General features: G+C 42.4%; 49 protein-coding genes (2 of these 49 cut by a window edge). 21 read left to right on the forward strand and 28 right to left on the reverse strand.

All coding sequences use genetic code 11. From position 1 onward, the window contains the following. The 6 genes in view from ACTD55_RS08455 to ACTD55_RS08480 are tightly spaced (at most 24 nt apart) and all read left to right on the forward strand, a layout consistent with a single transcriptional unit that may run on beyond the window. Window positions 1–1,085 carry the end of a DEAD/DEAH box helicase family protein gene (locus tag ACTD55_RS08455; protein ID WP_438863888.1) on the forward strand. It extends 1,114 nt beyond the left edge of the window, so 1,085 of the gene's 2,199 nt are visible here — the last part of the coding sequence; its start codon lies beyond the left edge, outside the window; the stop codon is at window positions 1,083–1,085. Beyond that, window positions 1,075–1,275: a hypothetical protein gene (locus tag ACTD55_RS08460; protein ID WP_438863889.1), complete on the forward strand. Its 201-nt coding sequence runs from the start codon at window positions 1,075–1,077 to the stop codon at window positions 1,273–1,275. The genes ACTD55_RS08455 and ACTD55_RS08460 overlap by 11 nt, the downstream gene beginning before the upstream one ends. Next, a complete protein-coding gene (locus ACTD55_RS08465; RefSeq protein WP_438863890.1) occupies window positions 1,269–3,302 on the forward strand; it encodes an AAA family ATPase in 2,034 nt (677 codons plus the stop codon). Before ACTD55_RS08460 ends, ACTD55_RS08465 begins: the two co-directional genes overlap by 7 nt. Further along, the gene (locus tag ACTD55_RS08470) at window positions 3,295–3,780 is read left to right on the forward strand and encodes a hypothetical protein (RefSeq protein WP_438863891.1); all 486 of its coding nucleotides are present in this window, start codon (window positions 3,295–3,297) and stop codon (window positions 3,778–3,780) included. The genes ACTD55_RS08465 and ACTD55_RS08470 overlap by 8 nt, the downstream gene beginning before the upstream one ends. A 1-nt stretch (window position 3,781) precedes the next feature. Further along, window positions 3,782–3,991: an EF-hand domain-containing protein gene (locus ACTD55_RS08475; protein WP_438863892.1), complete on the forward strand. Its 210-nt coding sequence runs from the start codon at window positions 3,782–3,784 to the stop codon at window positions 3,989–3,991. Window positions 3,992–4,015: 24 nt separating this feature from the next. Next, window positions 4,016–6,160: a GmrSD restriction endonuclease domain-containing protein gene (locus ACTD55_RS08480; RefSeq protein ID WP_438863893.1), complete on the forward strand. Its 2,145-nt coding sequence runs from the start codon at window positions 4,016–4,018 to the stop codon at window positions 6,158–6,160. Here ACTD55_RS08480 and ACTD55_RS08485 read toward each other — a convergent pair. The 5 genes from ACTD55_RS08485 to gcvT all read right to left on the reverse strand — a co-directional run bounded on the left by ACTD55_RS08485 (window position 6,157) and on the right by gcvT (window position 13,722). Further along, the gene (locus ACTD55_RS08485) at window positions 6,157–8,187 is read right to left on the reverse strand and encodes a DNA phosphorothioation-associated putative methyltransferase (RefSeq protein WP_438863894.1); all 2,031 of its coding nucleotides are present in this window, start codon (window positions 8,185–8,187) and stop codon (window positions 6,157–6,159) included. The genes ACTD55_RS08480 and ACTD55_RS08485 overlap by 4 nt on opposite strands. Continuing rightward, entirely contained in the window at window positions 8,184–8,882 is a 699-nt protein-coding gene (locus ACTD55_RS08490) for a hypothetical protein (protein ID WP_438863895.1), read from the reverse strand. Before ACTD55_RS08490 ends, ACTD55_RS08485 begins: the two co-directional genes overlap by 4 nt. A 226-nt stretch (window positions 8,883–9,108) precedes the next feature. Beyond that, on the reverse strand, window positions 9,109–12,000 hold the full coding sequence (gcvP, locus tag ACTD55_RS08495; RefSeq protein ID WP_438863896.1) for an aminomethyl-transferring glycine dehydrogenase: 2,892 nt from the start codon (window positions 11,998–12,000) through the stop codon (window positions 9,109–9,111). Between the two features lie 206 nt (window positions 12,001–12,206). After that, window positions 12,207–12,596: a glycine cleavage system protein GcvH gene (gcvH, locus tag ACTD55_RS08500; RefSeq protein ID WP_438863897.1), complete on the reverse strand. Its 390-nt coding sequence runs from the start codon at window positions 12,594–12,596 to the stop codon at window positions 12,207–12,209. A 46-nt stretch (window positions 12,597–12,642) separates the two neighbouring features. Then, window positions 12,643–13,722 carry a glycine cleavage system aminomethyltransferase GcvT gene (gcvT, locus tag ACTD55_RS08505; RefSeq protein ID WP_438863898.1) on the reverse strand — a complete coding sequence of 360 codons (1,080 nt, stop codon included), beginning with the start codon at window positions 13,720–13,722 and terminating at the stop codon, window positions 12,643–12,645. Window positions 13,723–14,026: 304 nt separating this feature from the next. Between gcvT and ACTD55_RS08510 the strand changes: the two genes are divergently transcribed. Next, window positions 14,027–14,872, forward strand: coding sequence for a LysR substrate-binding domain-containing protein (locus tag ACTD55_RS08510; protein ID WP_438863899.1), 846 nt, complete (start codon window positions 14,027–14,029; stop codon window positions 14,870–14,872). A gap of 113 nt (window positions 14,873–14,985) precedes the next feature. On the opposite strand, the gene gnd is transcribed toward ACTD55_RS08510, so the two are convergent. From gnd to ACTD55_RS08535, 5 genes are all read right to left on the reverse strand, one after another. Then, complete coding sequence (gene gnd, locus ACTD55_RS08515) at window positions 14,986–16,437, reverse strand: decarboxylating NADP(+)-dependent phosphogluconate dehydrogenase (RefSeq protein WP_438863900.1); 1,452 nt, start codon at window positions 16,435–16,437, stop codon at window positions 14,986–14,988. Window positions 16,438–16,677: 240 nt separating this feature from the next. Next, entirely contained in the window at window positions 16,678–17,694 is a 1,017-nt protein-coding gene (locus ACTD55_RS08520; protein ID WP_438863901.1) for a DUF4340 domain-containing protein, read from the reverse strand. Beyond that, on the reverse strand, window positions 17,691–19,529 hold the full coding sequence (locus ACTD55_RS08525) for a GldG family protein (RefSeq protein ID WP_438863902.1): 1,839 nt from the start codon (window positions 19,527–19,529) through the stop codon (window positions 17,691–17,693). Before ACTD55_RS08525 ends, ACTD55_RS08520 begins: the two co-directional genes overlap by 4 nt. 2 nt (window positions 19,530–19,531) lie before the next feature. Next, window positions 19,532–20,266: an ABC transporter permease subunit gene (locus ACTD55_RS08530; RefSeq protein ID WP_438863903.1), complete on the reverse strand. Its 735-nt coding sequence runs from the start codon at window positions 20,264–20,266 to the stop codon at window positions 19,532–19,534. After that, window positions 20,263–21,189, reverse strand: coding sequence for an ABC transporter ATP-binding protein (locus ACTD55_RS08535; protein WP_438863904.1), 927 nt, complete (start codon window positions 21,187–21,189; stop codon window positions 20,263–20,265). Before ACTD55_RS08535 ends, ACTD55_RS08530 begins: the two co-directional genes overlap by 4 nt. 357 nt (window positions 21,190–21,546) lie before the next feature. Between ACTD55_RS08535 and tsaA the strand changes: the two genes are divergently transcribed. From tsaA to ACTD55_RS08555, 4 genes are all read left to right on the forward strand, one after another. After that, window positions 21,547–22,242: a tRNA (N6-threonylcarbamoyladenosine(37)-N6)-methyltransferase TrmO gene (gene tsaA / locus ACTD55_RS08540; protein ID WP_438863905.1), complete on the forward strand. Its 696-nt coding sequence runs from the start codon at window positions 21,547–21,549 to the stop codon at window positions 22,240–22,242. Between the two features lie 85 nt (window positions 22,243–22,327). Next, window positions 22,328–24,037, forward strand: coding sequence for a proline--tRNA ligase (locus ACTD55_RS08545; RefSeq protein WP_438863906.1), 1,710 nt, complete (start codon window positions 22,328–22,330; stop codon window positions 24,035–24,037). Window positions 24,038–24,273: 236 nt separating this feature from the next. Then, window positions 24,274–25,239, forward strand: a complete 966-nt coding sequence (gene cysK / locus ACTD55_RS08550; RefSeq protein WP_438863907.1) for a cysteine synthase A — start codon at window positions 24,274–24,276, stop codon at window positions 25,237–25,239. Window positions 25,240–25,375: 136 nt separating this feature from the next. Next, window positions 25,376–25,810: a hypothetical protein gene (locus tag ACTD55_RS08555; RefSeq protein WP_438863908.1), complete on the forward strand. Its 435-nt coding sequence runs from the start codon at window positions 25,376–25,378 to the stop codon at window positions 25,808–25,810. Window positions 25,811–25,841: 31 nt separating this feature from the next. Here the strand turns inward: ACTD55_RS08555 and ggt are convergent, their stop codons facing one another. Continuing rightward, window positions 25,842–27,578, reverse strand: coding sequence for a gamma-glutamyltransferase (gene ggt / locus ACTD55_RS08560; protein WP_438863909.1), 1,737 nt, complete (start codon window positions 27,576–27,578; stop codon window positions 25,842–25,844). A 52-nt stretch (window positions 27,579–27,630) separates the two neighbouring features. Beyond that, on the reverse strand, window positions 27,631–28,395 hold the full coding sequence (locus ACTD55_RS08565; protein WP_438863910.1) for an enoyl-CoA hydratase: 765 nt from the start codon (window positions 28,393–28,395) through the stop codon (window positions 27,631–27,633). 208 nt (window positions 28,396–28,603) lie between these two features. On the opposite strand from ACTD55_RS08565, the gene rrtA reads away from it, so the two are divergent. Beyond that, window positions 28,604–29,200 carry a rhombosortase gene (rrtA, locus tag ACTD55_RS08570; protein WP_438863911.1) on the forward strand — a complete coding sequence of 199 codons (597 nt, stop codon included), beginning with the start codon at window positions 28,604–28,606 and terminating at the stop codon, window positions 29,198–29,200. 35 nt (window positions 29,201–29,235) lie between these two features. Here rrtA and ACTD55_RS08575 read toward each other — a convergent pair whose 3' ends face one another. Continuing rightward, window positions 29,236–31,722 (reverse strand): prolyl oligopeptidase family serine peptidase, encoded by a 2,487-nt coding sequence (locus ACTD55_RS08575; protein WP_438863912.1) that lies wholly within the window; start codon window positions 31,720–31,722, stop codon window positions 29,236–29,238. A 205-nt stretch (window positions 31,723–31,927) separates the two neighbouring features. Here ACTD55_RS08575 and ACTD55_RS08580 point away from each other — a divergent pair, with 205 nt between their 5' ends. Continuing rightward, window positions 31,928–32,479: a glutathione peroxidase gene (locus ACTD55_RS08580; RefSeq protein WP_438863913.1), complete on the forward strand. Its 552-nt coding sequence runs from the start codon at window positions 31,928–31,930 to the stop codon at window positions 32,477–32,479. A gap of 631 nt (window positions 32,480–33,110) precedes the next feature. Here the strand turns inward: ACTD55_RS08580 and ACTD55_RS08585 are convergent. Further along, the gene (locus ACTD55_RS08585) at window positions 33,111–33,707 is read right to left on the reverse strand and encodes a lysophospholipid acyltransferase family protein (protein WP_438863914.1); all 597 of its coding nucleotides are present in this window, start codon (window positions 33,705–33,707) and stop codon (window positions 33,111–33,113) included. A 356-nt stretch (window positions 33,708–34,063) separates the two neighbouring features. Here ACTD55_RS08585 and ACTD55_RS08590 point away from each other — a divergent pair, with 356 nt between their 5' ends. Further along, window positions 34,064–35,254 (forward strand): aromatic amino acid transaminase, encoded by a 1,191-nt coding sequence (locus tag ACTD55_RS08590; protein ID WP_438863915.1) that lies wholly within the window; start codon window positions 34,064–34,066, stop codon window positions 35,252–35,254. A 125-nt stretch (window positions 35,255–35,379) separates the two neighbouring features. Then, window positions 35,380–35,886: a DUF2937 family protein gene (locus ACTD55_RS08595; protein WP_438863916.1), complete on the forward strand. Its 507-nt coding sequence runs from the start codon at window positions 35,380–35,382 to the stop codon at window positions 35,884–35,886. Between the two features lie 30 nt (window positions 35,887–35,916). On the opposite strand, the gene maiA is transcribed toward ACTD55_RS08595, so the two are convergent. The 10 genes from maiA to pspA all read right to left on the reverse strand — a co-directional run bounded on the left by maiA (window position 35,917) and on the right by pspA (window position 44,557). Then, entirely contained in the window at window positions 35,917–36,570 is a 654-nt protein-coding gene (gene maiA / locus ACTD55_RS08600) for a maleylacetoacetate isomerase (RefSeq protein WP_438863917.1), read from the reverse strand. Window positions 36,571–36,579: 9 nt separating this feature from the next. Beyond that, window positions 36,580–37,590, reverse strand: coding sequence for a fumarylacetoacetate hydrolase family protein (locus ACTD55_RS08605; protein ID WP_438863918.1), 1,011 nt, complete (start codon window positions 37,588–37,590; stop codon window positions 36,580–36,582). Between the two features lie 3 nt (window positions 37,591–37,593). Next, window positions 37,594–38,724 (reverse strand): homogentisate 1,2-dioxygenase, encoded by a 1,131-nt coding sequence (locus ACTD55_RS08610; protein ID WP_438863919.1) that lies wholly within the window; start codon window positions 38,722–38,724, stop codon window positions 37,594–37,596. Continuing rightward, entirely contained in the window at window positions 38,717–39,793 is a 1,077-nt protein-coding gene (gene hppD / locus ACTD55_RS08615; RefSeq protein WP_438863920.1) for a 4-hydroxyphenylpyruvate dioxygenase, read from the reverse strand. Before hppD ends, ACTD55_RS08610 begins: the two co-directional genes overlap by 8 nt. A 209-nt stretch (window positions 39,794–40,002) precedes the next feature. Beyond that, window positions 40,003–41,559, reverse strand: a complete 1,557-nt coding sequence (gene tyrR, locus ACTD55_RS08620; protein ID WP_438863921.1) for a transcriptional regulator TyrR — start codon at window positions 41,557–41,559, stop codon at window positions 40,003–40,005. Window positions 41,560–41,735: 176 nt separating this feature from the next. Further along, a complete protein-coding gene (locus ACTD55_RS08625; RefSeq protein ID WP_438863922.1) occupies window positions 41,736–42,074 on the reverse strand; it encodes a 4a-hydroxytetrahydrobiopterin dehydratase in 339 nt (112 codons plus the stop codon). 17 nt (window positions 42,075–42,091) lie between these two features. After that, window positions 42,092–42,892, reverse strand: a complete 801-nt coding sequence (gene phhA, locus ACTD55_RS08630; protein WP_438863923.1) for a phenylalanine 4-monooxygenase — start codon at window positions 42,890–42,892, stop codon at window positions 42,092–42,094. Between the two features lie 284 nt (window positions 42,893–43,176). Next, complete coding sequence (gene pspC / locus ACTD55_RS08635; protein ID WP_438863924.1) at window positions 43,177–43,611, reverse strand: envelope stress response membrane protein PspC; 435 nt, start codon at window positions 43,609–43,611, stop codon at window positions 43,177–43,179. Further along, a complete protein-coding gene (gene pspB, locus ACTD55_RS08640; protein ID WP_438863964.1) occupies window positions 43,608–43,838 on the reverse strand; it encodes an envelope stress response membrane protein PspB in 231 nt (76 codons plus the stop codon). Before pspB ends, pspC begins: the two co-directional genes overlap by 4 nt. A gap of 29 nt (window positions 43,839–43,867) precedes the next feature. Continuing rightward, window positions 43,868–44,557 (reverse strand): phage shock protein PspA, encoded by a 690-nt coding sequence (pspA, locus tag ACTD55_RS08645; protein WP_438863925.1) that lies wholly within the window; start codon window positions 44,555–44,557, stop codon window positions 43,868–43,870. A gap of 237 nt (window positions 44,558–44,794) precedes the next feature. On the opposite strand from pspA, the gene pspF reads away from it, so the two are divergent. The 6 genes from pspF to ACTD55_RS08675 are packed head-to-tail and all read left to right on the forward strand — an operon-like array spanning window position 44,795 to window position 51,197. Next, entirely contained in the window at window positions 44,795–45,895 is a 1,101-nt protein-coding gene (gene pspF, locus ACTD55_RS08650) for a phage shock protein operon transcriptional activator (protein ID WP_438863926.1), read from the forward strand. A 12-nt stretch (window positions 45,896–45,907) separates the two neighbouring features. Further along, window positions 45,908–47,518, forward strand: coding sequence for an ABC transporter substrate-binding protein (locus tag ACTD55_RS08655; RefSeq protein WP_438863927.1), 1,611 nt, complete (start codon window positions 45,908–45,910; stop codon window positions 47,516–47,518). After that, entirely contained in the window at window positions 47,515–48,546 is a 1,032-nt protein-coding gene (locus tag ACTD55_RS08660; protein ID WP_438863928.1) for an ABC transporter permease, read from the forward strand. The genes ACTD55_RS08655 and ACTD55_RS08660 overlap by 4 nt, the downstream gene beginning before the upstream one ends. After that, entirely contained in the window at window positions 48,533–49,426 is an 894-nt protein-coding gene (locus ACTD55_RS08665; protein WP_438863929.1) for an ABC transporter permease subunit, read from the forward strand. The genes ACTD55_RS08660 and ACTD55_RS08665 overlap by 14 nt, the downstream gene beginning before the upstream one ends. Next, complete coding sequence (locus ACTD55_RS08670) at window positions 49,426–50,421, forward strand: oligopeptide/dipeptide ABC transporter ATP-binding protein (protein ID WP_438863930.1); 996 nt, start codon at window positions 49,426–49,428, stop codon at window positions 50,419–50,421. The genes ACTD55_RS08665 and ACTD55_RS08670 overlap by 1 nt, the downstream gene beginning before the upstream one ends. Continuing rightward, window positions 50,418–51,197: an ATP-binding cassette domain-containing protein gene (locus ACTD55_RS08675; protein ID WP_438863931.1), complete on the forward strand. Its 780-nt coding sequence runs from the start codon at window positions 50,418–50,420 to the stop codon at window positions 51,195–51,197. The genes ACTD55_RS08670 and ACTD55_RS08675 overlap by 4 nt, the downstream gene beginning before the upstream one ends. A gap of 103 nt (window positions 51,198–51,300) precedes the next feature. On the opposite strand, the gene ACTD55_RS08680 is transcribed toward ACTD55_RS08675, so the two are convergent. From ACTD55_RS08680 to clpX, 4 genes are all read right to left on the reverse strand, one after another. After that, window positions 51,301–53,193, reverse strand: a complete 1,893-nt coding sequence (locus ACTD55_RS08680) for a SurA N-terminal domain-containing protein (RefSeq protein ID WP_438863932.1) — start codon at window positions 53,191–53,193, stop codon at window positions 51,301–51,303. A 267-nt stretch (window positions 53,194–53,460) separates the two neighbouring features. Further along, window positions 53,461–53,733 carry a nucleoid-associated protein HU-beta gene (gene hupB, locus ACTD55_RS08685; protein ID WP_438863933.1) on the reverse strand — a complete coding sequence of 91 codons (273 nt, stop codon included), beginning with the start codon at window positions 53,731–53,733 and terminating at the stop codon, window positions 53,461–53,463. A gap of 236 nt (window positions 53,734–53,969) precedes the next feature. Further along, window positions 53,970–56,336, reverse strand: coding sequence for an endopeptidase La (lon, locus tag ACTD55_RS08690; protein WP_438863934.1), 2,367 nt, complete (start codon window positions 56,334–56,336; stop codon window positions 53,970–53,972). 186 nt (window positions 56,337–56,522) lie between these two features. Further along, a protein-coding gene (clpX, locus tag ACTD55_RS08695) for an ATP-dependent protease ATP-binding subunit ClpX (protein WP_438863935.1) crosses the window boundary here: on the reverse strand, window positions 56,523–57,671 show its 3' portion. The gene runs 129 nt beyond the window's last position; only the last 1,149 of its 1,278 coding nucleotides appear in the window; the start codon falls outside the window, past its right edge — the gene reads right to left on this strand; its stop codon occupies window positions 56,523–56,525.

Consider the following 57,671-nt stretch of genomic DNA (forward strand, 5'->3'; position numbering starts at 1 on the left):
AATCTATTGCAACTTTCAACGCAGGTCTAAAAGATTTCATTAGTATAGTAGTAGTTAATAGAACTTTAGTCTCAAATCATTTTCAACAAATATTATCCACAATTAACCCAAAAAGTATGATGTTTGTTGGTGACGAATGCCACAACCACGGTTCAAATAATATAAATAAACTGTTGCCTAGTGTTGACTTTCGAATGGGCTTGTCTGCTACTCCTTTTCGGAGTGATGACGATGAAATTGACTCAATGTTCCCGAACATTTCAAAAGAAAATTTAGTTTCTTATTATGGAGATGTTGTAGCAGAGTACGGACTTGGCGATGCAATTCATGACGAAATATTAACCCCTTATGATTACCATTTGGTTCCAGTATATCTAAACGATGAAGAGCAGAGATCTTTTGAAGAGTTATCGGAAAAAATCTCTTCTATTATCACTAAATCTGGTGGCCATCTAAGTAAAGATGACAAAGAAAAGTTAACAATTTTTTGTGGCCAACGGAGTAGACTGCTCGGCTCAGCTTCTGACAAGTTAACAAAGTTGGGTGAACTAAGCTCAAAGATTCCAGAGTCAATGAGAAACTTAACTTTATTTTATGCAGGTGAAGGTAAGCCTTTTCAACCAGACGAAAATTCCCATGATTGTAAGGTTATAGATCAAGTTTCTGATGTTCTGTATAAGAACGGATGGAAAACTTCTCAATTTACTAGCGCAATAAATAGTACTGAACGTAAAAGGGTAATGGAAGCATTTAAAGATAAAGCCATTAACGCTTTAGTTGCTATGAAAGTTTTAGATGAAGGTATTGATGTTCCCGCATGTCAAACAGCTGTAATACTTTCTAGCACAAGAAACCCTAGGCAATATGTTCAGCGTAGAGGTAGGGTTTTAAGACGATTCCCCAACAAAAGAAAAGCCATTATCTACGATTTTATGGTATTGCCGAATTCTGACTTTGAACAACCAGCTTCAAAAAAACTAATATATGCGGAAATGGAAAGAGTGAATGATTTTCTACTTTTAGCTGACAATAAGCTGCAAGTAGAGAAGCAATTAGAACAACTAGGACTGTATTATGACATCTAAATCTGAATTAAAAAGAATGTTTCAGGAAGCTGCTAAGGAAGTAGAGAAACCCACACCTTTAAAGGAACTAACTTCATCAATTATAAATGTTGAAAGAAAGCATGTTTATGGAGAAGCAAGCTCAAATAATCGACTTCGGTTGATACGCGAACTTATAGAAAATGCTAGGAAAAAAGGTGATATATGTTAATCAATAAAATTGTACTAACCAATTTCCGGCAATTCTATGGTGAGCAAACAATTCATTTTTCTACTGACGAAGATAAAAATGTCACTCTCATTCACGCTGAGAATGGTGTTGGCAAGACGGCCCTGTTAAACGCAATTCTATGGTGTTTTTTTAAGACATTTACCCCTAACTTTAAAGACCCAAGTAGCTTAATAAATAATGCTGCTAAAGCCGAAGAAAAAAGAAACTACAAAGTTGAAATTGAGTTTGAAGAAGATGGAAGACGCTACTCCGTACAAAGAGCTTACGGCCCGGTAACGCAGGATACCTTTAGGGTATTTATGGTCGAAGGTGGTGATTTCAAAGAGGTTCCTAATCCAGACTTATTCATAAACTCAGTGATACCTAAAGATATGGCTAACTATTTCTTTTTCCAAGGAGAAGGTGTTGGTTCATTTACTAGTAAACATGGTGGTAAACAAATAAAAGAAGCCATTCAAAAGATACTTGGATTCACCGTAGCAAAGAACGCGCTAGAGGATGTTCAAAAAATTAAGAAAGAGTATAGCAAATCTCTTCAAAGAGCTGATAAGGATGGTGAAATATCAAAAATTCAAAGAGATATTGACCGGCTTCAATCTGAGTTAAAGGAAGATAATAAGAGACTCGAAGAAAAGAAAGAATCTGTCGAACGTTATACTTCAGACATTCAAAAAATTGATGCTCAGCTAGCCTCTTGTAATAGTTCGTTCATTAAAGCAAAGCATAGAGAAAGAGCTGAGGCAGAACGAGATCTAAAAGAAGCACAAAATAATCTTTCTAGATTCGAAAATAACCGAGTTACTTTGATCAAAAAATATGCAGCCAATGTGTTTGCTCATGAAATATCTTTTGAGGTTTTAGACTTTATCGATGACGCAGAGTTTAGATCAACTATACCTTCTCCGTATAACGAAAATCTCGTATATAAAATATTAGAAGAAACACAGTGCATTTGTGGAGCGGATATTTCTGTTGGAAGTGAAGCATATAACCGAATTCAAGACTTATTAAAGTCAGCGTCAGACCCACAGCAAGAAAGCAGAGTAACGAAGGCTCAAGCTGAGTTGCGAAGTATTAAGAAAATTTCTTCACAAGCAAAGGACGAATTTGAGTTTAACTTGAAAGGCATTGATTCTAGCAGGGGCGATGTCAGCAAGTTTGAAGAAAGATTGAAAAATATTTCCATTGAAATTCAAGGTGCAAAAGATATTGCAGATATCCAAGAACTTGAAAAAAGAAGAAGTCAATTTCAAATGCGCTTAGGGGATGACAACCGCGCTATAGGTAGTTTAGAAAGAAAAGTGAAAGATAATGCATCTTTACTTGAGAAGAAGAGAAGTGAAATCTTAAGGCTTAAATCTAGCTCTTCGGAAGTTAATAAATATCGAGAATTAGAGGATATTGCTCAAAAAGTTCAATCCACAATCGAGAGTACATTAGCCTCAACACAGAAGAATGTTGAGTTAAAGATCATGGAAAAAGTTAACTCATTTCTAGGACAGTTTGTACGCCAAGATTACCGGGCAAAAATGGATAGGAACTCTTTTGACATAAGACTCTTTGATCGCAATGATGTACAAGTAGCAGAAAGTGACGGACAAGGACTACTTCTAAGTTTGACATTTATTTCTTCTTTAATTGAGCTTGCGAGAGAAAGGAAAAAGGCCTCTGGTGAAATATTAACACCGGGAGCAATTGCACCTTTTATCATTGATGCACCTTTTGGTGTTCTTGATAACAAATACAAAGGTAATGTTGCTAAATCAATTCCACAGTCTGTAGGTCAAGTTGTCTTTTTCCTGTCTTCTAGCCATTGGGAAGGTACGGTTGAAGATAATATTAGGGATAAGGTTGGGATGGAATATAACCTTGTTTTAGAAGTTGAAGCTGATCGTGATGCTAAAGCTGAGGATGAAATTACAATTCAAGGGACAAAATATCCAACGGTAAAATATAACTGCCCAGTTGATCGCACTGTAATAGAAAAGGTAGGGGCTTATGTCTAGATTAGATGATAGGAAATGGTTAGGGGTCAATGTAAATCGAGACAGAAAGCATGAACCTTTAGTAGAAAAATTGACTCAAGGTGATCATGTAATCTTTAGTCACATTAAAGATTTAATGGTGTTTGCTGCTATGGTTGGTTATTCACACGATAAGTATGAGCCAGTAAGTTCTGACAAAATCCAGATCACGTTGGGCACATATGCCAATACTCAACAAGATACTTACATATATTTACTAGCACTATTGAAAATGAAAGATGCTACATGTTTGAAGTATGAGAATCTAAATGATGCAGTAAAGGTATTTGAAGGCTATTGCAATGCAGGTTTATCTATTATTCAAAGCTGGATGGATGAAAACTCCGGTGATCCTACGGGTATAGACACATTGGAAATGAAAATTGTAGAACAAGCGCTAAGAAATGAGCAACGTTCTCAAGAAGGTTTGAATAATGATAATCTAGAAGTGGACTTTTAGTATGGATGAATTGCGAAAGTTATTTGATTTTTTCGACAGGAACTCTGATGGATATATTTCTAAAAAAGAGCTTATAGAGCTAGTAGAAGTCTTGTTAAATGAAAAAGGTTTAGGTAAAAGTTCTCAAATTTTACAAGAATTCGACTTCAATCAAGATAACAAAATAGATTTTGATGAGTTTATAGCTTTTGCAAAAGAGCACTTGAATTAATAAATAGCAATAAAGAGAAGTCAAATGGATTTAAAGGGCGCAAAAATAGTTAATTTTTATCAGATTAGCGGTGATGTACAGTCAGAAGGAACGGATGTTAATAAAGTCAAAATTCCTCATTATCAAAGACCATATAGTTGGGATAAAAACATGGTCAAAAAGTTAATTGAGGACTGGCACAATCAATACGAAAAAGAGTATTTTGCTGGTTCGGTAGTTACAGTTGCTGATCGAGAAAAACAAACCCATGATCTGATAGATGGTCAACAGCGTTTTACTACAATATTTCTAACAAATTATGTCCTTTATTTACTCTTAAGAGTTACAACCAGACAGGCAATCGCCCAATCAAAAGTATTGCATTTATCAAAGCTATTTGAACAACTTCAACAATCCAGTAAATATGTATTTACAAAAAAAATAGACGAGTTTGATGGAAATGTATTGTTGGAAGAATTCCAGAAAATTGAAGAGATGGAAGAGAAAGATAAGGAAGATGCGAGGAATAACTTTTCTACTAAGTACAGAAGCCTAGTTCATTTGCCCGATTTAATTGAAGATTGTGAGGAATTTCCAAAAGCTCACCAAGAACAGCTGGAACATTTTATAAGTTCACACCAAACATTGTTAACTTATGACAGAAAGTCATTTAATACTCATTTTACAAATGCTTTGTCAAAAGTATTTATTACTCTAAATGACCAAAATAAACCTCGATTACGAATAATTGAAGCCGAACTATCAGCCATAGAAAAGCAATATACTGACGCAATTGAGCAAATTTTTAATTCTTTTGTGGAACTAAATGAAAAAACAAAGCCATTTGAAAGTGCTAAGTTTCTCGTTGACAAAATATCTTCTTTTCTAAGTGAAATAAAGCTTTGCGTGGTACAGACAGGTAACCCTAAAGATGCATATACACTTTTTGAAGTTTTAAATGATCGCTCTATGGCCTTAGCAGATCTGGATTTAATTAAAAATCAATTCTACAAGCAATACTGTTTGAAAAGTCAGGAAGAAGAAACTGTTATTGATTCTCGAATAGAAGAGCTTGAAAATCAATGGGGTGATGAAATATATGGAGAACTTGCGGATTACCGTAAAAAATATATAACATTCTTTGCTACGGCTTTTTTGAGCGGTTCAACATCAATTGGTTATAACCAAAATGATAAATATCGAGAAGAAATCAAAAGATATTTAGAAGCTGAATCCAGTTACACTTCTATGGATATATCAAGAGATTTTAATATCTTCCAAGCATGTAAGCTACTAGTTAATAGCTTTGAATTAAAGGATCGAGAGCGAGAGAAGCTTGCCCTAAAAGCAGAGTATAATAAAGATAGAAGTCCAGTCTTTAAGTGTATTTCATTATTATGTGCTCTTAAATATAATGGAGTAATTGCAGGGTATTTTAATCTGTTATTAAAGTATATAGAGAAGAATATTTGTGATGATTTTGATCCAGAAAAAATAAAATCATTTTTGAATAATCTTAAAGATAATAAATATAGAAGTCAGTTTGAAGACCTTAATAATCAAGCTATTAAAATTTCACAATTAGCTTTATTGCATCAAGATTATAAAGGGGCTAGAGAAGTCGCTAATAGCTTATTAATAAATAACAAAAAAAGCTCTATTGATGTATATTATTCTCAAGTTACGCCTTTAAATGATGAGAATAAAGATAGGTTTAATTCATGGTTAGACAGTTGGCAATATAACTCTTCTGATGTCAAAGTAAGAATATTATTTGCTAAGTTATTGCCAACTTCAATCGAGGAAAACAAACTTACCATTAAAAGCATTCATTCGGGGATATCAGAAGAAGATGTAGCAACGCTACATTTAGACCATATGGAGCCAAGCTCGCCTAATGAGGCTCATATTCAAGATTACTTTAGTGATGATTCTCGAGACTATCATGTGAATTCAATAGGTAATATGTTTCCATTGCCTCAATCACAGAATATTGAAAAGTCGAATAGACCATTTATAAAAGCTTTTCAATATCTTGCCGATTCAGGTTTAGGTGATCATTGGATTACTCAAGAGACAAAAAGGCTTTTTGATCAAAATAATAATAATAACATTCCTAAACAAGAATTTTTTACTAAGCGCAAAGCATTGTTAAATGAAAAATTTTATGAAGTTTTAAAACTAAGTTAATTTGTACTATAAAACCTATATTGCTTAATTATAAATTTCTTTTTCAAAAGTAATTCTTTCAAGGTTGTTAAGGCTATTGTGTTGGCATCTTTTAAATTGGGTATAATTTCAAAAAGGCGTTTATTAAACGCTTTTTGTTTCTTAAAGTCTTTAAAAGACCCTTCGATATAGTCAACTTTGTTTACCAATAGTGGACGCTTAGATTCATTGATATAATCAAAAAAATCGACATCCTGATCAACCATTTTAATTTTAACTCTTTCGGTTAGTTGAGGCAGCGGGGTGTCATCAAATCCAGAATAACCAAGCAACGTTAGCTTCCCAGATGTGATGTGGATCTTTATGAGCTGGATATCATCAAGCTCACCATATAACTGCAAACCAGCATAGACATAAATCCGTAACGTTGAAGACAATAGGTCTAAAAACTTTTTATGAAAGGTTAACGAATGAGGGGTATTGTCCTCAAAGTCTAGTTTCGATGCAGGTAAATATTCTTTGGCAGATAAGCATTCTTCTGAAATACTTTCAATATCAGCGATAGAAAACAAAAGTGTTTTAGCTTCATTTTGAGCTGTAGTGTAATTATCAAAGAAAAACTTAATATCTCTTTTTAAGTCTTCAGGCTGCTGTGTATAAGGCCTTTTTTTTCCAAATAGTTCTAGAGCGAAGTATAAAGTTAAATCCTCTTTGCGCATTTTAGCAGACGCTTCAAATTCTGTAATATCATACCAATCGCATACAAGCTTCAAAGCCTTTTTGTTTGAACCAATAATTTCAGCAATTTCATTAGATTTAGAAAACTCATCATTAGCAGGACATCTACCGTAGGCCAAACAAGTTAACCAAAAAGATTCTAATAGTTCTGAGTTCTTAGTGAACAATAACCTTTTGTTTTCTTCACTAGCAGGTACTGGAGTCGTTTTATGTTGCCACTGGTAATGCCGCTTATTACGGTTTTGGAGGAAATGCTGCTCTAGTTCTTTATCTCTAAATACATAATAAATACCGGGCGATACTGCTATCGCCTCTGTGTCTACTATACTCTCGATGTATTCCTTTAGTTCTGCTTGATTAAAATATTTTTGAAATGTATTTCTTGAGGTAATTACACCGTCTTTATATGGTGTGAACTGCGCTAAATAGGATTCATTAGCTAGCATCGCTGATACGACTAGCATTTTATCTGCTAGCTCCCACGCTCCATGGACAGCTTCTATACGCTCATCTTGGTCTTCAATTACGTTGATAACATAACCGATATTAACAATGTCACTTACCAGCTTATCAGCATCAGGTCTAAAATTCGGGTCCCAACCTATCGCATCTAACCCGTGAGCTTCAAGCTCTCTCAAATCATCACCGCGACCACAGCCATAATCAAAAATTGAGTAGTCACCATTGAGGAAACCGTGCTTTGCTAGATTCTTCATGGGAGCCGATAATTCGTGTCTTACTAAGGCTGTTTTATGACGATCTATTTCTATATTGTCTGATTCAACTTGAACTGCTGAACTTCTAAAGAGTCTTCCATCAACTAGTTCATAACCATTTCGGGCTATTAAACGTTCCCATGAGTTTTTGAAGCCGATCATCCGACTATTTTCATATAGTCCCGCAGCCTCACCTTCTTCAGTTATCATTTTGAAATCTTCAAATGATTCATGATCTTCAGGGATCATGGTTTCTTTTCTATGAAGAATTGGGGGATTATCAGCGTCAGTATAATCAGTAACACGATGCTTCAGTTTTGCTAGGTCAATGTTGACGCTCTTAGTCAGGCTCGGATATGAATCTTCGAAGAAATTAGGATAGTTTAAAAGTGAAATACGAAATTCATTTTTAAATACTTTGACTAGATTCCACTCGTCATCGTCGATCTTCAATGCTTTCGCAATATTATTAATTACCTTCACCAATATAGGAGGAGTATCTTTAAATGCTTCTTTATGGAAATAAATAGCATCAGGTAACCTCTTACCTACCTTAACTTGCTTGGCTAATTCAGCAAACTGCTGTGCATTCACTTTAGTAACTCCTTAGCAAGTGAAGCAGCTTCATCACCATATGCTTTCTTACCCGGTATTCTTCTACCATTCTCACTTTCATTCATTATTTGAAGGTGCTTTAGCATTTCTTTACTGACACTTACATGGATAGGTCGAGTTGAACCATAGTAATACAACTTATCAAACTCTAAATTACTAACAATATCGTCTGTAATTATGTTCATTTTGTTTTCAAAACCAGAAATATAAAAGTCGCAAGCAATACCCCCTCTATCGCAAATAGGGATACTTTTTGAGTTAAGCTCATGGCTAGAGTGCTGGTCAATTGATGGATACGTTCCTGTACGATTATTTTTTTGGATATAAGTATTAAGCTGACTAGAAACGAATCCATATGAGATCTTAACTTCTCCAAATTTATCATTGATTGGGATTAATATTTCTTTCAGCAATAGTGCTATTGCTTTTATTGAGGCTTCTTCAGTAGGGCTATTATCTAAATCCACTTCATGCTTATTTTGATACCAGTTTATAACTTTAGCTGCCAACTCATGCTTAGATACAAGTGTTTGGTCATCAACTTCATAAAGAAACTGATTTCCTTTTTTTATAAATGATAGATTACCTTTCTCTCTTTCATGCATTAAATGGCAATCACTAAGAGAAAGTAACTTTTTCATTTCTTTTGATGTGAAATAAAGCGTATCTTGCATCGGCGACATTAGCTATTAAGAAAATCTAAATCCATACTAGAATAATGATACAGACCTTGGAATACGGACTTTTAAGAAGTTTAATAAAATTATCGTTTTAAAATAAGTGCTTTTGCATCTTTGACTTAGAAAAAGGGCCTTTCGGCCCTTTCAAAAACTTTATTAATTTCACGAACTAATTTTTGCAATTCACAAACTTCATTCGAAACTGACAATCATAAAAATTCTAGTCCCTATAGCTATCCACACTTGGGCAGCTACAAATCAGGTTACGGTCACCGTACACGTCATCAATACGGTTTACCGTGGGCCAGAATTTGTTTTTAGCGACGGTGGCAACCGGGTATGCCGCTAACTGACGGTCGTAGCTGCGGTTCCATTGTGGATCACAAATATCGGCCAGGGTATGCGGTGCGTTATGCAATGGATTGTCCAGTGCATCCCACTCGCCACTTTCGACTTTGGCGATTTCTTCACGAATGCTTAGCATGGCTTCGATAAAGCGATCCAGTTCCGCTTTGGCTTCGGATTCGGTTGGCTCAATCATCAGCGTTCCGGCTACCGGGAAGCTCATGGTGGGCGCATGGAAACCGTAGTCATTCAGGCGTTTGGCCACGTCCATTTCGGTTACACCGCTGGATTCTTTCAGCGGACGTAAGTCGATAATACATTCGTGTGCGACACGATCGTTACGACCTTTGTACAACACCGGATAATGGCCAGACAGTTTTTTGGCGATGTAGTTGGCGTTTAAAATCGCCATTTCGGTGGCTTTTTTCAGGCCTTCGCCGCCCATCATTTTGATGTACATATAGCTAATCGGCAGAATAGATGCACTGCCCCACGGCGCAGATGACACCGCGCCATTACCTTTAGTACTGGTGTCCACACCCAATACATTATGATCGGGTAAAAACGGTGCCAAATGGGCTTTAACGCCAATGGGACCCACACCCGGGCCACCACCACCATGGGGAATACAAAAGGTTTTGTGTAAATTCAGGTGCGATACATCCGAGCCAATCAGACCCGGAGAGGTTAAGCCCACCTGAGCATTCATATTGGCCCCATCCAGATACACCTGACCACCGTGCTGGTGCACGATGTCGCAAATTTCACTGATGGTTTCTTCGTATACGCCGTGGGTGGACGGGTAAGTGATCATGATACAGGCCAGATTATCGGCCATTTCAGCGGCTTTGGTTTTCAGATCCGCCATATCCACGTTACCGTTTTTATCGCAGTTCACTACCACCACTTTGTAATCCACCATTTGTGCCGAGGCAGGGTTAGTACCGTGCGCCGAACTGGGGATTAAGCAGATATTACGGTGCGCATCACCACGGCTTTCGTGATATTTACGAATGGCAATCAAACCTGCATATTCGCCCTGTGCACCGGAATTTGGCTGCATGGAAATATTGTCGTAACCGGTGATATTGATCAGCCATTCACCCAGTTCGTCGATCATCGCTTTGTAACCCTGCGCCTGATTCAATGGCGCAAAAGGGTGCAACTTGCCAAACTCCGGCCATGTGACCGGGATCATCTCGGCAGTGGCGTTCAGCTTCATAGTGCACGAGCCTAATGAAATCATTGAATGGTTCAACGCCAAGTCTTTGTTTTCCAATGACTTGATATAGCGCAACATTTCGGTTTCGCTGTGATAGCTGTTGAACACTTCGTGAGTCAGAATATCAGAGGTGCGGACTAATTCAGCCGGGATAGAATCCGAACCGTCAGCCACTAACTGGTTATCCAGCTGTTCGATATCCAGCCCATGATCGGCACCTAAAATCACCCCAAACAAGGCCAGAATATCGGCGCGACTGGTGGTTTCATCCAGGCTAATACCAATTGCACCATCCAAATCACTACGCAGATTTAAACCGGCTTTTAGCGCGGCTTCAACGATAGTATTTTTACTCTCGCCCACATTCACCGTTAGGGTATCAAAGTAATGATTGTGCGCCAGGGTTAAGCCTTTGCTGGTTAGCCCTTTGGCCAGAATATCGGTTAAACGATGAATACGATTAGCAATGGTTTTTAACCCTTCAGGGCCATGATACACCGCATAAAACGAGGCCATATTGGCCAGCAATACTTGGGCGGTACAAATGTTGGAGTTGGCTTTTTCGCGGCGGATATGTTGCTCACGGGTTTGCAACGCCATACGCAGTGCAGGCTTACCACGAGTATCTTGCGAAACCCCAATAATACGGCCAGGCAGTGAACGTTTATACGCATCACGAGTGGCAAAAAACGCGGCATGTGGACCACCGTAGCCCATCGGTACACCAAAACGTTGAGCGCTACCCAACACTACGTCCGCGCCCATTTCACCGGGGGACTGAAGCAATACCAGACTCATTAAATCGGCCGCTACTGCGACAATGCCTTTTTTATCCTGAACCGCTGCGATAAGAGCGCTGATGTCCTGTACTTCACCGGTGGTGCCGGGATATTGCAACAAGGCACCGAATACATCCTGTTCTGCTACGTCAGCCGCTTGCGCTACCATGGTGTCAAAACCAAACATTTCAGCACGGGTTTGTACCACGTTAATGGTTTGCGGGTGCACATCGTCGGCAATAAAAAACAGGTTGGATTTTTTGTTTTTGGACATGCGCTTGGCTAGCGTCATGGCTTCGGCAGCAGCGGTGCCTTCATCCAGTAACGAGGCCGAAGCCAAATCCATACCGGTTAAATCCAGCGTCATTTGCTGGAAGTTTAATAACGCCTGTAAGCGGCCTTGGGCAATTTCTGGCTGATAAGGGGTATACGCGGTATACCAGCCGGGATTTTCCAGCACGTTACGCAAAATCACATTAGGGGTATGGGTATCGTAATACCCCATACCGATAAAGCTACGATTCACCACATTTTTAGCGGCAATACTTTTCAGGCTGGCCAGCGCGTCTGCTTCGGTCTGGCTGGCACCAATGGCTAACGGTTGCGGTAAACGAATGCTGGCTGGTACCGTTTGCTGGATCAAATCATCCAGCGAGGTTGCGCCAACGGCTTCCAACATTTGGCTGGTTTCAGATGCGCCCGGGCCAATATGGCGGCGTACAAAATCTTGTTGCTGTTCAAGCTGTGTCAGTGTGGTATGCGGCATAGTGAATTTCGATTTTTTGAGAGTAAAAAGAAACAGGGATAACTTGCTTAGCCAAAATCATTGGAATTGCACGGCGGCAGCAAATGAATGAGGCCCCATGAGCTTAGTTTACTAAGTGAGTGGGGCGAATCAGTGTAGCCAACAAACGTGCAGTTCCAAGGATGAAGGGTAAATAACATATCACCCCAGTATTAATGCTTATTAGTTTATTCTTCGTCGATGCTGTTTTCGTAGCCTTCAGCGTCGAGCAAGTCTTCAAATTCTTGTGGATCTTCAGCCTTGATTTTGAACAACCAACCATCACCAAAAGGATCGGCATTAACCTGTTCTGGCGAGTCTTCCAGATCTTCATTAACGGCAATAATTTCACCGCTGATCGGTGCATAGACATCAGATGCAGCTTTCACTGATTCTGCTACTGCAACATCATCACCGGCACTGACTTCGCTGCCTACTTCCGGTAATTCAACAAACACCATGTCGCCCAGTAATTCTTGCGCGTGCTCGGTAATACCCACAGTAAAAGTACCATCACCTTCTGGACGTACCCATTCATGAGTGGTGGCATAACGTAATTCGGATGGGATGTTGCTCATTATTTTTTCCTCAATATTTTTATCTGTTCAATTCACATCTAATTAATTAATCGACTTTCTTACCATTGCGGACAAAGCTGGGCTTAACCACTTTTACTGTAACCCACTTTTTGCGCATTTCAACTTCCACGGTTTCGCCCACAGAAGCAGGCACACGTGCCATTGCAATACTGTGACCCAGCGTAGGTGAAAAAGTGCCAGAGGTGATTACACCTTCAGCGCCATCGGCCATCACTTTTAGGCCAGAACGCAATACACCTTTGTCTTCCATCACCAGTCCAACCAGCTTGTCGGTACCGGCAATTTTTTGTTGTTCCAGCACACTACGGCCAACAAAATCACGATCTGCCGGTTCCCAGCTGATAGTCCAACCCATATTGGCTGCCAGCGGAGAAATGGTTTCGTCCATATCCTGACCATATAAATTCATGCCCGCTTCCAAACGCAAGGTGTCGCGTGCGCCTAATCCGCAAGGTTTAACACCGGCATCCAGTAGCTTTTGCCAGAAATCAGCGGCCTGTTCGTTAGGCACCATAATTTCATAGCCCGCTTCACCGGTATAACCTGTGGTAGCAATAAATAAGTCTTCTGCCTGTACGCCATAAAACATTTTCATACCAGCTACGGCTTCATTTTGCGCGGCAGAGAATAATGTAGCGGCTTTTTGCTTGGCGTTCGGCCCTTGCACCGCAATCATGGCAAACTCGGGGCGCTCGGTAATGGTCACATCAAAACCTTCGGCTTTGTCCAGTAACCAGTTCATGTCTTTTTCGCGGGTGGCAGAATTGACCACTAAACGGTAATTGGTAGCATCAAAGTGATAAACGATTAAATCATCGACCACACCGCCCTGCTCGTTCAGCATGCCGCTGTACAAGGCTTTGCCCTTGTCCTGCAATTTAGCCACATCGTTAGCCAACAGGTAACGCAAGTAGTCTTTCGCCTGTGTGCCTTTAACATCGACTATGGTCATGTGAGAGACATCAAACATGCCCGCATCCTGACGCACTGCGTGGTGTTCTTCTATTTGTGAACCGTAATTGATGGGCATTTCCCAGCCGTGAAAATCCACCATTTTGGCGCCAGCTTCAATATGCTTGGCGTGCAGAACCGTTTTGTTGGTCATAACCGCAACCTTGTAAAAATAAGTTGAGCTGAGTATAGAAATTGGTGGTGCAGACAACAAATTGATAATTCAAATGATTAGATAAGTATTATTTATGTATAATACAAAAATCATGAGGTTTATTAATCTTGGGTAGAAGCGCATTGTTTGCTGCCTTCTGGTTCCGGGGATCCAGAACCTGTCGAAGGGTAACGGTTAGCTGTTTAGCTCGTAGCTCGTAGCTCGTAGCTCGTAGCTCGTAGCTCGTAGCTCGTAGCTCGTAGCTCGTAGCTCGTAGCTCGTAAAAATATATTGTTGGACCGATATGAAACAACTTTCTTTAGATAATTTACGTACCTTTGTCACTGTTATTGATAGCGGCGGCTATGCCAAAGCGGGGGAAATTCTGGGCCGCACCCAACCGGCTATCAGTCTGCAAATACGGAACCTGGAAGATAAACTGGGCAAAAAGCTGTTTGATAAAATCGGTCAGCGACATCAGGTAAATATTGAAGGTCGACAGCTTTATCAGCAAGCCCGCGCCATGCTAGCTATTAACGATGATATTTTTCGCCAGTTTGAGCAATCCTCGCTACGGGGGCGTTTACGTCTGGGTATTCCCAGCGAGTTTGCCACCACCCTATTACCCGGCATTGTCGGTGAATTCAGCAAAATTTATCCTGATGTGGCATTGGAAGTCACATCGGCCTTAAGTAAGTCCTTGTTGAGTGATCAAAAACTACCGGAATTTGATTTGGTGATGGCTCTGGTCGATCCGGATAAACACAGTGATGGCGAAGTGATCCGCGATGATGATTTAGTCTGGGTGGGTAATCGCTTCCAACCTATCAGTACCGATGGCTTATCACTGGTATTGGCACCGGATGGGTGTGTGTATCGCAGCCGGGTTATTAACCGGTTAAAACAGCAAACCTTACAATGGCGTATTAGCTATACCAATGCAGATTTAACCGGTTTAACTGTGGCTATCCAGCAAGGTCTGGGCATTACTGCGCTGGCTCGCGCCAGTGTGCCAAAAGAGTTGAGCATTTTGCGAAGTGAGCACTTACCTGAACTGGGTAAAATTAAAATCTGTTTATTTAACCAAAGCCGCAATCACCCGCAAGCCACCGGCAGGCTGGCTGAGTTTATTAAGGCACGGTTGGGGTAGTCGCTGCTGATCAACGATATCAATCCGCGGCATCATTTCCGCTAAGCTGGCGATAAACGCGAACCATAAAAAAGGTGAGCCAGTGCTCACCTTTCTATCTAAACCAATCTTACCTAAACGTTATAGGTTGATGATGCAGTATCACCACCACGGCCAGTCCAGTTAGTGTGGAAGAATTCACCCCGTTCACGATCTAAACGCTCATAGGTGTGAGCACCAAAGTAATCACGCTGTGCTTGCAGTAAGTTAGCCGGTAAACGGGCATGACGATAACCGTCAAAGTAACTTAATGCCGAGGTTAATGTCGGAGTGGGTACCCCGTTCATCGCGGCGGTCGCCACGACTCGGCGCCAGCCATCTTGTGCCGCATGCATTTTTTCCACAAAATAGTCATCGACCAGTAAGTTGGTCAGTTCCGGATTGCGATCAAAGGCATCTTTGATTTTATTCAGGAAAGTCGAACGGATAATACAACCACCACGCCACATTAACGCGATGCCACCGTAGTTCAGATCCCAACCGGCTTGCTTGGCCGCTTCACGCATTAATACGTAACCTTGTGCGTAAGACACAATCTTGGACGCTAACAAGGCTTGGCGAATATCTTCGATAAAGGCTTTTTTATCGCCATCGAAAGAGGCTTTAGGACCAGACAGGATCTTGGACGCAGCAACACGCTCGTCTTTTTGAGCTGATAAACAACGGGCAAATACCGCTTCGCCAATTAAGGTTAAGGGTACGCCTTCTTCCAGTGCTGAAACGGCTGTCCATTTACCGGTGCCTTTTTGTCCGGCCGTATCGAGAATTTTTTCTACCAGCGGTTCGCCGTCTTCTTTATAAGCCAGAATGTCGCGGGTAATTTCAATCAGGTAGCTATCCAGCTCACCTTCATTCCACTCTTTAAATACTTCGTGCATCTCGTCGGCAGACAAGCCAAGCAGTTCTTTCATGATTTGATAGGCTTCACAAATCAGCTGCATATCGCCGTATTCGATACCGTTATGGACCATTTTTACAAAGTGGCCTGCACCGTCTTCACCCACCCAGTCACAACAAGGTGTACCATCTTCCACTTTGGCAGAAATACTCTGGAAAATATCTTTTACCGCGGGCCACGCAGCCACCGAACCACCGGGCATAATAGAAGGCCCAGTTAATGCGCCTTCTTCACCACCAGAAACACCGGTACCGATGTACAACAAACCTTTGCTTTCCAGGTACTTGGTACGACGGTTAGAATCAGGGAAATGAGTATTCCCGCCATCAATGATGATGTCACCTTTATCCAGATGCGGGATCAACTGCTCAATCATGTCATCAACAGCTTGGCCGGCTTTAACCATCAACATAATCTTGCGCGGTTGAGCTAACGAGTTAACCAATTCTTCAATACTAAACGCACCACGGATCGACTTGCCCTGAGCTCGGCCATTAATAAATTTTTCAACTTTTTCGGCTGAACGATTATATGCCGTAACCGTAAACCCTTTGCTTGCCATGTTCAGAATTAGGTTTTCACCCATGACTGCCAGACCAACCAGGCCGATATCCGATAGTTCTTTCATAGTATATTTTAGCTCGTAGTTAAATGTGGGCGATAATGTAGTGGTTCAGGCCGACGGACTCAAGTCAAAATAAGCCCCTGTTCCGCATTTGAAGCACTAAACCGCTAAGAGGCGGGTATTCTACTAATAATTCAGCCAATAGACCAATGGGCGCTTAGGAACTTTTGATCTTTTATATTCAACATTGCGGAGAATATAAAAGATCAAACGGATTATTGCTCTGCACCGCAAAAGCGCCAGTTACTTCGGCGCTTCTCCTTCATCGGTGACGGTTTCAGACATCGGCAATTCAGGCTTGTCTTCCTGCAAAAAGTCTTGCAAGGTTTTATTTAGTTGCTGTGCAGAGAAACTGGAGATCTGATAAATACGATTCAACCAGTACTTGCCCACTTGGTCAGCACTGAAGCGCAAGTAATGAGTATCATCCTTTTTAGCCAGTTGTAATGTATACATCTGGCCGTCAAAGGTAGTGATATTAAGTTGTAACGTGGGCTCAAATGTTTGCCAAAGTGTTTCATCATTGGGTTGGGTTTGCTCAAAATTCAACTTGGCAATCGTCGTTACGACTGAATTCAAAACACCAGGATATTTAAGCAAACGTCCCGCAGGCAAATTTAGCAAACTGAAATTGGTTTGTTCCGAATCAGTTTTAGAAATCTCCCAGCCCTTTTCACCGAGTCGCTGTACATGCTGAATGGCTTGTAATTCAGCCGGTAAAATAGGTTGTTTGAGCCATTCTGTATCAGATAACGGCAGACTTAAGGTTTGATCAATTAACCAGGTTTGGTTCTGGTCGGGAAAGCGTACATATTGTCCTGCCCCACGATCAGGGCTTGAGCCTATCAGCAATGACCAACTTTTTTGTCCAGCGCTAAGGGTTACTTTAGTCGCTAAGCTGTCCTGATTACTCAGATCTTGTAAGCCCAGACGATCAAAATATTCCGGCTTGCTGGTTTTGGGCTGAATTTTCTGTGCCGCAACCAGTCCTTTTAACAATTTAGCCAGTTTTTCTTGGTCAACCGGATAATTATTCATCTGTGCAATCAACCACTGGCCTTCGACCAATTGGGTATCAAAATCCAACCCTTGGGCTTTCTCGATATGAATATGATCCAGTTTGGCCACGTTGGCTTTTAAATCATCAAACAGGATACCTTTTTCCGGCAAGGCGCCTGCGTCATTTTTATTCATTACCAACACCCCAGCCACAAGAGCTAAAACGATGGCAAATACCAATATGCCTATTTGTTTGTTCATATTAATCCTCGGCTGGCTTTTTTACGGATTATTCGCGCCATTAATCCTAACAGCAAGACTAACAATATTGGCGCAACAGCGATATTCAATAACTTCAATAGACTGCCCAGATTCTCTATATCCATATCCAATTGATGACGCACTTCGCGTAATTCTTTACGGATATGAATTTTTTTCTGCATAAACTGATCGACAGCTTGTTGTTGCTGATCATTTAACACCAACATCCCCCCTTCAGCTTGCTGGCTTTGCAATTGAGTTAATTGTTGTTCAGTCTGTTGTAGTTCCTGCTGCAAAACTTGCTCTTTCTCGCGGAAGCGTTGCTCGGCTTTGACCGTTAATTGATCAACAACTTCAAATGGACGGGCAAAGGTACCACGACTACGCACACTAATCAGTGCGTTGCTGCCCCCAAGATTTTCCACTGCATTGGTCACAAAATCACCATTATTTGCAAATGGCGTAAACACAGTTTGCCCAAAGAAATTAGATTGGCTGCCCCAAAAACGGTCTGTGAGTAAATCCGAATCAGCTACCACAATCAAATTAAGTTGTTTGGTTTGGCTAATAAAACTGTCTACTTCCACACCATTTGGCACTTGGTCAAAGGCAGACGAAGCCTTGCCGGATACCCGCGCGGCCAAGGTATAACGCTGATTTTTGGATTTAAAGTTGTTCGCCAGTGCCTGAACATCTCTTGTCACACCATAGGTTGCACTATCGACCAGATCCGTATTATCAGAGCTATAAATAAGCGGAGTCCATTGAATTGAACTATCTTTGACTTTGCTTAACGCCCCAACCGAAGCGGCATTAATCACATCCAAACCACTAGTCACGACATCATCGGCGTCGAGCATATCGCCCTGTAACCCCAAGTATCCCATATGGCGTTCAACACCACTTTGAGTGCGAATATCCAAGCCAGAGGCAGCGTCTAACACCACCTGTGTCGGATCAAACTGCACACCCCAACTGGTTAATAATTTGGATAGTTGCGAACCACCACCGGCTCCTCCCATTGCTGCCATTGGATCCGCTTCACTGTGAGGATCCACAAACGCTAATATCTTGCCGCCTCGCATGGCGTATTGATCAATGGAGAATTGTAGTTCTTCGCTATAACCAGTGGGGTTAACCAACATTAATACATCCGTATCTTCGGGTACGACACTTGCGTCATTCCCCAGTTTTTGTACGGTATATAACTGCTGTAACTGAGTAAATATTGTCCAGGGTGGATCCATTTGACCGGTCATCGGGTTTTGGCCCCCCATCACCGGTAAATCGGTGATTACTGACACATTGACTTGCTTGGGATCACTCAACTGATAAATCAGCTTACTAATTTCATATTCAAGGAAAGATTCCTGTTGGGGATCGAAAAAGGCAATGGTTTTTTGATCATCATAAGCATTGCTTCCCGCCAAACCCAAATAGACGGCATCTCCGCCATTACCCAAGGTTGCTCCGGTTAAGCCAAACTGAGTGGCACGATCTTCGGCCTCGGAAAACGGTACCGGATCAATCTCATGCAGGATAATTTTACCATCCGATGCGCTGGCATATTCTTGTAGCAAACTCTCCACCCGGTTAGCGTAATTACGCAAGCTGGTCATGCCGTTGGACGCTTTATCAGAATAGAAAAAATACAAATGAATGGGTTCGTCAATTTCTTGCAGAATTTGCTTACTACCATCCGATAAGGAGTAAACCTGATCTTCAGTCAAATCCAATCGAACCGAGCTAAACAATAGGTTATTAATCAATACTAATGCGGTAAACACCACCACTAACAGAATGGCGGTAAAGGTATTAGAAAACTTTTTCAACATGATTACTCTGCCTTTTTCTGTTCAATGACACGCAATCCGGCATACAGCCAAACGCCAATAATAATCAGGAAATATCCCACGTCGTTCAAGGCTAAAACGCCTTTGGCCATGGCCTGAAAGTGGGTTAAAAAACTGAAAGACGCTAACGTATCGAGTAATACTGTAGGTAACCATTCTTTAAAGGCATTTAGCACCATATCGCTGCCGCTTAAAACAAAGATAAAGCACAACACCACCGCTAAAATAAATGCGACAACCTGACTTTTTGATAACGCAGACATGCATAAACCAATGGCTAAAAATGCGCCTGACATCAGCCAACTGCCAATATACGCGGCCACAATAATGCCGTTATCCGGATTGCCTAAATAGTTAACCGTTATCCATAACGGGAAGGTTAATAACAGCGATAATCCAAGCACTGCCCACGCAGCCAAAAATTTGCCTAACATGGCTTGCCAAATAGTAATGGGTAAGGTCATTAATAATTCGATGGTGCCGCTTTTACGCTCTTCGGACCAAGTCCGCATCGCCATGGCGGGCACTAAAAATAAATAAAGCCAAGGATGGAAATTGAAAAAGGGCAGTAAGTCGGCCTGACCTCTTTCATACAGTCCTCCAAAATTAAACGCAAATACCCCGCTTAAAATGAGAAAGATTGCGATAAACACATAAGCCACCGGAGTAGCAAAAAAGCTGGCAAACTCTCGACGAAAAATAATCAATGTATTGTTCATGCTGCCGCTCCTCCCGTGGTCATCTGACGAAATACATCATCCAGTCGACCTTGCTCGGTGAACAAGGTATCAACCGGCAAATTACGCTGCTGAATATGCTCTGCAATCAGCGGGAGAATGTCGGCGTCACGTTCCGGGAATAGTGTCACTTTGCCGTTGTTCTTATCGACTTCCATGGACTCCACACCGGTAATTTCAGCCAAACCGGAAATATCGGCCAATTGACTAAAATGCATGGTGACCGCCTGATAATAGCGAGACTTTTTAATCAGGTCGTCAGGGCTGGCATCAAACAACATTTTGCCTTCGGCAATAATCATGGCGCGATTACATACGGCGCTCACTTCTTCAAGAATATGGGTAGAGATAATGACAATCTTGTCAGTAGACAAATTTTGAATTAACTGACGTACTTGATGCTTTTGATTCGGATCCAGCCCGTCGGTCGGTTCATCCAGTATAAGAATATCCGGATCATGCAATATCGCTTGTGCCAACCCTACCCGGCGTTTAAAGCCTTTGGATAAGTTCTCAATAGGCCGGTCTAACATATCCTGAATTTCAACTTGGGCAACCACCTGCTTGATCCGCTGGCGTTTTTTATCACCGCTTAAGCCGCGAATATCGGCAATAAAACTCAAAAATTGCAAGGCAGTCATATCGCCGTAAGCCGGCGCGCCTTCAGGCAAATAACCAATGTGTTTCTGTATTTGATTGGCCGATTCAGGCATTGGCATATCGGCAATCCGAATTTCACCGGCGGTGGGCATTAAAAAGCCGGTTAACATTTTCATTGTGGTGGATTTTCCGGCGCCATTGGGGCCGAGAAAGCCAACAATATCACCTGCCTTAATATCGAAAGATAAGTTGTCAACGGCTTTAAAGTCACCGAATGACATGGACAAATTCTTAACGGAGATCATAAACATCCTCTAAATGATCGAAGATAAATAATACGCATTGACTTAGAGTATCAGGATATAGAGCTGTTCAGTACGTTTTCAAGTCGAAGTAGCTCACCAATATCTGATGTTGGACTGACAACGTGAAAATTTAAAAATTCCGCACTCATGAATAATCTTACGTATTTTTAACGCTGGGGATAAAAAAACGGACCAGGAGCCTAGGCTCGTTGGTCCGTAAAAATGTTCCGGGAAGAACTATGTCGAATAGGACTATATCGATAAAGTGTTGTTAAATTATGACAAGAATTCCAAGAGTTGTTGCAAGGTATGTCCTAATGGCAGAATAGCGCAATTGATTCACTCGGTTTTTTACCCATGCAACTCGATCCCATTGCTGTTATTCATAGTCCTTACAAACAAAAGTTTGCCATCCCCCGTCAACCGGGTTTAGTCCCGGAGGCAATCGGTGAAATTGAGTTTTATCCCGACTATGCCGATCCCAATATACTGCGGGGAATCGAACAATTTAGTCACTTATGGTTACTGTTTCAGTTTCATCAAACCGCTGATAAAGGTTGGTCGCCGTTGGTTCGGCCACCGCGTTTAGGTGGTAATCAAAAAATCGGCGTATTCGCTACCCGTAGCACCTTTCGCCCCAATCCTGTTGGAATGTCGGTGGTGGAACAGGTGAGTTGGCAGCATCAAAATAAGAAATTAATCCTGACCGTGCGCGGTATTGATTTGCTCGATGGCACACCGATACTGGATATTAAACCCTATATCCCTTATTCCGATGCCATTGGTGATGCGCAAGGGGGCTTTGCCGAAACTAAACCATCAAATTTAAATAACATTGACTTTAGTCCCGCTGCCACGTTGCAATTAACCAAGCATCAGGTTGAGTATCCCCAGTTAGCCGCCTTGATCAGCAACGTACTAGCTCAGGATCCGCGCCCTGCCTACAAGAAAAATAATCAACAAAAACAACATTATGCAATGAGCCTGTATCATTTTAATATTCGCTGGCAAGTCGAAAATGAGCAGACTTTAGTACTGGCCATCGAAGAATAATTCACTAGTGCTTTAGCACAGCGCATAGCGCTGATAGAATAGCCGCCAATTTTGCCGATTAACTTTATTTTTGGTACCTAAAACCATGCGCAGTAGCCAATATTTACTCTCTACCCAAAAAGAAACACCTGCCGATGCTGAAGTCATCAGTCACCAACTTATGCTCAGAGCAGGGCTTATTCGTAAACTGGCATCCGGCTTATACACTTGGTTACCGACAGGTTTGCGGGTGCTCAATAAAGTCACGCAGATTGTGCGTGAAGAAATGGATAAGGCCGGCGCCATTGAAATTTTGATGCCGGTAGTACAACCTGCCGATTTATGGCAAGAATCCGGTCGTTGGGATGAATACGGCCCTGAATTATTACGCATAAAAGATCGTCAGCAACGGGACTTTGTGTTGGGGCCAACCCATGAAGAAGTCATTACTGATTTGGTTAAAAATGAAGTCAGCAGTTACAAACAACTGCCATTGAATTTATATCAAGTCCAAACCAAATTCCGTGATGAAATTCGTCCTCGATTTGGTGTCATGCGTGGTCGTGAGTTCACCATGAAGGATGCCTATTCCTTCCATTTAAGCGAAGAATGTCTGGGTAAAACCTATCAGGATATGTTCAACGCGTATTGCAATATCTTTGAACGTATTGGGCTGGATTTCCGTCCGGTCATGGCGGATGGCGGTTCTATTGGTGGCAGTGTGTCACACGAATTTCATGTATTAGCTGACTCCGGTGAAGATGATATTGTGTTTAGTAACAGTTCTGACTTTGCCGCCAATATCGAAATGGCCGAAGCGATCTCAACGGCAACAGAAGCGGCAGCCCCCACCGCTGAGATGCAGCGGGTAGAGACACCCAACGCTAAAACCATCAATGAGCTGGTTGAGCAATTCGCGATCAGTATCGACAAAACCGTTAAAACACTGATTGTTAAAGGTAGTGAAGAATCGAAACATAAACTGATCGCATTGATTGTGCGTGGCGATCATGAATTAAATGAAATCAAGGCAGAAAAACTGCCAGATGTGGCAGCTCCTTTGACCTTTGCCAGCGACACTGAAATTCGTGAACTGGTTGGCGCTGGGCCCGGTTCATTAGGGCCGGTTAATTTGCCCATGCCCGTGATTGTTGATCGCAGTGTGGCGGTAATGAGTGATTTTGCCGCTGGTGCCAATACCGATGGTCAGCACTGGTTTAATATTAATTGGCAGCGCGACTTACCGTTGCCGCAAGTGGCTGATATTCGTAACGTACAAGCCGGTGATCCGTCACCTGATGGCAAAGGTACACTGGAGATAAAACGCGGTATTGAAGTGGGACATATTTTCCAGTTAGGTGATAAATACTCCAAAGCCATGAAGTGCGGAGTCCTAACGGAGTCGGGTAAACATCAGACCTTGACGATGGGTTGTTATGGTATTGGGGTATCCCGTATTGTGGCAGCCGCCATTGAACAGAATCACGACAAGTTCGGTATTATCTGGCCGGATGCCATCGCTCCTTTTAAAGTCGCGTTAATCCCGATGAATATGTATAAATCCCATCGTATTCAACAAGCCGCTGAAAAATTATATGCAGAGCTGACTGCTGCTGGCATAGAGGTATTTTTCGATGATCGTAAAGAGCGCCCCGGTGTTATGTTTAATGATATGGAGCTACTCGGTATTCCCCACTCAATCGTGATTGGCGAACGTAATTTGGATAATAATGAAGTGGAATACAAATCCCGTCGTAGTGGTGAAAAACAGTTACTGACTCTGGACAAGGTGACGAGTTTTCTTCAAACCTTGTAAATTTCACTCTGCTAAGTAAATAAGGGATCCCTCTAAGGCGAGCTTGTAGCTCGCCTTAGTTCGTTATAACAATATGATATAGCGAAAAAACTGTTTGTTTTTATGCCCAGCGTGTTTATCTTTAAGATCTATTGTTGTTAATTGCGTTAACAACATACATGCACACAAGCCAGACCTTTATTTGGTTGATTTTTTATGAGGTCTGAAATCATCAATAAAAACGGCAAGGAAAATCCATGCAAGTATTCGAAGATAATTCCCTATCCATTGGTAATACTCCACTGGTCAAATTAAACCGTGTGACCAGCGGCAATGTGTTTGCCAAAATTGAATCACGTAACCCAAGTGCTAGCGTTAAATGCCGTATCGGCGCGAATATGATTTGGGATGCAGAAAAGCGCGGTATCTTAGTTAAAGGCAAAGAACTGGTTGAACCGACCAGCGGTAATACCGGTATCGCATTAGCGTTTGTCGCTGCCTCCAGAGGGTATGCATTAACACTCACCATGCCGTCTACGATGAGTTTGGAACGACGCAAATTATTAAAAGCGTTGGGTGCCAATATTGTATTGACTGAAGGTCCAAAGGGCATGAACGGCGCCATTAACAAAGCTAAAGAAATCGTCGCTTCTGATCCGGACAAATATGTCCTGCTAGGTCAATTTGATAACCCGGCTAACCCGGAAATTCATGAGAAAACCACTGGCCCGGAAATCTGGAATGCCACTGACGGTAATGTGGATATTTTTGTTGCTGGCGTTGGTACTGGCGGAACCATTACCGGGGTCGCCCGATATTTGAAAAAGACACAAGGCAAAGCCGTTCAATGTGTTGCCGTAGAACCTACCGATTCTCCGGTTATTACCCAGGCTAAAGCGGGCGAAGAGCTTACACCGGGACCACACAAAATTCAGGGTATTGGTGCAGGGTTTATTCCCGGCAACCTTGATTTAGAGTTAGTCGATGCGGTTGAGCAAGTCAGTAATGACGATGCCATGGCAATGGCTCATCAATTGATGAAACAGGAAGGTATTCTAGCCGGCATTTCATCTGGTGCCGCGGTTGTTGCAGCCAAGCGTTTGGCCGAACGTCCGGAAAATGCAGGTAAGAATATAGTCGTTATTTTACCCAGTTCTGCAGAACGTTATTTGAGTAGTCCATTGTTTGCCGGACAATTCACCGAAGCGGAATTAGAGCAGTAATCAGCCTTCAGGGAAGCGGTTACCACACTGGTTAGCGCTTCCCATCCCCTCTCCCTGCCTTTACAAAATGCCCAAATCATCGCAGACTAAAGCCCCCTAATCTGGATAGGTTTTATCTCTGCTCATGGTTGAAAGAATGCGTCGTATTTTTACTCTTCTCACCACTATCGTATTACTCAGTGGTTGTTTTGATGCCATTGAACAACAAGTGACTATTGATGGTACACCCGAAGATGCCGCACTTAATTTTTTTGATGCGCTTTATAACAAACGGGATCTGGAACAAGTGCTGTATTTATCTTCGCCTCGAATGAAACGCTTAGTTAAATCCTACGCATCAATCAATAATGTGCAACGTCATCTGCTCAATTTATCTTACGATAAAGTCAAGATTGCACTAGATACCGGCAACAGTAAGTTACGTACCCAATTTTCGAAAAACTCGAAAATATCGATATTTTTTAGTGGCACTTACTTTGACGATAAAATTGAGGACTTGCGTATTGCACAAATGAAAAAGGTCGATGGTAAATGGCGGGTTGATCGGGTAGAAGAAGGCGGCTTTTTTTAGCCGCCCATTATCACTCAAACCACGACGTTATTTATTCTGTTACCACCACGCCTTCACGACGGGGATCCGCCCCACCAATTAAGGTCCCGTTTCGTATTTCAATGCCATGTAAACCGCTGTTTAAATCCGTCAACACCACCCGATGTCCCATTGCTTCAAGGGGTTGTTTAAGCTTTTCCAGTGGCGTGTTTGCTTCCAGTTCAGTATATAAGTTGCGGTTTACTACTTTAGGTAAATTAATCGCTTGCTGCACATCCATTCCCCAATCCAGTACTGCAATCAGGCTTTGTGCAACATAATCGATAATTTTACTTCCTCCGGGAGAACCAATAATGAGAATCGGTTTTTCCTGCTTATTAAATACAATGGTCGGCGACATCGAACTGCGCGGGCGTTTGCCGGGTTCAATCCGGTTAAGTAACCAGCGATCACCATTTTTAGGCCTAGTGGCAAAGTCTGTCATCTGATTATTTAATAAAAATCCCCCCACCATAACACCAGAGCCAAAGCCCATTTCAATGCTGCTGGTCATGGATAAAGCGTTACCATATTTATCCACAATAGAAAAATGACTGGTATTGGGAATTTCGTATGAATTATCCAATCCCAACGCCGAAGGAGGATAAGGTTGACCCGGTTTAGCCCGTCCCATATCTTGCAATGGATTAATTTTTTCTGCCCGGCGATGCAAATAACTTTGATTGATCAGTGCCGCAAATGGAAGGTGAGTAAAGTCGGTATCAGCCATATACATATCACGGTCGGCAAAGGCCAACCGCGATGCCTGAGTAAACAAGTGCACGGCTTGCGGACTATTAGGGGCCAAGTCCTGCATGTTTTTATCTTCTAGCATTAGCATAATTTGCAGTACCGTTAACCCACCGGAACTGGGTGGCCCCATTCCACAAATGCTAACTTGCTTATAATCACCACAGGCAGGTGGCCGCTCTAACGCTTGATAGTTTTGCAAATCACTAAGTTGCAACGCACCGGGGTTGACGGGCGATTGCTGAACGGCATCAACAATCATCTGAGCCAAAGGGCCATTATAAAAATAATCCGCGCCATTTTTAGCAATACCCAATAAGGATTCTGACAGTGATTTATTCAGTAGGATCTGTCCTGCTTTCAGTGGTTTGCCTGAGGGGTAAAAATACAAATTTGCCGGAGCCATGTTTTTCAGCCCGGGATGAATTTCCTGATTCAACAAGCTGGCCAACCGGGGTGACACACGAAAACCCCCTTCGGCTAATTGCGCGGCATCATAAAACAGGCTGCTCCAGGGCAATTTACCAAAGCGTTGATGAGCCATTTCCAACATCTTTAATACGCCCGGCACACCAACCGCACGGCCACCTTGTACCGCATCTTGCCAGCTGGCCACTTTGCCATATTTATCAGTGAACAAATACGCGTTCACTTTTCTGGGCGCCATCTCACGACCATCAAAGCTATGTAATTTACCGCTCTTTTTATCCCAGTAGAGCATAAATGCCCCACCACCAATACCTGATGATTGCGGTTCAACCAAAGTGAGTGTGGCCTGAATCGCAATAGCCGCATCAATCGCCGTTCCACCTTGTTTGAGAATTTTTTTGCCAATCCAGGCAGCATAAGGATTAGCCACACTAAGCATATAATCCTTGCCGCTCAGTGCCTGTTTGGCCTGATAGCCCGTGTTCGCTTCAGGCTCTCTGTCACTTGCCTGTATTTGCGCCACGGCATTAGCCGCTAGCAACCACATTCCCAGTAAAATTATTCGACTCATTTTGTCCTTCATCAGCCAGTCAATACCTTATTTAGTCAGTTTCAGACGTTGTTCAATTATATTTTGCCGGATCAGGACGACGTTTTTGTAAAAACGCATTAAACGCTTCTTTGGCCGCTTCGCTTTCTAGCTGTTGAATAAAAATATCCAGTTCCTCATCCATATGCGTCATGACATTGTCACCGTCTGACTTCATTAATGCCTTGGTGGAACGCATGGCTTGGCGAGGTTTACTGACCAGTTTTGCGATGACTTGATTAACATGTTCTGTCAGCGCTTGCGTATCCAGGCTCTGGTTAACCAGACCAAACTGTTCGGCTTGATTGGCATTGAAGGGTTCCCCTAACATCAACCATTCTGCGGCCTTACGGTGTCCTGCCAAACGCGGTAACAAATAGCTGGCAGCGTATTCAGGCACTAAAGCCAAATTAATAAAGGGTAAAACAAATTGGGTATTTTCTTCGCAATAGACCAAGTCACAATGCAGCAACATGGTTGTACCGATACCGACTGCGAGACCATGTACTTGCGCCACAACGGGTTTGGTGCAGTTCATTAATGCTTTCATAAAACGAACGGTTTGACCTAAAGCGGCATTTTCACTGGCCGAGGCGAAATCAGACAAGTCATTACCGGCAGTAAAACAGTCCCCTTCCCCTTTGATTAAAATAACTCGGATCTCATCATCTTGCTCAGCTTGAATGATGGCATCAGCCATTTGTTGATACATTGCAAAAGTCAGGGAGTTTTTTCGTTCTACCCGATCCATACTGATTGTTAAGCAATGTTGTTGTTGCACAATTTTGATATGTGACATGAGCGCCTCTTTGCAAATATGCTCTTGATTGACCGTTCGCTTTTGATTGACAGTTCAAGGTTCAGCGTTAATTTTAGGGTATCATACTGTATAAACTCACCTGAGTTCTATATAAGCATTTGAATTGAAATGTAATTTACATAGAAACTACAGCGCTTATCTTGAGCTCAAGTGAACGATTACATTTCTGTATTAGATGGAATTGAAGTTGAATTTACCAATTAAACCAACCCAAGTCAGTGGCCCATTATTTATTTTACTGCTCGCCAGCTGCGGTTACCTGCTAGAACCACTTTCCACTCAATGGCTTGGTTATGATCGAATATTGATTGAACAACAGCAATATTGGCGTTTATTAACCGGCAATCTATTACATACCAATCTAAATCATCTTTTACTTAATGGCGCTGGTTTAATTTTATTATGGGCATTACATGGCGAGTATTATCGCAGTATCACTTACCTAACCTTATTTAGTTTTTGTGCGGTGATCTGCACCGGCGGACTTTACCTATATGCGACAGACATGATCTGGTATGTGGGACTTTCCGGGGTGCTGCATGGTTTGTTGGTATGGGGTGCCTGTGTTGATATACAACACAAGATGAAATCCGGTTGGGTGCTGCTGTTAGCAGTATGGCTAAAAATTGGCTACGAACAAATTGTTGGCCCCAATGCTGAAGTCGCCCAGCTGATTAATGCCAATATTGCCACAGACGCCCATTTATTTGGCGCCTGTGGCGGTTTAATCTGGATTGCCGCCAGCCTTATTTATACACGTTCAAGGCAATCCCGATCTGAATAACCAACAATAGTTAACCTATTCAGATCGTCTGCGATTTATAACTCCCGCTCAAATAATTTATATATCCGCTTATATTCATCCAGCCAAGAACTGGGCTGCACAAAGCCATGAGACTCTACCGGGAATAGTGCTGTTTCAAAATTATCTTTATGTAACTCAATTAAACGTTGCACCAATCGCACGGTATCCACAAAAAATACATTACTGTCCACCATGGGCGCATTAATCAATAACGGCTTTTGCAATCCTTCAGCGAAATAAATCGGTGAGCTGCGCTCATAGGCAATAGGATCGATATCCGGGGTATTGAGGATATTAGAGGTATAGCCATGATTATAATGGGCCCAGTCAGCTACCGGACGCAACGCCGCCCCAGCCTGAAACAGATCCGGTTGGGTAAAGAGTGACATATAGGTCAAAAAGCCACCGTAAGAACCACCATAGGTACCGATACGTTGACGATCCACATGAGCATTGGCCACTAACCAGTTCACCCCATCACGTAAATCATCAACTTCCGGTTTACCCATATGCCGATAAATAGCCGTACGCCAATCACGTCCATAACCTCGAGAGGCACGATAGTCCATATCCATTACCACATAACCTTGCTGGGCTAATAAACTATGGAACATAAATTCATGAAAATAATCCGACCATCCTAAGTGGGAATTCTGTAAATACCCTGCCCCATGAGTAAACATGACTGCCTTTTTAGCGGCGCCCTGCTGAACATTTTTTGGATAATAGACTTTGGCGTAAATGGGTTGTTGAGTATGACTTGATGGCACGGGCACAACATCGGGAACCGTCCACGGAAGATCCAGAAACGCTTTACTTACGGTATGGGTTAAACGCGTCACCTTTGCACCAGCACTAGCTTGTTGCAAGTACAATTCAGGTGGCAAACTCAGTTTAGAATGGGTTAACAGCAATTGCTGTTGATCGGGACTTAACTGATATTCAGTCATCCCTTTTAAATCGGTTAACTGTTCGGTTTTTTTCGAATCTAACCCAACGCGATAAATCTCGTAAACACCAGGATGAGATTGATTGGCCTGGTAATAAATGTACTGGTCGTCTTGGGTAAGTGTCAGATTGTCCACCTCAAATTGACCACTGACTAATGCTTTGGCTTTTTGTCCTGGTACTTGAGTATACAAATTGGCATAACCGGATTTTTCCGACAAGTAGTACAAGGTCTCACTATTATTTAACCAGCCAAAACTGTTAAAACGATAATTAATCCATGCATCATCATGTAAACGATCTTGGCTAATGAGAGTTTTATTAGCCAGGTCTACCGTTGCTAACCAACGATCTTTATTGTCCCACGCTTCCAGCATGACGGCGACTTGATCGCCTTTTGCTTGCCACTGAATCGCACTTCCCTGCCAATACCAGTCTTCCAGCAAAACTATATCTCTGGGTAAACGATTAGTTTGGTAAGTTTCCCCTTTACGTTGGGCATTTTCCTGTTTAACGCTGGCTAATACATCTTCGTTATAGCCGGGCAAATGGTTATAGGACAGATGTTGAGCAGTATGATTAACCAAATCCAGTAACCATAACTGATGATTAACCGGCTTGGCATCGGCGACTCGTTGACGAGCAGGTAACGCTTTAATTCGACCGTCTTCATTGACATAACTGGGCATAATATCGCCATTATCTGTCGACTTAGGTTCTGGCTGTAACGCCAAAATCAACCATTTACCATTGGGCGATAAACTGACTTGTACGGTTTGTAATCCTTCAGGTAAGTAAAACGGCTGACTGGCAATACTGCTATTCTGCTGGGTTAACAAACGCTGATAATTAAAATTAGCTTGGCGATCCGCGCGTTTTTGTGCCACTACTTGAATCAGTTTTTGTTGTTCAGAAGCTATGTAATCAGCTGGTTTTTCAAGTGCTTGTGGTTGTTCTTTAAATTGCCAGTCAGCCAGTTTTTCAATCATGCCATTTACGGGATCAAGGGCAAAAACCTGATCACCGGATTGATAACTTAAACGACCATCGAGTAGAAAGGTCAAATTGTCAGCATCAATATTGCCTTTACTCAGTTGTCGTACCGCGCCGTTTGGCAGGGATTTAATAAATAAATTGCCCTCAAATTGCCACGCGGCCTGTTTACCATCATGACTAAGTACCCGATTTTGATAGGCGTGCTGATGTAACGTAGCCAAGGACACCAGCTCACCATTATCCTGCGCTCCTAACGGTTTGCGCCACAAATCCTCAATAGGCTGACCTTGACGTTTACGTGAGTAATACACTGCATCACTATTATCTGCCCAATAGGCTTGCTCTGGTTGACGCCCTAACCAATCTGGATCTGCCATAATTTGTTCCAGCGTAATGGCACCATCCGCAGGAGTAGTTGCGGGACTCCCTTTAACGACTTGTACAGTCGCGGCAGGTTGATATTCTACTGACGATGACGGAGATTGACTCGTGGCGGCACAAGCCATTAAAGAAGCAGTGAGTAAACTGACGAACAAGAAACGCGTTGTTTTGAGCATAATATTGTTTTGAATTAATACATCGGTGTCGCTATTTAACGTAAACTCGACGGGTTTGGCAAATTCAACCGCAAATCTATTCGCTGGTACTGTTAAAAGTTTGTGCCGCTGATAAATTAATTTCCATTTATTGGAAAGAAATTAGCCCAATCACCTATCTATTCAACGACAACGGATTTTAATGCTTTGCAATTTGGAGAATATAATGAAAAAACTTTTAATCGCGATTAGCCTGTTAGCCACCAGTACCGCTGCACTGGCGGAATGTCCTGATTTACTTAAATTTGTAAAACGTAAATTAAACTCACAAGAAACCGTCAACTTGTGTGAAAGCTATGCCGGTAAAACATTATTAATTGTTAATACGGCCAGCTATTGTGGCTTCACTCCCCAATTTGAAGGGCTCGAAGCACTATATGCAAAATATAAAGACAAGGGTTTTAGCGTGCTGGGGTTTCCTTCTCATGATTTTAACCAGGAAGATAATGATGAAGGTAAAACCGCTGAACTATGTGAATTGACTTACGGGGTTAAGTTTCCAATGTTTGAACCTATTGCAGTTCGCGGTGATGACGCCGATCCGTTATACCGGATGCTGGCTAAAAAATCAGGTACCACACCTAAATGGAATTTTTATAAATACCTGATCGATGCACAAGGCAATGTAGTTGAATCATACAGCTCAATGACCAAACCACAGGATGAAGACTTTATTGCCACGTTAGAAAAAACGTTAGCCAAACAGCAAGAAATGTAGCTCTCAGAGATTACCGCTTAAGGATCTTTACCTTAGTTTTTGTTGTCTTCAGAAAATAAAAAAGCGCCGGTCCTCGGCGCTAATATTTTGATACGACCAATATTGTGAGCTATTCAAATAAGACTTCTACCCTGATTTTTTTATACGTAAGCTGACATAGAGCAAAGGGTAACCACCAGTAAATAAAAACCTATCCTTAAAAATATTCTCATAACGTGCTCCTTGTTTTGGTACCGACAATTTGTTGATAGTTTATATCGGTAGGGCGTAAATTTTAGAATATTTAATTTTTTTTGCCAGTTTTTCACCGATAAAAAAACGAATACGATTGCAGCAAGTTCAAGCATAAAAAATTAACTATTCGAATCAATGACTAAGGCTTACAAGATGAGTTACGCCGGCAGGATGAGCCCTATATTGTAAAGATAAACAGACGCTATCAGAGGATAGTCGCTAGAGATTCGCATCCCCCAAGATAAAAAAATCCCGCCAAAAGGCGGGATAAATATACACTCAACTTGGAACACACTTTAGCTGCAATTACTAACTGCATGAATTTAGTCCACTCGCGGCGTAATAAGTTCAACTTATTTGCCTTTATTCGTAAAAAAAATGTAAAGGCTTAATAAAGCTAGCTTTTTTGCGGGTATTTAGCGGTGACATTGGCATAAAAATCACGCACTTTTTGCATTTCCACATCCAAATCATCACTCACGGGATAGCAAGGACCAAAGCCCACCACCTTGCGTTTAAAATCAAAGTAAATTAATAACAGCGGCACATTGGCCTGATTAGCAATTTGCAAGAAACCGCTTTTCCACTGTTCAACTTTACTGCGAGTGCCTTCCGGCGCCATGGCTAACATCAAATATTCCGATTGCTCAAACTTTTCGGCTAACTGTGCAACTAAACCATGGGAACGGGAACGCTCAATAGGGATGCCGCCAAACTTCTTCAATAACCCGGCAAAAGGCCAAATGAAAATACTGTGTTTACCAAAAAAGGATAATTTCAAACGCAAGGCAAATACCGACGCCATACCAATAACAAAATCCCAGTTTGAGGTGTGAGGCGCGACCGCCGCAACAAATTTTTTATGTGGCGGGTATTCCCCTTCAAAAGTCCAGCCCATGAATTGTAATACTTTACAACCAAGCCATTGGGTAAATGTGTTTCCCAAACGGGGGACAGAGGCAGGAATATCCAATAATTCTAATTTTTTTGGCATAACGTCGATAATGTTCTTTGGGAATAATTTAAATTGATGAGTGATACTGTCTCAAGCAAGCAATAATGTCGAGTTATTGTCTCAATATGTCATTTTATGACCATGCGGCCACCATGATTTTCGACTCATTATGGTGGTAGTTAGCGCCGAATTTAATGCATTACGGCTACGATTAATAACGAATTTTTCCACCTTGCCAAAAAATGGGCCGACAAGTCATATTTAATTTCAAATTGTGCTGAAAAATCACCACGTTTGTTATTATAATGCCGGGGTGTTGTTGAGCACTAAAGGCTAATAATGCACCCAATAATTCACGAATATTCTTTCCACTTATTAAATTGACCGAGGCGACCATGTTTGAAGTACTTCCACAACTCCCTGCTGATCCGATTTTGGGTTTATCTGCCGCATATAAACAAGATACAAATCCACATAAAATCGATTTGGGTGTCGGTGTCTACAAAGATGAGCAAGGTCGAACCCCTATTTTACAGGCGGTGCAAAAAGCACAACAAATACTATTAGCCAACGAAGATTCTAAAACCTATATCACTCAGCAAGGTGTGCAAGGTTATATCGACGGTATGTTGAGTTTAATTCTGGGTGCCGGCCATCCTGCTTTGCTTGAAAACCGGGTTTCTGGTGTTCAGGCTCCAGGTGGTTGTGGTGCACTGCGTATTTTGGCTGAGTTACTCACCCGTTGTGATAAAGATTTAACCGTTTGGGTCAGTGATCCTACCTGGGCTAACCATATCCCGTTAATTGGCAATGCCGGATTAACTATTAAAACTTATCCTTATTTCGATAAAGCCAATGCCTGCATCAAATTTGATCAAATGACCGATTGTTTGTCCCAAGTTAAAAAAGGCGACGTGGTGTTGTTACATGGATGCTGCCATAACCCGACTGGTGCTGATTTAACTCATGAGCAATGGCAAACCGTATTGGAAATTGCCCAGCAGACCGGCTTTGTGCCTTTTATTGATATTGCCTATCAAGGTTTTGGCGATGGTCTAGAAGAAGATGTTTACGGAGTACGTTTATTAGCTGCGAATTTACCCGAAGTGATTATTGCTGCGTCTTGCTCGAAAAACTTTGGTTTATACCGTGAGCGTGTTGGTTTGGCCGCAATGATCACGCCCAATACACAAACTCGCGATATCACTCAGTCACAAATTCAAAATGTTGCTCGGGGAATATACTCAATGCCGCCTTCATACGGTGGTGCATTGGTTGATATTATTTTAAATGATCCAGAACTTAAATCCTTATGGATGAGCGAAGTCACGGATATGCGCGTACGGATGCAATCACTGCGCGCAATGTTAGTGAATAAATTGGTTGAAAAAGGTGCCAGTAAAGATTTTAGTTTTGTTAATCAACAAAAAGGCATGTTCTCTTTCTTGTGCATCAGCCCAGAGCAAGTTGACAAGTTGATCAATGAACACAGCGTCTATCTGGTGGGCTCTAGTCGCGTCAATATCGCTGGTATCAGCAATCAGAATGTCGATGCCTTGGCCGACGCCTTAGTCGCGGTTTTATAAACCACATTTTATACATATCGATAAAATGTTAATCAGGCACCTTCGGGTGCCTTTTTTGTGCTTTTGTATCAACACAGGATATGCCAGAGTAGTACTTTGAATTTTGTTATGGGTGTCATCAGCCAATGAATAAAATTAATCATTATTTATCCATGCTGTGTTTCGCTGCCGGGATCATGTTAGGCGTCCAACTGCCTAATTGGGTCAACCAGTATGTGCAACGGGTAGATGCCCATTATCGCGAAGCTGAACTGGCCATAGCCCCTTACCAATTATTAGCCGACCAGTTGTTTGATGGATCAATGCAAGCCTTACTCGACAAGCACTTACAAAGCCATGAGCCGCTATTCAAACGTGAAGCTGAGCCTATCAGCAACCAATATCAACGGTGGCAATATCTGCAACGGTTACATCAACAATTGCAGGGAAACTTTTGGCAACAGCTACAGCAGATAACCATGCATGCCGATCAGGATATGGTTAATGAAACATTAGACAGTTATCAGGCAACAGTACCACTGAACAGATTGGCTATCATTTGTGGTTTACTGGGTGGAATTTTAGCCAGTATCGTTTATGAATTAGTTACAGGTCTGCTTATCCGGCCGTTTAAAATAATAAAGGCTCGATAACGAGCCTACAAAGATGACATTATTGATATGCTATTCCGCATCCGGTTGTTTTTCCGGTGCCGCATTGGCAAAGGCCGGTAACTCGATGCAATTCTGATAGATTCGATTAATGACCGGAAATTGTGACATATCCAAACCAACACGATGAGCGTTGTAAACTTGAGGGATTAGAAATACATCAGCCATGCTCAAATCAAAACCAAAACAATAATCTGTGGCGCTTTTCTGCAGGCGTTTTTCCATACCCTGCATACCTTTTTGCATCCAATGCCGTGCCCACTCAAACTTCCCCTGTTGTTCCAGTTGATACTGCTCACCGATATAATTCATTACCCTTAAGTTCGCTAATGGCTGAATATCACAGGCGATATCATAAGCGAGTGTACGCACTCTGGCGCGCTCCAGACTATGGGGAGGGAGTAAACTAACCCCCTGCTGATAACGTTCATCCAGATATTCAATAATCGCCAGAGACTGATTGAGAATAATGTCTTCATCGTCATCGTATAGCGTTGGAACCAGTTCGGCCGGATTAAGGCCTTGATAATTTGCACTATGTTGTTGGCCGCCATCGCGCACCAAATGTACAGGTATTACTTCATAATCCAGCTCTTTCAGGTTTAATGCAATTCGCACCCGATAAGTGGCAGACGAACGCCAATAACCATACAATTTTAATGACATAACTTCTCTCTATGCTTGTTTGACCGTTTGCTCAATAGTGCCAAAGATACACTGACCTTGATGATCCTGCATGTGAATTTTCACCTTATCACCGAAGGACATAAAAGGCGTAGTCGGCTGGCCATCGCGAATCGTTTCAATCATGCGTACTTCAGCAATACAGGAGTAGCCTACCCCACCTTCGTCTATTGCACTGCCGTGTTCGGTTCCCTGTTTATTTGATACCGTTCCCGAGCCAATAATCGCGCCTGCGCCTAAATTGCGACTCTTCGCAGCATGGGCAATAAGTTGGGCAAAATCAAAAGTCATATCTTCGCCGGCTTGCGGTTTACCGAATGGCTTATCGTTATATTCAGACAATAAAGGTAAATGCAGTTTATTTTGCTGCCAATGGTCGCTCAATTCATCCGGAGTCACCGCGACTGGCGAAAAGGCTGAGGCGGGTTTGGATTGGAAAAAACCAAAACCTTTAGCTAACTCACCGGGAATTAATCCTCTCAACGATACATCATTAACTAACATGACTAATTTGATATGTGAGCCAGCATGCTCAGCACGGGTTCCCATCGGCACATCATCAGTGATCACCGCAACTTCGGCTTCAAAGTCCACTCCCCATTCGTCACTCGGCAGTAAAATATCTTCTCTTGGACCAATAAAGTCATCGGAGCCTCCCTGATACATAAGCGGGTCGGTCCAAAAGCTCTCGGGAATTTCCGCCCCACGAGCTTTACGCACTAATTCAACATGGTTGACATAAGCACTACCATCGGCCCATTGAAAAGCTCTGGGTAACGGTGACTCGCATTGAGCTTGCTCAAAAGTAAAACTGTGTGGGTGGTTGCCGCTATTAAGTTGATCGTATACTGCCGTCAATTGTGGCGCGATTAATTGCCAGTTATCCAAGGCGGCTTGTAACGTTGATGCAATCTCGGGCACCAATACGGCTTGACTTAAATCTCTACTGACGACAATCAATTGTCCGTCGCGTGAACCATTTCTTAACGTTGCTAATTTCATAACTTACTTGCTTTTCCAACTGTTAATATATTCAGAATCTTCCACTTCAGTCGCGGCTGCGCCAATTTCCAGCGCGTCACGGGTATCCAGCATCACCGCCACTTCATCGGTAAAGGTTTTTTTATGCTGTAATCCAGCCTCAAAAGCTTTGGGGTGAGGGCCATGAGTAAATCCGGCAGGATGAAAGCTCACCATACCCGCATCAATATTATCGCGGCTGAAGAAGTCACCGGCATGGTAAAATAGGACTTCATCATAATCATCATTGCTATGATAAAAAGGAACTCTCAGGGCACCCGGATCACTCTCAATTGGACGAGGTACAAAAGTACACACCACAAAACGATTGGCCACAAAGGTAGTGTGCGCAGAAGGAGGCAGATGATACCGATGGCTCATCAGCGGACGAATATCTCGCCAGTTAATCCTAACGACACATAAATCCCCATGCCAACCAATGGCGTCCAACGGATTATAAGGGAAAGTAATAGTTGAAACCTGATTATGCCGTTTAACCTTAACCTGCCATTGATTTTCATCTTGCTGGTCGAGAAATGCCTGATCGATAACCGGGGTGTCCAACATTGCCGCATCAAATACCGCATGAGGGCCCACAATGCCTTTTTCTGGTAATTGGTAGCTATCATTGGTTGCCTCAATCATCAGAATAGTCATTGGCTCAGACGGCTCTAAACGCCATAACGTGGAACGGGGTAATACAATATAATCGCCATCCCGCACCGATAAGTGACCGTAATCACAATATAATTCCCCCTGACCACAATGGATAAATAACAACTCATCACCATCGGCATTACGCACCAATTCGGTCATATTCTGACGGCAATGCCACAGCCGATAACGGCAATGAGCATTATGTAATATTTCCGCAGCATCCCAAGGAGACTCGGCATTATTTTCATTAAGCTTATTTAAATCGAATAACCGTGGCCGCAACGGGCCTTGCCAGTCGCTCCAACCAGTGGGGGCATGGCGATGATGGAAATGAGTTGCAGGGCCAAAAAAGCCACTGCGTCCCACTTCACGTTCATAAATTCCCTGTTCGGGAAAATCCGCATGAGCCTGGCGGGAAATGGTGCCCTGCTGACGGGGAAAATGGATCCATTTACGCATTTTCTATTACGCCACGACGAATTTGATCTTCTTCAATAGATTCAAATAACGCTTTGAAGTTTCCTTCGCCAAAACCTTCATTGCCTTTACGTTGAATAATTTCGAAGAATACCGGGCCAATCACCGTATCGGTAAATATTTGCAATAGTATACCGTCTTTCATGGGTGCACCGTCGATCAGGATATTCAGTTCATGCAGCAGCGCTAAGTCTTCACCATGTCCTTCAACCCGCTCGTTAACTTTTTCATAATAAGTATCAGGGGTCTGCATAAATTTAAGTCCGCGCGACTTGAGATTTCTAACTGTAGCGTAAATATCGTCTGTCGCCAGTGCAATATGCTGGATCCCTTCGCCATTGTATTCGCGAATAAACTCTTCTATCTGTGATTTATCATCTGAAGATTCATTGATTGGAATACGAATTTTACCGCAAGGTCCGGTCATCGCTTTACTGACTAAACCGGTTAATTTACCTTCAATATCGAAGTAACGAATTTCACGGAAATTAGCAATTTTTTCATAGAAAGTCGCCCATACAGACATGTTGCCACGTTTAACATTATGAGTTAGGTGATCCAACTCGATTAATCCCGCATCGGCTTGCTGTAATGAAGCTTTCCAATCCGGATAAAACTTGAAATCCACTTCATAAATGGATTCATCACCATAGCGGTCAACAAAATATAACGTGCTTTCACCAATGCCGTAAACGGCTGGAATGTTTAGCTCCATTGCGCCCAAATTTCCAACAAACTGTTTGGCTCCATTTTCAATCGCGTGAGCCAACGCTTTATTGGCATCTTTCACTCGCCAGGCCATACCACAAACACTAGGCCCGTGTTTGCGAGAGAACGCTTCTGCCTGTGAGGATGGTTCGGCATTTACAATAAAATTAATATCACCTTGTTTAAATAACCACACTCGCTTGGAACGATGCTGCGCTACTTCGGCAAAGCCCAGTGATAAAAATAAATCTTTTAATGCTTTAATACCTGCGTCATCAGCCGCAGTGTATTCAACAAATTCAAAGCCATCACAACCAATAGGGTTAAATGCATTGTCAGTCATAGGAATTCTCTTTTTATTTAATAGCGATTTGATATAGCCAATAGACCGCAAATAAAGGCTAAAGAGAAGATCACCACAACTGACGTTTTTTTGGACACACTAGCGATTTATGTAATGGAATAATTACAATCAGCTAATAAATAAAAAATGCCGCACAAATAACTCTGTGCGGCATATATAAATGGAATGTTTACGTTACAACAATGTAACTATAATTTGACAGACTTTTTATTAATCCCGTAATCGCGCAATTTATTGGCAATCGCAGTATGACTTAAGCCCAGCTTACGGGCTAACTGACGAGTACTAGGGTGAGCTGGATATAAGCGTCTTAGCAGATCTTTTTCAAAGTTTTTAACCGCATCATCCAAACTGCCTTCAAACTCTTCTGCAAAATAGCTCATATTTGAAGTGGCACCTGGTAATTGAATATTGTCTTTGGTTAATTCACTGCCTTCCATTAATGAAACCGCACGGTACATGGCATTTTCCAATTGGCGCACATTACCCGGCCACGGATAAGACTGTAAATACTCCACACAACTACGATTCAATTTAGGCGCACGGCACCCCACTTTACTGCTGTGCTGTTTAACAAAACGCTCTGCTAACGGCACGATGTCTTGCTTGCGTTCACGTAATGGCGGAATAGTCATACTCATGACATTTAAACGATAAAATAAATCCTCGCGAAACAGACCGTCTTGCACCATTTTGTTTAGATCTTTATGAGTAGTGCAAATAATCCGCACATCTACTGAAACCTCTTTGGCGTCACCGACCCGTCGGAAAGAACCGTCGTGCAAGACGCGTAACAACTTGGCTTGTAGCTGTGCAGACATATCGCCTACTTCATCCAGAAATAATGTGCCACCTTGGGCTTGTTCAAATAGTCCCGTTTTACTCTCGCTTTGACCAAATGCCCCGGGGCCATAACCAAATAGTTCAGTTTCAGCAACGTTATCCGGCAACGATGCACAATTAAGCGCTAAAAAGGCTTGTTCGGCACGTCGGCTAGCCAAATGACATGAGCGTGCCAACAGTTCTTTACCGGTTCCCGTTTCCCCTATAATAAGAATTGGCGCATCCAGTTCAGCCATCTTGCGAGCCTCGCGAATGATTTTTTTCATCGACTGACTGTTAGCCTGGATCCGGCTAAAACTTTCACCATCAGTTTGGTTAAACGCATTAATTTGTTGTCCCAAACGATATTCCGATTTCAATACCAATACCGCACCCGCCAAAATATTACCGCCTTCTACATCGGCCACCATCACCGGCATAATGTCAGCAATATAATCTTGTTCAATAAACTGCACTTTATGGGTTTGTGCCTGAATATCGTTTTGATCCATCCAACGATTAAAGTTGAAGCCTTTAACTAACTCGTTTATCTCCTGACCTTTAATTTGTTCGGCACTGGTTTCCAAACCACTAATGACTGCCTCGTTAACCAGAACTACACGGCCTTTAGGATCGATAGAAAAAACCGGATCAGGTAAGGTTTGTAACAAAGTAGCTAATTGGTGCTTCTCTCGTTCATTGGGCATGTAAGGCGTGGTTTTTACGTCGGAAATACCGTCAATACGACGAATTTCTGGCATCAAGTGCTGAAACTCGGCAAATTCGATATTAGGGAAATACAAATAAATTTTGCCCACTTTATCTATTTCAATGCCCTTAAGGTCGATCTCATGTCGCACTAAAATATCCAAAATATCCTGAGCAATACCTAAACGATCCTGACAGGTAATTTCCAAACGCATTATGTGAACCTAATAGAAGATAAGTGTAAAGATTTTATTACGAAAGGCGATTAAATATCAACTATGAGAATAGAAAACTTCGTTGCGAAGTATTTCATTATGGCCTGTTTAGCACCCACATATAATAAATGTGAATGATAAACAGAGCCGTAACTAAATAGTCATTTTAACCAACATTACTGCTGTAGTTCATCGGTTTTAGCAGCACAGATAAAATCATTTTTATGCAAACCATTGATTTTATGTGTCCACCAGGTAACGGTGACTTTACCCCATTCCAGTAATATTGACGGATGATGGAACTCAGCTTCGGCTAACTCGCCAACTTTATTGGCAAATGCCATCGCTAATTTGAAGTTTTTAAAGGTGAACTCTCGTTCCAGTTGCATAATGCCATCGCGGGCAACAGGCACCCAATCCGGAATAATTTTCATTAATTCGGCTAATTCCTGATCTGTTACTTTAGGCGCATCCGCTTGGCAAGCTTCACACTTCTGGTTACTTAATTCTGACATACGTTTTTAATCTCCTGTTAACTGGCCATTTTATCTTTAGGCGGAAACTTGGCTGGATGTAAACCCAAGGATTTGGCTTGCTCAACCAACTCCATAATATCCAGCTCAGCAATATCGTGTAATTGATGCAGTCCATCAATACTGTAATAGATTGGCTGCATAATATCGATTCGATATGGCGTTCTGAGCGCATCTAACACATTCATTGGCATTCTTTCAGGTTTGTCACTGTCCAATGCATATAAGGTTTCACCGGGGGAGGATAAAATCCCACCGCCATAAATGCGCTGACCTTGAGGGGTATTTAACAAACCAAATTCGACCGTAAACCAATATAATCTAGCTAAATAGGCACGATCTTGCTTACTCGCCTGATACCCCAATTTACCGTAAGTATGCGTGAAATGAGCAAAATCAGGGTTAGTCAGCAATGGGCAATGCCCAAAAATTTCATGAAATACGTCCGGCTCACGCAAATAATCAAATTCTTCCCGACTACGAATAAAGGTGGCAACCGGAAATTCTTTATTAGCCAGCATTCGAAAAAACTGGTCAAAGTCAATCAGTGCCGGTACTTGGCTAATTTTCCAACCAGTATGTTCCTGTAATACGGCGTTAACTTCATGTAATTGCGGAATACGATGTCGTGGCAAGGCTAATTTTTCAAGTCCATGCAAATATTCATTACAAGCACGTCCCTCAAGCAATGAAAGCTGGCGTTCTAGCAGTTCTTGCCATATTAAATTTTCTTCATCGTTCCAGTGCACGATCCCATCTTGATCTGGTTGCCTGGAAACATAGTGTGACTCTTTACTCATTACTAACTTACCCTTTTCTCATCAAATCCACGAGAATGCTGAAAGGTTCAATTTACAATGAGTCTACTGTTTTGCTGAGGGAGGAGAAACGGTGGATGGCAATTCAAAGCAACGCCATGTCGTAACATTTAATTTACAATAATCACTATAAACACCATTCAATGCCGCATGACAACATAAAAAATAAGTTATTTGTAAACATTATATTCCATCAGATGTAAAAAAATGGCTTGAGCAACCCATGCATCAAACCATTTTTAGTCCTCCACGCTAATGGAATGCAATTACAACTTGCTAATTTCCCTATTGAGTTGGAACTCGGTACTGGTCACGTAATGCTCCATATTACGCAATTTTTGTTCAATCTGAGTATAGTGCTGCTTAAGGTCCTGACAGGCCTGCTTAGCCGTTTCACCTGATTGCCACACTTTGGTTTTAACCTCAACACTGCCGGTTTCAGCCGAGTCGTTATACCATCCCTTGCCTTTTTGTTTAAATGCGTGACTTGCTTGCTGAAACGCATTTGGTTTTTTGTCTAAAATAAACCAGGCGGCAATATAAGCAACAACGAAAAAAGGTCCACTACCCAGTAGTGCTGCAGTGATCACCAAAATCCTGACTAACCACACTTCCATCCCAAAGTAAGTTGCCACCCCAGCACAAACACCTGCGATCTTTCCTTTAGCCGGATCACGATACAGTTCACGTTTTGTACTCATAATTTACTCCTCCACTCAGGAGAATCAGCATCCAAGATAGCTTCAAGCGTATTAATTCGATCTGACATCTGCTCTGCTTTGGCAGCTAATTCCTTAATGGTTTCGTACTCATCAGCGGTTAATCCTTGACTTACCTGACGCTTACTCCGGTAATGCAAGATTAACCAGATTGGCGCGACAAAAATCATAAAGATAATAATCGGTGCCATTAGTAGGTCAAAATCTATCACGGTCGACTCCTTCTACTTGCCGTTAGTTATTTTTTAGTGGTTTTAGCCGCTGGTTTTGCTTTGCTGGCAAGTTTGCTTTTTAATGCAGCTAACTCATCATCCACTTTATTAGAGGACTCTAAATCCTTAAATTCGTCTTGCAAAGTCCGTTTACCTAAATCATAGGCATCGACCTGTGATTCCAAGTCATCTATACGATTCTCATATCGTTCAAAACGAAACATGGCGTCATCAACTTTTGAGCTGTCCAGTTTACGCTTCACTTCCAAGCGTGAGCTAGCCGTCTTCTGACGCATAATGATAGATTTCTGACGATTTTTAGCATCCGCCAGCTTTTCCTGAAGCTGCAATACTTCACTTTGCAACTTGGTAATCTGCTCTTCTACCAACATCAACTCATCACGCAATGCTGATGCATTGTCCGCTGACTTTTTCTTCTCGACTAATGCCGCTCTGGCCAAGTCTTCACGATCTTTGCTAATGGCCAGTTCTGCTTTAGCCTGCCAATCCGCTTCACTTTCTTCAAGTTTACTTACTTGACGAGCAATATCCTTTTTATTTGCGATAGTTTTAGCTGACACAGAGCGCACTTCAACCAGCGTATCTTCCATCTCCTGGATGATTAAACGCACCATTTTTTCCGGATCTTCTGCTTTATCCAATAATGAATTAATATTTGAGTTCACAATATCGGTGAAACGCGAAAAAATACCCATTGTATTTACCTCATGTTGTTACAGTGTTTGATTCAATTTTGGTTAAATTGAGTTAATTAAACCTATGTTGAGAATATATTTACTTATTCAATTAACAGGCCAACAATGAAGACAAACTAACTTATTGATTTTTATCGAATATTAATTTACTACCTTTTTCATATCACATACAATATTATTTAGTTAAACCAACTTTTAGCCGTTTAGACCACTTTTTAAGGATTCAATCCAACTGACATGAGTCGCTTTCGTAAACAAGATAATCTACTCGGGCAATCCAACAGCTTTCTTGAAGTGCTGGAACAGGTTTCCCAAGTCGCTCAGTTAAACAAGCCCGTGATGATTATTGGTGAACGGGGTACCGGCAAAGAATTAATTGCGGCACGGTTACATTATTTGTCCAAACGCTGGGATCAAACCTATCTCACTTTAAATTGCGCAGCATTGAATGAAAATTTACTGGAAAGTGAATTATTCGGCTATGAAGCAGGTGCCTTTACTGGTGCTGCTAAACGACGTGAAGGTCGTTTCGAAATTGCCCATCAAGGTACCTTGTTTTTGGATGAATTAGCTAATACCTCCGGATTGGTGCAGGAAAAACTACTACGGGTAGTGGAATATGGTGAATTTGAACGTGTGGGTGGTGCCAGAACCGTCAAAACCGATGTCCGGCTGATTGCAGCGACGAATGAGGATTTACCTTCGCTCGCTGCCCAAGGCGAATTTAGAGCCGATTTACTCGACCGCTTAGCGTTTGATGTAATTACCTTACCGCCACTTCGGCATCGCCAAGAAGACATCATGTTATTAGCCGAACATTTTGCGATTAATATGGCTCGAGAATTAGAGATGGAGCTATTCAGTGGTTTTACCGATAAGGCCCGTCGTACGTTGCTTGAATATGAATGGCCAGGCAATATTCGTGAATTGAAAAACGTAGTGGAGCGAGCCGTATATCGGTGTAATAACCCACATTTGCCCGTCCATGAAATTATCCTTGATCCTTTCGAGTCCAGTTTCCGCCCTGCCGGACGAATAAAAACCCAAGACAGAATTCAGCACACGGCTCCTTCACCGGCATCGTCTTCATCAGGTACCAAACCCGTTGAAGCGGTCAAGCAACCTCAACCAACACCACAAGCAGTAGAACGGGTATTTCCGCTAGACCTTAAACAGGTAGCGCAAGACTTCGAAGTAGACCTGATTAAGCAAGCCCTGGCCGATAGTCAATTTAATCAAAAGAAAACTGCCGAAAAACTGTGTTTGACCTATCATCAGCTCAGAGGATATTTAAAAAAATACAATCTGCTGGAAAGTGCCGGTGATGAACAAGAATAAGTTGACGTTAAAATGAAACCGACAATTTATGCACTATTAGTTTTGATAATGACATTGTGCGGTTGTACCAAAAACGATTTACCGGGCAGGCATTTAAAAGGACTAATATATTGTTCTGAAGGTAGCCCGGGCAGTTTTAACCCTCAACTCGATACTTCAGGTACTACCGCCGATGCCAGTGCCCATCAAATTTATGATCGTTTAATTGAATTTGACTCTGCCAGCAATACGCTCGTGCCGGGATTAGCCAGCAGCTGGCTAGTCAGTTCAGATGGACTTACTTACACGTTTCAGTTACGCAAAAAAGTTAGTTTTCACCACACTGCCTATTTCACCCCAACTCGTTATTTTAATGCCGATGATGTGTTGTTTAGTATCGATCGATGGCGTTTGGACGATCATCCTTATCATAATGTCTCTGGTGGTACTTATCCTTATTTTGTCAGTCTTGGATTAGCCTCACTTATCGATAAAGTAGAACGGATCAACGGTTATCGAGTGGAAATTACCTTAACCCGTCCCGACAGTTCATTTCTGGCTAATCTGGCGACTGATTTTGCCGTCATCCTGTCAGAGGAATACGCCCAACAGTTGCTGGATAAAGGTGTTCCAGAACAGATTGATAACTTCCCGATTGGTACTGGGCCTTTTGTTTTCGAGCGATATCGTAAGGGCCGTTATATTCGCTATCAGCGCAATGATGAATATTGGCATCACCCGGTAGCCATTAATAAATTGATTTTTGATATTACCCCGTCCAGTTCAACTCGACTCGCTAAACTATTGACCGGTGAATGTGATGCCATTGCATTTCCGTCCTATAGCGATTTAAGCGTGATCGAAAATAGACCCAGTTTGCAAGCTGATGAAAAGCCCGGGTTAAATGTCGGCTTTTGGGCATTCAACACTCAAAAGCCTCCCTTTAATAACCCTAAAGTACGCAAAGCACTGGCAATGGCGATTGATAAAGATACCTTAATCAATGCGGTTTACTACGATAGCGCAGTACGCGCCAGAGGCATCCTCCCCCCAACGTCCTGGGCATACCAAAGCAACGTACGTGATACCAGTTATAATCCGGTAATGGCACGTGAGTTACTGGATGAAGCGGGTATCGAGCCTGGTTTTACTATGGATGTATGGGCCATGCCCATCGAACGCGCCTATAACCCTAATGCCAGAAAAATGGCCGAATTAATCAAAGGTTACCTTCAACAAGTGGGGGTTAAGGTCAATGTGGTGAGTTATGAATGGGCGACGTTTCGCAGCAAGCTAAGGGAAGGACTACATGATTCTGTGCTGATTGGTTGGAATGCCGACAACGGGGATCCGGATAATTTTTATCGTCCATTATTTAGCTGTGCTGCCATTGCCTCGGGTACCAATCGTTCAAACTGGTGTAATAAGAAATATGACAATTTGATCAATCAGGCCTTACTTTATACCGAACCTGAAGTGCGCCGTTTGTTTTATCAACTCGCTAATGCCATTCTTGTCGAAGAAATGCCACTGGTTCCCATTGCTCATGCTTACCGTTACCAGGCTTATCAAAGTAATTTACGTCATTTTGATATTAATCCATTTGGTGGTATCCGTTTAGGGGGAGTCGAGAAGAGCCAATGATTTCCTATTTACTGCGCCGACTGAACCTGTTTGTTATTACCATGCTGGTAGTGACATTAGCCTCCTTTGCACTCATATATCTGTTTCCGGGCGATCCGCTCGTTAATCTAACTGGTGTCGTGGCCAGCACACCGGAACAACACAGCAAACTGGTACATATGCATGGATTTGATGGCAATGTTATTCAGCAATATGGTATTTATTTGAAACACCTCCTCGTAGGAGAATGGGGCGTGAGCGCCAGTTCAGGCAATCCCATTATGAGTGAGATACTGCTAGTTTTACCGGCCAGTCTGGAGTTAAGTGTCTACGCGATGGTTGTTGCAATGTTAATTGGCATCCCGTTGGGTTTTTGGGCTGGATTGCGTCATCGTCGTCGAGTCGATATCAGTATTTTATCAGCCAGTGTACTGGGTTATTCGGTACCGGTTTTTTGGTTGGCATTATTGCTTATTTTGTTTTTTTCCTTGCAACTGGGTTGGTTCCCAATGTCCGGTCGGCTGAGTTTGCTGTTTGATATTCCCCATTACAGTGGGTTTATTCTGATTGATATTTTACATTCGGATATGCCGAATAAATATGATGCACTGAATAATGCGCTACGCCACATGATCTTACCCACCTTATCCATCGCCTTTGTCACTAGTACTATCGTCATCCGTATTACACGACGCTCGGTGGCCGATGTGATGCAAAGTGACTACATCAAAGCCGCAATTGCACGGGGCTTGTCCAAGCCACAAGTTATCTGGCGACACGGTGTACGCAACAGCTTATTGCCGATACTTCCCCAATTGGTGCTGCAATTTACCGCACTGTTAACCAATGCGATGATAGTAGAAGTGATTTTTTCTTGGCCTGGAATCGGTAACTGGCTGATGCAAGCTATTTATGTACAGGATTTTCCGGCCATTCGAGGCGGCGTACTGGCAGTATCCACCGTGGTAATTATTTTTACGCTGTGTATGGACATTATATTGCGCATCACCAATCCGCTAAAAAACAGGGATATACATGGGACAATCTAAACTCTATCTGGAAGATCATTTCCCATCCCCTATTCGGCACACGTGGATTGAATTTAGACGAAACCATGTGTCGATGCTGGGTTTATGGTTATTAATCATGTTTATTATCGTGATTATCTTTGCTCCGGGTATCTCTCCTTTTAGCCCCACCGAACAAAATACCGATGTAATTTTATTGCCTCCAGCATGGGATAGTAGCGGCACTATTGTGCACTTATTCGGTACCGACAGCTTAGGACGGGATGTGTTATCACGGGTTATTCATGGCAGCAGGCTGACTTTTGGAATTAGTATTCTGTTGGTACTGATTGCCATGTTAATCGGGTTTAGTTTAGGGGCTTTTGCCGGGATGGGACACGGGATCCGCGCCAGTGTCTTGAATCATTTACTGGATGCGGTGATGGTTATTCCTACCTTGATTATCGCTATCATCATCGTGGCTATTCTGGGTACCGGATTGGCCAATTGTATGTGGGCAATAACCTTGGCACTGATCCCCAAATTTATTCACCTAACTCGAGATTTGGTGCGTACAGAGAGTCATATGGAATATGTTACCGCAGCTCGTTTAGACGGCGCCAGTAATACCCGCATCCTGTTTGACTCAATCCTGCCCAATATGATCGAACCCTTGGTGGTGAATGGTACCTTTTCCTTATCACTGGCAATACTTGATATTAGTGCGCTGGGTTTCTTAAACTTGGGGGCACAAGCTCCGTCTTCAGAGCTAGGGGCAATGTTATCTGATGGATTAGAGTTAGCCTATATTGCACCATGGAATATAGCCTTACCCGGTGGCGCCATCTTATTAATGCTTATCTCGGTTAATTTAGTTGGAGATGGCCTAAGAACCGCATTAAGAAACAGGTTGCAGCAATAATGCTATTACTCGACATTAAAAACTTAACCTTAGAAATTGATACCACTAATGGCTGGGTAAAGGCACTGGATAAAGTCAATATTAGCCTTAAACGAGGTCAAATTAGTGCATTAGTCGGCGAGTCCGGTTCCGGTAAAAGCCTGATTGTACGCACAATAGTTGGCGCGGTGCCGGATAGATGGCGTATCACTGCCGACCGAATGACCTGGAAAGGCCGGGATTTATTGTCCATGTCAGAGCGGGAACGACGCCAAATTACCCGTGAAGAGATGTCGGTTATTTTCCAAAAAGCGGCCAATGCCTTTGATCCCACGGCCACTTTAGGTGAGCAAATCTTGGAAAACGTGCCTGATCACCTACTCGAAAAAAGTAGCTTTTGGCAACGCAAACAGCAACGCGAAGAAATAGTGATCAAACATCTGCATAAAGTCGGTATTAAAGACCATCAACAATGCATGCGGGCTTATCCCCATCAGGTTGCTGATGATGTCTGCCAAAAAGTCATGCTGGTCAGTGCGTTGGTTAATAAGCCGGAATTATTAATTGCTGACGATCCCACTATGGGAATGGAGCTGATCAACAAAGTCCAAATATTAAAACTGCTTACCAAGTTGAATCAGATTCAAAACTTGACCATATTTTTTGTTGCTCATGATCTGCTGGCAATTGGCAATATTGCGACTGATATGACCGTACTTTATTGTGGTCAAACTGTGGAAAGCGGCAGTATGGAACAGTTACGGACTAAGCCTTTACATCCCTATACACAAGCATTACTGCACAGTGCACCAAGCTTTCGTAAAGATTTACCTCCCAAAGCGCCGTTGTCTTCGTTACCGGGTACGATTCCGACACTGCAACATTTACCCATTGGTTGTCGGTTAGGGCCACGCTGTCCCAGAGCGCAAAAAGAATGCGTTAAGGTCCCTTTACCCAAACGGATCCATGATCATAGCTATAGCTGTCATTTTCCCCTTAACAGGAATCCAAAATGAGTGTTTTACTGTCAGTTCAAAATCTGACATTCACCAAAACCACCAAAACGGGTTTATTTAATCAACCTAAAGTATTTCATTTATCACCGTTGGACTTCGAGCTACAAGCCGGTGAAACCATGGCAATAATTGGTGACAACGGCTCAGGCAAATCTACCGTTGCCAAACTGTTAGTAGGAGCTGAAACCCCCGATAGCGGCAGCATTATCCTTAACGGTGAAACCATGCAGCCTGGCAATATTAAGCAACGCTGTTTAAAAATACGGATGATTTTTCAGCATAGCCAAAGTTCGTTAAATCCCGGCTTAACCTTGGGCGCACTGCTGGATGAACCGCTGAAACTGAATACCAAGCTAATAGCAAACGATCGGCGTCGCAAGATTGAAAGTACGTTAATCCAAGTGGGTCTGATGGCCGATCACGCGCACTTCTATCCACATATGTTATCAGAGGGCCAGAAGCAGCGAGCCGCACTAGCAAGAGCGTTAATTCTTAACCCTGAAGTCATCGTTGCTGATGAGCCATTTGCAGCGCTTGACCCTTCTGTGCGCTCTCAAACGGTAAACTTGTTAGTCAAGCTGCAACAAGACTTGGGTGTCGGCTTTATTTTTATTTCTCACAACCTGGGCATCGTTCGTCATATCAGTGATCGCGTATTAGTCATGCAGAAAGGACAAGTGATCGAAGCCGGTAAAACCGACGTTATTTTTAACTGGCCGAAAACCGATTACACCAAAAAACTGGTCGATGCTTATCAATCACTGAATAGAAAATAGTCAACATTCCCGTCGGTTTTATAACGTCCCTGATTGAGCTGATAACCGAAATAAAAAAAGCGCCATACGGCGCTTTTTTGAATTTAATCAGATAGAAATAAAGTTATATTTTGCTAAACACTTCTATATCAGCTTGTGCCTTGAGGGCTTCAACAAAACTTCCCATGGCTTGCTGTGATTTCATCGACTGCAATCGTTGTTTTAGTCCAGCCAACTGAGTGTCATCTGCCGCTTCGGCGCTATTAATTTGCGTCACTTCAACTAGTGCTGCATCACCACCACTAATCTCAACTACAGCCCGATTACTTTTATCTGCAGTAGAAAGTTTAAAGGCTTCGTTACTAATTGCAGGTGCAACCGGTGAACCATATCGAGGCATGGCTTTCTGTTCTTTCCATTCAACCGATTTTTCTGCCAACTTAGCACTAATGTCTTGTCCATCATTCAATTCTGCTAGTAATGATTGAGCCCAATCTACCGCTGCCTGTTGCATCTTATCAGCAGTTAAGGTTTCAGTGATTTGTGTTTTGACTTCATCAATACTGCGCGTTCTTACCGCTTCATGTTCATGCATACGGTAAACGACTAAATGATTATTACCCACTTCTTTAACCTCACTGTTTACTCCTTGGTAAACAATTTCATCGGTAAAGACATCATTTAAAATAGCCGGTTGGTTAAACAACTCAGGGGCATCGTTACGGGTAAATAAGGCCGTTGTTTGTACTTTTTTACCTGCAATTTCAGCAACTTCATCTAAATTGTCCGGAACTTCAAACGCAACTTCAGCCATTCGCTGATGAAGGGAGTAAAGCTTATTTATCGCTTTATCCTGTTTCACACTGGCAATAACTTGTTCACGAGCATCGGCCAACGGTGTAACTTGCTCCAATTTGCTATCCAATAACTTAATAATATGGAAACCGAAACTACTTTTTACTACCCCAGACACTTGACCTGCATCTGTCATCGCAAAAGCCGCCTCTTCAAAGGCTGGATCCATATCACCTTTACTAAACCAATCGAGTTCGCCGCCATTTTCGGCACTGGATATATCGGCAGAATATTGTGCCGCCAAATCAGAAAAGTCGTCACCCGCCTTTACTTTCGCCAATACTTCCTCGGCGGTTTTCTTAGCAGCGTCTTCGTCATCACCAAATTCAATTAAAATATGAGCCACTTTACGCTGTCCTTCCGTGCGGAAGGAATCAAGATTATCTTGATAGTACTGGTTGATTTCATCGTCACTTACATCAATGCCTGCTAATAAGTCATCGATATTCAGTTCCACATAATCTAATGAAATCTTTTCTTGTGTATCAAATTGACTAATATGCCCTTGATAGTATTCGTTGATTTCTTCGTCAGATACCGATACCTGATCAGCAAAATCACTGCCCGGCACTTGAATATAACGAATATCGCGAGTCTGTTGCTGTAATTGATAGACCTGCTCGGCTTCTGAAGATAACGCAAAATCCGTCCCTAACAATGCTTGTATGACCTGTTGACGAGTCATATCACTACGCATCGTATCGCGGAAGGTACTGGGTTGATAACCAACCTGACGTAATATTGCTAAATAGGTATCATTATTGAATTTTCCATCCAACTGGAATTCTTTCATATTAACAATACGCTGTTTGATTTGTTCCGCGCTGATGCGCAGCCCCATTTTCTCGGCGGTTTGTTCAAACAAGGTTTCTGCGATAAGGCGATCCAGTACTGATTGACGAATTTGTTTCAGATAACCTGAATCCGCTGCCAAGTCAGCAAAACTATCTCCATATTGCGATTCCAGTCTGGCTCGCTCATTTTGATAGGCCTTTTCAAATGTATTAGTCCCGATTTCGGTGCCATTCACTGTAGCGACAGGCTGCTCACCTCGAGTATTTAAGTAGCTGCCTACCCCTGCCAATGCAAACGTAATACATACCAATCCTAAAATCGCTTTAGCCCAGAAGCCTTGCGAACCTTCACGAATTTTTTCTAACATGGTGCTTTTCGAACTCCAATTTGATTTTATCTCGTTATCGGAAATTCGATCACGACATTTCCAGAGGCCGGATTATAACGTAATAACGCCTCAGTGAAAAAGCATCTATGCGGCTTAAAGGGCGATAAATTAGTCTATATGGTGGTTTTTAATCCGACATCGCCAAACTGCGATGATTGATGCAATCAAACATCCTGACGAAAGTGATGTTGCAGAAAACAAAAAGGCGATGATAAATCATCGCCTTTTTAAAATCCGAAAATCGACTTAGTTACAAGCGTCTTTCAGGGCTTTACCAGCTTTGAAAGAAGGAACTTTAGCTGCAGCAATTTGGATAGTAGCTCCAGTTTGCGGGTTACGGCCTGTACGAGCAGCACGTTCGCGTACTGAAAAAGTACCGAAACCAACCAACGCAACTTGATCACCGTCTTTAAGTGCTTCTGTTACTGCGTCTGTCAGCGCGTCCAATGCACGGCCAGCTGACGCTTTAGAAATATCGGCACCCGCGGCAATTTTGTCGATTAATTGAGACTTGTTCACAATATCATCCCCTTCACTTGTTATTATATTGTTTGGTTAACTGAACCAGTTTTAATAAATTGTTTTTTCATACCTGAGAAACAACTCACGAATGTTCAAACAAACTTGATTTTAAATGAATCACCGCTATCCCTTTTGCGATAAGGCCTGTGGCGAAACTGAATCTAAGGCTACCACAACTTTTGTCAGAGTGAAGCCCCAAATTCGAAAAAAATGCAAAAAAGTTGGCTGAAATCCTATTTTTTAGCTTTATTGCTGCTTACTGGTGCAAATTTAAGCGGTTCTTCCTGCAATGCCAATGCCAAAACTTCATCAATCCATTGCACTGCATGGATATCTAGGTCTTGTTTTACATTCTTAGGTATCTCTTCTAAATCCCTTTCATTTTCTTTGGGGATAATAACCGTTTTAATTCCACCACGGTGAGCTGCTAATAATTTCTCTTTTAAGCCACCGATAGCCAGTACTTCACCACGCAACGTGATTTCACCCGTCATGGCTACATCACAACGAACCGGATTACCGGTCAAACAAGACACCAATGCTGTACACATTCCAATCCCTGCACTGGGACCGTCTTTAGGTGTTGCTCCTTCAGGCACATGCACGTGAATATCACGTTTTTCATGAAAGTCATCATTAATGCGTAATTTCTCAGCTCGACTGCGCACGACCGTCATCGCAGTTTGTATCGATTCCTGCATAACATCGCCCAATGACCCCGTAAAGGTAGTTTTACCTTTGCCGGGCACCGAGGTGGTTTCAATCGTCAATAACTCTCCACCGACCTGAGTCCACGCCAGACCAGTTACCTGACCAATCTGGTTGTTCTTGTCTGCTTTGCCGTAATCGAAACGTTGTACGCCCAGATATTTAGCCAAGTTTTTCTGGTTGACGACCACATGCTTAATCGACTTATCCAATAAAATGTCTTTGACTGCTTTACGACAAATTTTGGATATTTCCCGCTCCAGACTACGTACACCAGCTTCGCGAGTGTAATATCGGATAATGCCGATAATGGCCGACTCTTCAATTGTCAGCTCACCTTTTTTCAAGCCATTTCGTTCAATTTGCTTTCCAATCAAATGACCTTTGGCAATATTCAACTTCTCATCTTCGGTATAGCCAGATAAACGGATGACTTCCATTCGATCCAATAGTGGGCCCGGAATATTCATACTGTTAGAAGTAGCCACAAACATCACATCAGATAAGTCGTAGTCCACTTCCAGATAGTGATCGCTAAACGTACTATTTTGTTCCGGATCCAGTACTTCTAACAGTGCCGAAGCAGGATCACCGCGCATATCGGAAGATATTTTGTCAATTTCATCCAACAAAAACAGCGGGTTTTTCACTTCGACTTTCGCCATTTTTTGAATAAGCTTACCCGGCATTGAACCGATATAGGTCCGACGATGCCCACGTATTTCAGCCTCGTCACGTACGCCACCTAGCGCCATGCGCACATATTTACGCCCGGTAGCTTTAGCTATGGATTGACCTAATGAGGTTTTACCTACCCCTGGCGGCCCCACCAAGCACAATATAGGTCCTTTTAACTTGCGCACTCGCTGCTGTACAGCCAGATATTCGAGAATACGTTCTTTAACTTTTTCCAGACCGTAATGATCTTCGTTCAATACATTTTCGGCCACCAATAAATCACGTTTAACCTTGCTGCGTTTGAACCAAGGAACACTGACTAACCAGTCAATATAGCTTCTGACCACGGTAGCTTCAGCAGACATGGGCGACATCATTTTAAGTTTATGTAGCTCTGCACTCGCTTTTTGCTTGGCGTCAGCTGACATCTTAGCTTGTTCGATTTTTTTACCCAACGCTTCAAACTCGTCTGGCGCGTCATCGATTTCGCCTAATTCTTTTTGGATCGCTTTCATCTGCTCGTTCAGATAATACTCGCGCTGGCTACGTTCCATCTGTTTCTTGACCCGAGTTCGAATTTTCTTCTCGACTTGCAACAGATCAATTTCACTTTCCATCAACGCCATTAAATATTCCAGACGTTCATGTACACCAATAATTTCCAATACTTTCTGTTTTTCCACCAACTTTAACGGCATATGCGCGGCCATTGTGTCGGCCAAACGAGCTGCATCTTCGATACCATTAAGCGAGGTAAGCACCTCTGGCGGAATTTTCTTGTTCAGTTTGATATAGCCTTCAAACTGGGAAATTGCAGAACGCACCAATACTTCCTGCTCGGCATCATTCATTTCATCATCGGGTTTGCGAATCACTTCACCGATAAAAAATTCTTCGGTTTGCAGATAGGTTTGTACTTCACCACGCACATTACCTTCCACCAACACTTTAACCGTGCCATCGGGCAATTTAAGCAACTGCAGAATCGTGGCTACCGTGCCGACCTTGTACAAGTCATCCACTTCAGGTTCATCAACCGCGGCATCTTTCTGTGCTACCAAAAAAATCTGCTTGTCATTTTCCATCGCAGCTTCCAGGCAGCGAATCGATTTTTCACGGCCGACAAAAAGTGGGATCACCATATGCGGATACACCACTACATCACGTAGTGCCAAGATGGGTGTTTCCAGCTGATCCATTTGCGCTTCTGTCATATTTATTCTCTTTAAATTCTATTCGGCTTATTTGAACTGTTATCTGATATGGGGATCGTCACCGCAAGTTCAAATCAAAATTGAAAATAATTGCTTACTAACGCTTTGCACGATAGCAACATACAATAGCCCGGCAGCTCGGCGCAGACAAAAAAGGCCCTGACGGGCCTTAAATTTGTTGAACTATTATTCAGACGCAGTTTTCTTTTCTTTTTCACTATCGTAAATAAGAATAGGCTTAGACTCGCCTTTTATTGCAGATTCATCAATCACCACTTTGCTAACATCTTGCATAGAGGGTAATTCATACATGGTATCTAGCAATACCGCCTCAACAATAGAGCGTAATCCCCGAGCTCCTGTTTTACGTGTCATCGCTTTAGCAGCGATCGCATGTAAGGCGTCTTCACGGAACTCAAGTTCGACATCTTCCATTGAAAACAATGCACCATACTGTTTAGTCAGGGCATTCTTCGGTTCTTGAAGAATTTGAATTAATGCATCCTCGCTTAATTCTTCCAGTGTTGCCACTACAGGCAGACGACCGATAAATTCAGGGATCAAACCATATTTAACCAAATCTTCAGGTTCAACCTTTTGGAACAGCTTAGACAAGGTTTCCTTGTTATTCTTGCTCTTCACTTCTGCCCCGAAACCGATGCCGGAACCGGTCAACGCTCGTTGCTCAATGACTTTATCCAGACCGGCAAAGGCACCACCACAGATAAACAGGATCTTGGATGTATCTACTTGCAAGAATTCCTGCTGTGGATGCTTGCGTCCGCCCTGTGGAGGAACAGAAGCAATGGTCCCTTCGATCAGTTTCAGCAACGCTTGTTGAACGCCTTCACCTGATACGTCACGAGTAATTGACGGGTTGTCAGACTTACGTGAAATCTTATCGATTTCATCAATATAAACGATACCACGTTGCGCTTTTTCGACATCGTAGTCGCATTTTTGCAATAACTTCTGAATGATGTTTTCGACGTCTTCACCCACATAACCGGCTTCGGTTAACGTGGTGGCATCAGCCATGGTAAACGGAACATCCAATAATCTCGCCAGGGTTTCAGCCAATAGGGTTTTACCACTACCAGTAGGACCGATCAGCAGAATATTACTTTTGCCTAACTCGACTCCATCGTGGACATCACCATTACGTAAACGCTTATAGTGATTGTAAACGGCAACAGACAATACCTTTTTGGCGTGCCCCTGGCCGATAACATAATCATCCAAATGGGTATGAATTTCGTGAGGCTTAGGTAAAGAATCAGCCGGCTTTTTAGGCGCAATTTCTTTAATCTCTTCACGAATGATGTCGTTACATAA

It is taken from the genome of Neptunicella sp. (assembly GCF_048268085.1).
Lineage (GTDB): Bacteria > Pseudomonadota > Gammaproteobacteria > Enterobacterales > Alteromonadaceae > Neptunicella.

Bases quoted from the DNA above. Each gene is read 5' to 3' on its own strand.
- ACTD55_RS08460 (WP_438863889.1), top strand. From the start codon at position 1,075: ATGACATCTAAATCTGAATTAAAAAGAATGTTTCAGGAAGCTGCTAAG.
- ACTD55_RS08465 (WP_438863890.1), top strand. From the start codon at position 1,269: ATGTTAATCAATAAAATTGTACTAACCAATTTCCGGCAATTCTATGGT.
- ACTD55_RS08470 (WP_438863891.1), top strand. From the start codon at position 3,295: ATGTCTAGATTAGATGATAGGAAATGGTTAGGGGTCAATGTAAATCGA.
- ACTD55_RS08475 (WP_438863892.1), top strand. From the start codon at position 3,782: ATGGATGAATTGCGAAAGTTATTTGATTTTTTCGACAGGAACTCTGAT.
- ACTD55_RS08480 (WP_438863893.1), top strand. From the start codon at position 4,016: ATGGATTTAAAGGGCGCAAAAATAGTTAATTTTTATCAGATTAGCGGT.
- ACTD55_RS08490 (WP_438863895.1), bottom strand. From the start codon at position 8,882: ATGCAAGATACGCTTTATTTCACATCAAAAGAAATGAAAAAGTTACTT.
- gcvP (WP_438863896.1), bottom strand. From the start codon at position 12,000: ATGCCGCATACCACACTGACACAGCTTGAACAGCAACAAGATTTTGTA.
- gcvH (WP_438863897.1), bottom strand. From the start codon at position 12,596: ATGAGCAACATCCCATCCGAATTACGTTATGCCACCACTCATGAATGG.
- gcvT (WP_438863898.1), bottom strand. From the start codon at position 13,722: ATGACCAACAAAACGGTTCTGCACGCCAAGCATATTGAAGCTGGCGCC.
- ACTD55_RS08510 (WP_438863899.1), top strand. From the start codon at position 14,027: ATGAAACAACTTTCTTTAGATAATTTACGTACCTTTGTCACTGTTATT.
- gnd (WP_438863900.1), bottom strand. From the start codon at position 16,437: ATGAAAGAACTATCGGATATCGGCCTGGTTGGTCTGGCAGTCATGGGT.
- ACTD55_RS08520 (WP_438863901.1), bottom strand. From the start codon at position 17,694: ATGAACAAACAAATAGGCATATTGGTATTTGCCATCGTTTTAGCTCTT.
- ACTD55_RS08525 (WP_438863902.1), bottom strand. From the start codon at position 19,529: ATGTTGAAAAAGTTTTCTAATACCTTTACCGCCATTCTGTTAGTGGTG.
- ACTD55_RS08530 (WP_438863903.1), bottom strand. From the start codon at position 20,266: ATGAACAATACATTGATTATTTTTCGTCGAGAGTTTGCCAGCTTTTTT.
- ACTD55_RS08535 (WP_438863904.1), bottom strand. From the start codon at position 21,189: ATGATCTCCGTTAAGAATTTGTCCATGTCATTCGGTGACTTTAAAGCC.
- tsaA (WP_438863905.1), top strand. From the start codon at position 21,547: ATGCAACTCGATCCCATTGCTGTTATTCATAGTCCTTACAAACAAAAG.
- ACTD55_RS08545 (WP_438863906.1), top strand. From the start codon at position 22,328: ATGCGCAGTAGCCAATATTTACTCTCTACCCAAAAAGAAACACCTGCC.
- cysK (WP_438863907.1), top strand. From the start codon at position 24,274: ATGCAAGTATTCGAAGATAATTCCCTATCCATTGGTAATACTCCACTG.
- ACTD55_RS08555 (WP_438863908.1), top strand. From the start codon at position 25,376: ATGCGTCGTATTTTTACTCTTCTCACCACTATCGTATTACTCAGTGGT.
- ggt (WP_438863909.1), bottom strand. From the start codon at position 27,578: ATGAGTCGAATAATTTTACTGGGAATGTGGTTGCTAGCGGCTAATGCC.
- ACTD55_RS08565 (WP_438863910.1), bottom strand. From the start codon at position 28,395: ATGTCACATATCAAAATTGTGCAACAACAACATTGCTTAACAATCAGT.
- ACTD55_RS08575 (WP_438863912.1), bottom strand. From the start codon at position 31,722: ATGCTCAAAACAACGCGTTTCTTGTTCGTCAGTTTACTCACTGCTTCT.
- ACTD55_RS08580 (WP_438863913.1), top strand. From the start codon at position 31,928: ATGAAAAAACTTTTAATCGCGATTAGCCTGTTAGCCACCAGTACCGCT.
- ACTD55_RS08585 (WP_438863914.1), bottom strand. From the start codon at position 33,707: ATGCCAAAAAAATTAGAATTATTGGATATTCCTGCCTCTGTCCCCCGT.
- ACTD55_RS08590 (WP_438863915.1), top strand. From the start codon at position 34,064: ATGTTTGAAGTACTTCCACAACTCCCTGCTGATCCGATTTTGGGTTTA.
- ACTD55_RS08595 (WP_438863916.1), top strand. From the start codon at position 35,380: ATGAATAAAATTAATCATTATTTATCCATGCTGTGTTTCGCTGCCGGG.
- maiA (WP_438863917.1), bottom strand. From the start codon at position 36,570: ATGTCATTAAAATTGTATGGTTATTGGCGTTCGTCTGCCACTTATCGG.
- ACTD55_RS08605 (WP_438863918.1), bottom strand. From the start codon at position 37,590: ATGAAATTAGCAACGTTAAGAAATGGTTCACGCGACGGACAATTGATT.
- ACTD55_RS08610 (WP_438863919.1), bottom strand. From the start codon at position 38,724: ATGCGTAAATGGATCCATTTTCCCCGTCAGCAGGGCACCATTTCCCGC.
- hppD (WP_438863920.1), bottom strand. From the start codon at position 39,793: ATGACTGACAATGCATTTAACCCTATTGGTTGTGATGGCTTTGAATTT.
- tyrR (WP_438863921.1), bottom strand. From the start codon at position 41,559: ATGCGTTTGGAAATTACCTGTCAGGATCGTTTAGGTATTGCTCAGGAT.
- ACTD55_RS08625 (WP_438863922.1), bottom strand. From the start codon at position 42,074: ATGTCAGAATTAAGTAACCAGAAGTGTGAAGCTTGCCAAGCGGATGCG.
- phhA (WP_438863923.1), bottom strand. From the start codon at position 42,892: ATGAGTAAAGAGTCACACTATGTTTCCAGGCAACCAGATCAAGATGGG.
- pspC (WP_438863924.1), bottom strand. From the start codon at position 43,611: ATGAGTACAAAACGTGAACTGTATCGTGATCCGGCTAAAGGAAAGATC.
- pspA (WP_438863925.1), bottom strand. From the start codon at position 44,557: ATGGGTATTTTTTCGCGTTTCACCGATATTGTGAACTCAAATATTAAT.
- pspF (WP_438863926.1), top strand. From the start codon at position 44,795: ATGAGTCGCTTTCGTAAACAAGATAATCTACTCGGGCAATCCAACAGC.
- ACTD55_RS08655 (WP_438863927.1), top strand. From the start codon at position 45,908: ATGAAACCGACAATTTATGCACTATTAGTTTTGATAATGACATTGTGC.
- ACTD55_RS08660 (WP_438863928.1), top strand. From the start codon at position 47,515: ATGATTTCCTATTTACTGCGCCGACTGAACCTGTTTGTTATTACCATG.
- ACTD55_RS08665 (WP_438863929.1), top strand. From the start codon at position 48,533: ATGGGACAATCTAAACTCTATCTGGAAGATCATTTCCCATCCCCTATT.
- ACTD55_RS08670 (WP_438863930.1), top strand. From the start codon at position 49,426: ATGCTATTACTCGACATTAAAAACTTAACCTTAGAAATTGATACCACT.
- ACTD55_RS08675 (WP_438863931.1), top strand. From the start codon at position 50,418: ATGAGTGTTTTACTGTCAGTTCAAAATCTGACATTCACCAAAACCACC.
- ACTD55_RS08680 (WP_438863932.1), bottom strand. From the start codon at position 53,193: ATGTTAGAAAAAATTCGTGAAGGTTCGCAAGGCTTCTGGGCTAAAGCG.
- lon (WP_438863934.1), bottom strand. From the start codon at position 56,336: ATGACAGAAGCGCAAATGGATCAGCTGGAAACACCCATCTTGGCACTA.